A 50,276-nucleotide genomic window follows, 5' to 3' on the forward strand; every position below is an offset into this window, starting at 1 on the left:
TATGGCAGTTCGCTGAATGGCACGTTGGAAAGCGTCGCGGGCCTGACCCGTGACGATCTGCGCACCGCGCATCGCGCGGTGCTGGCGCGGGATCGCATCATCGTCGGCGCGGTGGGTGACATCACACCCGAGGAATTGGGCCAGATGCTCGACAAACTGTTGGGGGGGCTGCCCGCCGAAGGCGCGCCGATGCCGCCCCGGGCCGAGGTCGATATCCCCAGCGGCACCACGGTGGTCGATTTCGCCACGCCGCAGTCCGTCGCGCTTTTTGGTCAGCCCGGCCTCGCGCAGGACGATCCCGATTGGTTCACCGCGACGGTGCTGAACCACGTCCTCGGCGGCGGCGGTTTCGAATCCCGGCTGATGACCGAGGTGCGCGAGAAACGTGGCCTGACCTATGGCGTCTATTCCTACCTCGCCCCGCGCGATCTGGCCGAGACCTATCTCGGCTCCGTCAGTTCGGCCAATGACCGCATCGCCGAGGCGATCGAGGTGATCCGCGCCGAATGGGCCAAGGCCGCCGCCGAAGGCATCACGCAAGAGGAATTGGATGCCGCGAAAACCTATATCACCGGTGCCTATCCGCTGCGCTTTGACGGCAACACGCCCATCGCCAACATCCTCGTCGGCATGCAGATGCTGGGCCTGCCGACCGACTATATCGCCACCCGCAACGACAGGGTCGAGGCGGTTACGCTCGAAGATGTCAAACGTGTCGCCGCCGAGCTGTTGGAGCCGGAAAACCTGCATTTCGTCGTCGTCGGTCAGCCCGAGGGGCTAGAGGCCAAAGACACGGCACAGGAATGAAAGAAGCGCCGCTCCCGACAGGGGGCGGCGCTTCTGCATAGGCCGGGCGGTGGGCGTTACTCGCCGTAGGGCACCCAGATATTTTTGACCTCGGTCGCGGCCTGCAAAAAGTCGCGCCCCGCACCCTCGGCCCCAAACCAATCCCGCGCCATCCCGTGGTTGACCCAGCTGCGTTTGATGTTGCTCGCGGCCCCTTTCTCGACAATGCCGGACAGCGCCGCGGCGCCGAAGGACCAAACCGCATCCACATCCATATGACGCGCCATCGCCTCGGCCAGATCCGCCTGCGGCCCGGTCAGGATGTTCACCACGCCTGCGGGCACGTCCGATGTCTCCAGCACCTGAACGAAATCCGTCGCTGCCAGCGGGAAGGGGTCGGAGGCCGAGAGGATCACCCGGTTGCCCATGGCGATGGCCGGCGCCATGCAAGAGATCAGCCCCAGCAAAGGCGCCTCGGCAGGGCACAGCGCGCCGATCACGCCCACCGGTTCCTTCATCGCCAGCGCCACGCCGCGGATCGGCACGCCGTGCACCTGACCGTCGTATTTGTCGGCCCAAGCGGCATAGGTGAAAAGCCGGTCAATGGCCGCATCGACCTCCCGACGGCCCGTCTTCGTACCCTGCATCGCATCCAGACGTGCGGCGAATTCATCGCCGCGTGCGGAAAGGTTCTCGGCAATGTAGTACAGGATCTGCGCCCGCAGATGGCCGGTGGTTTTCGACCAACCCTTCGCCGCATGTGCCGCCTCAACCGCATTGCGCAGGTCCTTGCGATTGGCGAGGCTCACATGCCCCAACAGCCCACCGGACTTGCCCCAGACCGGCGCGGAATAGCCGCCATCGGGCCGCGCCTGCTTGCCACCGATATAAAGCTTCGCGGTGCGGTCGATCCCATCCTCCGGCGCACCCTCACCGGCGAAGGCTTCGATCTCCTTCAAAGGCTTGCCCGCCGTTTTGGGCTTGGTATAGCCCGCCAGACCTTCCCAACCGCCCTCGCGGCCAAAGCCGCTTTCGCGCTTGCCGCCGAACCCGGCTGCGGCATCCATCATATTGGTGCCGTTGACCCAGACGATCCCTGTCTCAAGCTTTGGCGCGATGTCGAGGGCGAGGTTCACATTCTCGGTCCAGACCGTCGCCGCCAGACCGTAACGCGTGTTATTGGCCAGCTGCACCGCCTCGCCGGGCGTGCGGAATGTGGTCGAGACCAGCACAGGCCCAAAAATCTCTTCCTGCATCAACCGGTCCGCAGGGTTCAGCCCGGTGATCAAGGTGGGCGGATAGAAACAGCCATTCTCGGGCATCGCCCCCGGCGTCACGAAACGCTCGCCGGCGGTATTGGCCTCGACCATCTCGCTCACCCGCTGGTATTGCACCGGGTCGACCAGCGCGCCCACGTCGATGCTCTTGTCCAAGGGATCGCCGACACGCAGCTTCTCCATCCGCGCACGCAGCTTGGCATAGAACCGATCCGCGACCGGCTCATGCACCAGCAAGCGCGACCCGGCACAGCAGACCTGACCCTGATTGAACCAGATCGCATCGACCAACCCTTCGACAGCGCTGTCCAGATCGGCATCGTCGAAAACGATGTAGGGCGATTTGCCACCCAACTCCAAGGTCAGCGCCTTGCCGGACCCCGCCGTCGCCTCGCGAATGCGGCGGCCAACGGCGGTGGAGCCGGTAAAGGCGATCTTGTCGATATCCTCATGGCCAACGATCATCTCGCCCACGCTGCCATCGCCCGTCACGATATTGACCACACCCTTGGGCAGGCCCGCCTGACGGCAGATATCGGCAAACAAAAGCGCGGTGAGCGAGGTGTATTCCGCAGGCTTCAACACCACGGTATTGCCCATCGCCAGCGCGGGCGCGATCTTCCACGCCAGCATCAGCAGGGGGAAGTTCCACGGGATGATCTGCCCGCAAACCCCAAGCGCCTGCGCATCGGGCAGTTCGCTCTCCATCAACTGCGCCATGCCCGCGTGATAATAGAAATGCCGCTGCGCCAAGGGCACGTCGATATCGCGCGCCTCACGAATGGGCTTGCCGTTGTCCAAGACCTCCAAGACCGCAAACAACCGCGCGTGTTTCTGCAACAGCCGCGCCAACGCATAGATATGCCGCGCCCGGCCATGGCCGCCCAGCTTCTCCCATTTAGGCTGCGCCTTGCGCGCTGCCTTCACGGCGGCATCCACATCGCCCTGCGACGCCTGCGTCAGACTGGCCAAGACCTCACCCGTCGCCGGGTTCGTGCTGTCAAAACCCGCCCCCGGCGCGGTGAAGGCGCCATCAATGAAATGGCCAAACCGCCCGCCCTGATCGACGATCCACGCCAGCGCATCTGCCGCCGATTCCGGGGCTGGCCCGTATTCCATGCTTTCGAATATGTCGGACACGCTCATGCCTTCATCCTTTTCCAAATACCTTCCCGCAGCCTGCAACGGGCTCAGGCGGTCGCGTGGCGGTAAGCCGCCGAATAATTGCCGGTCACATGATGCTCCAACTGCCGCTCGATATCGCCCAAGAGCGAGGATGCCCCAAAGCGGAACAGGTCGGGCTGCAACCAACGGTCGCCCATCTCTTCCTTCATCAGCGCCAGATAGGTGATCGCATCCTTGGCCTTCGAGATGCCGCCCGCGGGTTTGTAGCCCACGCGCACGCCAGTGCGCGCGTAATACTCACGGATCGCGCGGATCATGACGAGGCTCACGGGCAGGGTGGCGTTGACGCTTTCCTTGCCGGTCGAGGTTTTGATGAAATCGGCCCCGGCCATCATGCAAACCAGCGACGCGCGTGCCACATTGCGCAGCGATCCCAATTCGCCGGTGGCGAGGATCGCCTTCACATGGGCCTCGCCGCAGGCCTCGCGGAAGGCGCGCATCTCATCGTAAAGCGCCTGCCAGTCGCCCGAAAGCACATGACGGCGCGAGATCACGATGTCGATCTCGCTCGCACCGGCCTCGACGCTCATTTCGATCTCGCGAATGCGCAGTTCCAAGGGCGACAGCCCCGCCGGGAAGCCGGTTGAGACGGCGGCGATGGGGATGTTCGTGCCCTCCAGCGCGCGCCGCGCGGCCGGGATCATCTCGTGATAGACGCAGACCGCGCCGGTGGTGATCGGTGCCATGCCAAGCGCCTCAAGCAGATCGGGCGCGATCGGTTGCCGCGCCTTGGCGCAAAGCCGCTCGACCCGGCGCGCGGTATCGTCGCCCGAGAGGGTCGTCAGATCGATACAGGTCACCGCGCGCAGCAACCACGCGGCTTGGTGGTCCTTTTTCAGCGAACGGCGGGCGGGCAGGGCGGCGGCGCGGCGCTCGATCGCCGAGGTATTCGCCTGCACCGAGCGCAGCCAATCCATATCAAGCGGCATCGGTTCGACGCGGGGTTCGGTGACCTGGGGCAGATGGCCCGGCGCGTCGGTCTCTGTCTCACGGTGCTGCGGGGTCGTCTGGGTGGCCATCGGGGTCTCTCCGGTTTGGTCAGGCGCGCAAAATGGCATGAGGCAGGGGCCAAAGCAAGCGACGCTAACCCCGCGTCACCGGTCGAATGCCTGAAAAACAGGCGAAATGCGGAAATTGTTAATGAGAACCATTCTCAACTGTTGACTTAATTGAGAATCGTTCTCACTAATACCCCATGACACATGCATCTGATCCCTTTCGCCCGTCCCGCCGTACCGCTTTGATCGGCAGCCTGAGCGCTTTTGCCCTGCTCGGGGCCGCGCCCGCCGCCTTCGCGGCGGAGAAGCTCAATGTCGTCGCGACCACCGGCATGATCGCTGACGCCGCCCGGCGTATCGGTGGCGATCTGGTCGAGGTCCGCTCGCTCATGGGGTCGGGGGTCGATCCGCACAGCTACCGCCAGACCCGCAGCGACATCGTGGCGCTGACGCGGGCCGATCTGGTGCTCTGGCATGGCCTCTATCTTGAGGCGCAGATGGAGCGGTTCTTTGAAGATCTGGGCCGCAAACGCGCCGTGATCGCCGTGGCCGATGCGCTGCCCAAGGACGGTTTGCTCAGCCACCCGGATTACGAGGGCCGCTATGACCCGCATGTCTGGATGGACCCCAACACATGGATCGCCGTGGTGAATGAGGTGACCCGCGCGCTGAGCGAAGCGCATCCCTCGGGGGCCGAGACCTTTGCCGCGAATGCTAAGACTTACCGCGCGGAACTGGATCAGCTTGCCGCCTATGCCGCCGAGACCGTGGCGCAGGTGCCTGAGGGCCAGCGCGTTCTGGTCACGGCCCATGATGCTTTTGGCTACTTCGGACGCGCCTTTGGCTTCGAGGTGATCGGCATTCAAGGCATCTCGACCATCAGCGAGGCGGGGCTCAATCGCATCTCTTCGCTGGTCGATGAGCTGGTCGAACGCGAGATTGGCGCGGTTTTCGTCGAAACCTCGGTGTCTGACCGTAACATGCGTGCACTGGTCGAAGGCGCGGCAGCGCGCGGTCATGAGGTCGTGATCGGCGGGTCGCTCTATAGTGACGCCATGGGGGAACCGGGCAGCTATGAGGGCACTTATATCGGTATGATCGATCACAACGTCACGACCATTGCCCGCGCGCTTGGCGCGCCGGTGGACGCGGGCGGGATGACCGGCAAGCTGGCGCAAGGAAGCTGATCCATGACACTCGAACTCGCCAGCACGCGCGAGACCACGCCGACCGCTCGCACCGACAGCCCGCTCGCCCTGCGTGGGATGACCGTTTCTTACGGCCAGAAGCCTGCGGTCTTTTCGGTGGATATGACCGTCGAGCCGGGCAAGATGACCGCGATCATCGGCCCGAACGGGGCGGGGAAATCGACGCTGCTCAAGGCCGCGTTGGGCATCCTGACCCCGCTGGCGGGCACCGCCACCGTCTATGGCAAACCCGTGGCCGAGCAGCGCCACCGCATCGCCTATGTGCCGCAGCGCGCGAGCGTGGATTGGGACTTCCCAACCCGCGTGATCGACGTGGTGCTGATGGGGCTTTACCCGCAACTGGGCCTTCTGGGCCGCATCCGCCCCGTGCACCGCGCCCGCGCCACCGATTGTCTGGCCCGCGTCGGGATGCAGGATTTCGCCACCCGCCAGATCGGCCAACTCTCGGGCGGCCAGCAGCAGCGGGTGTTCCTTGCGCGGGCCTTGGCGCAGGATGCAGACCTTTACCTGCTCGACGAACCCTTTGCCGGGGTCGATGCGGCGACGGAAAAGGCGATCATCGCGGTGCTGAAATCCCTGCGGGATGCGGGCAAGACGGTCGTCGCCGTGCACCATGATCTGTCAACGGTGCCTGAGTATTTCGACAATGTCTTCCTGATCAACACCCACCGCGTGGCCGAGGGCAGCGTCGCGGAGGTCTTCAAGTCCAACAACCTGCAAGACGCCTATGGCGGGCGTTTGGCAGGCGCGCAGATGGATGCCTTGCAACTGTCATGATCTGGGACGCGCTGACACTGCAACTGGGCTATAACGCCACCCTGGTGACGCTGGGGGCCACGCTTTTGGGCATGGCGGCGGGCGTTGGCGGCACCTTCCTTTTCCTGCGCAAACGGGCGTTGGTGAGCGATGCGATCTCGCATGCGACACTGCCCGGGGTGGCGCTTGCCTTCATGGTGATGGTCGCTTTGGGCGGTGATGGGCGCAACCTGATTGGCCTGCTGCTGGGGGCCGCACTCTCGGCGGCGGCGGGGCTGCTCTTGGTCTCATGGCTCAGCAACCGCACCCGGCTGGCCGAGGATGCGGCGATCGGCTCGGTCCTGTCGGTCTTCTTTGGCCTTGGCATCGTGCTGCTTACGGTGATCCAGACCATGAGCGCCGGGCAGCAGGCGGGGCTGGAGGATTTCCTTCTAGGCTCCACCGCCGGGATGCTGCGCAACGATGCGCTGATCATCGCCGCTGCCGCGGCGTTGACGCTGGCACTGGTGCTGCTGCTGCGCCGCCCGCTGACGCTGGCCTCCTTCGATCCCGAATACGGCACCGCCATCGGCCAGAACGTGCCGCGCACCGATCTCGCGATGATGGGGCTGGTGCTGGCGGTCACGGTCGTGGGGCTTAAGATCGTCGGTCTCATCCTGATCGTGGCGCTTTTGATCATCCCGCCGGTGACCGCAAGGTTCTGGAGCGAGCGGACCGACCACGTGGTGTTGATCTCGGGCCTGATGGGCGGGATTGCCGCCTATGTCGGTGCCGCGCTGTCGGCGGCGGCGCCGAACCTTCCCACGGGGCCGATCATCGTGCTGGCGGGTTTCGCGCTCTTTGCCCTGTCGCTGCTCTTGGCGCCCCGGCGCGGCGCGCTCTCGGCGCTGCTGCGGCACCGGCGCTATCAGCGTCGGGTCCATCTGCGGCAGGGGCTCTTGGCCTTGGCTCATGGGCAGCCGATCTACGAACAACGCACCCTGCGCCTGTTACGGGCCGAGGGCTACGCCCTGCCCGATGGGGTCGCTACCAAGGCGGGCCGGGGCCGCGCCGCCAAGGCGCTGCGCGACGAGACCCGCTGGCAACTGATCCGCCGCGATCCGGCTTACGAGGCGGCAGCCCAGCAGTATGACGGTCTGACCCCTATCGAGACGGTGTTGACCGCCGACCAAATCCGCGAAATCGACAGCCGCATCGACATGCGCGGCGGGGTGATGGCATGAACGGTTCCGAATTCGTCCCCCTGTCTTTGGTGCCGATGCTGACGGGCATCTTCGTGGCCGTGGCCTGTGCCTTGCCGGGGAACTTCCTTGTCCTGCGCCGCCAAGCGCTGATCGGCGATGCGATCAGCCATGTGGTGCTGCCGGGGATCGTCGTGGCCTTCCTGCTGACCGGCGTGGTCAGCACTTGGCCGATGCTCTTGGGCGCGGCGGGCGCGGCGCTGGCCGCCGTGCTGGCCATCGAAGGCGTGCGGCGTTTGGGCAAGATCGAATCCGGGGCGGCCATGGGGGTCGTCTTTACCGCGATGTTCGCGGGCGGCGTGCTGCTGCTGGAACAATCCGACACCAGCAATGTGCATCTCGACGTGGAACATGCGCTTTATGGCAACCTCGAAAGCCTGATCTGGCTGGATGCCACCGGCTGGGCGTCGCTGCTCGACCCCGAGGCGTTGGCGACCATCCCGGTGGAGCTGCCGCGCATGGCGGTCACGCTTCTTTTCGTTGCGCTTTTCACGGCGGTGTTCTGGCGCCCGCTCAAGATCAGCACATTCGACGAAGGCTTTGCCCGCACCATCGGGATGAAGACCGGCCCTTTGGGCCTTGGGCTGGTGATCGTCGCCGCCATTGCCGCCGTGGCCGCCTTTGACGCGGTGGGCAGCATCATCGTGATCGCCATGTTCATCTGCCCGCCCGCCGCCGCGCGGATGATGACCAACCGGCTCGAGCATCAGATCGCATGGTCGGTGGGTTTTGCCACCGTGGCGGCGATTTTAGGCTATGTCCTCGCCGGATACGGGCCGCTGTGGATCGGGCTGCGGGATTCGGTCTCGGCGGCGGGGATGATCGCGACCGTCTCCGGGTTGATCCTGGGCGCAGCGGCCTTGATGGGGCCACATCGCCATAGAGGCGCCGCCGCGCCCAACGTTTGACCGAATCGCAGCGATTCGTTTTCTCGGCAACTGATTCGATTTTGCTTTGACCTGCGAATCGTCCTGCGTCTATACAGGTGGCAAGCTCCGCCGGAGACGACCTCCACCCGGGTCGCCCGCCGCTCTGATAAGACCGGAATAACAAAAGCACCAGTGCGCCGAGTAGCCGACCCAGCAGCGGATCGCCCCACCTTTGGCGGCGGTCCGCTGACTTTGCGCAGAACCTCTGATACCCAGCCCTCACTAGACGCATTCACATCTGGCAGAATCAAAAGCCGCCATGCTAGGTCTTGCGGTATGCCTAGCCCGACTCCCAATATAAGCGAAAATCGCCCCGTCATCCGTCAATTGGACGATTCCGCGATCAACCGCATCGCCGCGGGCGAGGTGGTTGAACGCCCCGCCTCGGCGGTCAAGGAATTGGTTGAGAACGCCATCGACGCGGGCGCGCGGCGGATCACCGTGGAGTATGCCGACGGCGGCAAGACGATGATCCGCGTGACGGACGATGGCTGCGGCATCGCGCCCGAAGATTTGCCGCTGGCGCTGTCGCGTCATGCCACCTCTAAAATCGACGGCTCTGACCTGCTGGATATCCACACCTTCGGCTTCCGCGGCGAGGCGCTGCCATCGCTCGGTGCTGTCGGGCGGCTGACGATCACCAGCCGCGCGGCTGGGTTCGACGGGGCCGAGATCACCGTCGACGGGGGCCGCATGGGCGAGGTGCGCCCGGCGGCGTTGAACGGCGGCACCATCGTCACCCTGCGCGATCTGTTCTTCGCCACGCCCGCGCGGCTCAAGTTCCTGCGCACCGACCGGGCCGAGGCGCAGGCGATCGGCGATGTCATCAAGCGGCTGGCCATGGCCGAGCCTTTCGTGCGTTTCGTGCTGCGCGATGTCTCGGGCGACGGCAAGGGCCGCGATGTGTTCCGCGCCGAGGCCGAGCAGGGCGATCTCTTCGAGGCGCTGCATGGCCGTCTGGCGCAGGTGCTGGGCCGGGAGTTTGCCGAGAATGCCCTGCCCATCGACGCCATGCGCGAGGGGCTGCATCTGACCGGCTTTGCCGCCCTGCCGACCTATTCGCGCGGCTCTGCCGTGGCGCAGTATCTCTTCGTCAATGGCCGCCCGGTGCGGGACAAGCTGCTGACAGGCGCGCTGCGCGGCGCCTATTTCGATTTCCTCAGCCGGGACCGCCACCCGGCGGCGGCGCTTTTCGTGGAATGCCCGCCAACGCTGGTCGATGTGAATGTGCATCCGGCGAAATCCGAAGTGCGTTTTCGCGATCCGGGGCTGGCGCGCGGGCTGATCGTCTCGGCCCTGCGCCACGCGCTGGCCGAAGCGGGCCACCGCGCCTCGACCACCGTGGCGCAGGCGACCTTGGGCGCAATGCAGCCCCAGCCGCAGGGCGCGCGGGTCTACCAGATGGACCGCGCGGGCATGGACCGGCCCAGCCCGGCCGCGCGGCAAGCTGCCTATCAGGCGCAGGCCCCCGGCTTTGCCGAGACCGCAGGCGTTTGGGGCCGGGTTGAGGGCACGCCGCTGCCCGAGATGCCCGCGCCGAGCCATGCCGCCGCCGCCGCCTCCGAAGCCGAAGAGGCCGCCCCCGCGCCCGATTACCCCTTGGGCACCGCGCGGGGGCAGGTGCATGAGAATTACATCATCGCCCAGACCGCCAATGGCATGGTCATCGTCGATCAACACGCGGCGCATGAGCGGCTGGTCTATGAGAAACTCAAACGGCAGATGAACGAGAACGGCGTCGCGGCCCAAGCGCTGTTGATCCCCGAAATCGTCGAACTGTCCGCCAATGACTGCGCGCGCCTGCTGGAACTGGCCGAGGAACTGGCCAAGCTCGGCCTTGGCATCGAAGCCTTCGGCGGCAGCGCCATCGCGGTGCGCGAGACGCCTGCGATCCTCGGCACCGTGAACGCCCGTGCGCTGATCCTCGACGTGCTCGACGAATTGGCCGAGGGCGACAGCAGCAGCATCGTTCAGGCCAAGATCGAAGCGATCCTGAGCCGGGTGGCGTGCCATGGCTCGATCCGCTCGGGCCGCTGGATGCGCGCCGAAGAGATGAACGCGCTTCTGCGCGAGATGGAGACGACGCCGCACTCGGGCCAGTGCAACCACGGGCGGCCCACCTATGTGGAGCTTAAACTTGCCGATATCGAACGGCTGTTCGGGCGCACTTGATGGCGTTTGACGGTACGACCCTGACCCTCTCCGACCCTGTCACGCTGGCCGCCCTTGCCGGGGGCGGGCTGCTCTTGCTCATTGTCATCCTGCTGATCATGGCGGTCCGCGCCGCGGGCCGTTCGGCCCGTGTGGCCGCCCCTCTGGCGCAGCAGATGCGGGTGCTTGGCGGGCATGTGCAGCAGTTGGGACAGGGGCAGGAGCAGTTGCGCGGGGGGCTGCAAATGGTCTCGGACACGCAAAGCAATACCCAAGCGCAGATGATGCAGACGATGGAAGCGCGGCTGGCCTATGTGCAACAGCAGATGCAGGACCGTCTGGCCGACAACGCCGCCCGCTCGGCGCGCTCACTGGCCGAGATGCAGCAGCGCATGACCGAGACGCTGCACGGCTCGTCCAAACGCACCACCACAAGCCTTGCGCAGTTGCAGGAACGGCTCGCCTCTATCGACAAGGCGCAGGACAATATCACCAAACTTTCGGGCGACGTGCTGTCGCTGCAAGATATCCTGAGCAACAAGCAGACGCGCGGCTCTTTCGGTGAAATTCAGCTGCGCGATATCGTGTCGAAGGCGCTGCCCTCGGACAGCTATTCGCTGCAAGCCACGCTCAGCAACGGCAAGCGGCCCGATTGCCTGATCCATCTGCCCAATCCGCCGGGGCCGATCGTGATCGACAGTAAATTCCCGCTGGAGGCCTATGAGGCCCTGCGCCGCGCCAAGACCGAAGCCGAGACCCGCGCCGCCGCGCAGCAGATGAAGGTCGCCGTGCGGGTGCATCTCAACGCCATCGCCGACAAATACATTCTGGAGGGGGAGACGGCGGAAGGCGCCTTGATGTTCCTGCCCTCCGAGGCGGTCTATGCCGAATTGCACGCGAATTTCTCCGAACTCGTCCGCGAAGGTTTCGAGAAACGCGTCTGGATCGTCAGCCCGACCACCTGCATGGCCACGCTCAACACCATGCGCGCGATCCTGAAGGACGCGCGGATGCGTGAACAGGCAGGCGCGATCCGCAAGGAGTTGGGCAACCTGAACAAGGATGTCGAACGTCTGGCGACCCGGGTGGGCAACCTCGACCGGCATTTCAGCCAAGCGCGGCGCGATGTGGAAGAGATCAAAGTCAGCAGCGAAAAAGCCGCCAAACGCGCGGGGCGCTTGCATAATTTCGACTTCGAAGAACTGGCAGAAGCCAAAACCGAGGCTATTGTTCCCCTGAGGACACCCGAAGGGAACGGCTGAATGAACGACGTGGACATTACCGGGATGACGCTGGAGGCAATGCAGACGCGGGCCGCCGCGTTGCGCAGCGATATTTTGCAAACGCCGGTGGTGACGCTGTCTTCTCCCATGATCGACGAGGTGCTGGGCGGCGCGCGGGTTACGCTCAAGCTGGAGTGTTTCCAGCATACCGGCACCTTCAAGGCCCGCGGCGCGCTGTCGGTGGCGCGACAGCTTGACGATGATAGTCGCGGGCGTGGCATCACCGCGGCCAGTGCGGGCAACCACGCCATTGCCGCAGGCTGGGCCGCGGGCAAGCTCGGCATCAGCGCCAAGGTGGTGATGCAGGACAACGCCAATCCCTTTCGCGTCGCTCTTGCCCGTGCCACCGGGGCCGAGGTCATCCTGAAACCCGCCGGGCAAGAAACCTTTGCCGAGGCCGAGCGGTTGGTGCGCGAAGAGGGGCGGTTCTTCATCCATCCTTTCGAGGGGCTGCACACCTCGCTCGGCACCGCCGGGGTGGGGCTGGAGTTGATGGCGCAGGTGGCGGAGTTGGACGCGGTCGTCGTCTCGGTCGGCGGTGGCGGGCTGATCAGCGGTGTCGCCGCCGCGGTCAAGGCGATCAACCCCGCCTGCCGGGTCTATGGCGTAGAGCCCGAGGGCGCTGACAGCATGTCGCAAAGCCTCGCCTCTGGCGCGCCGGTCACCATCCCTGAGGTCAACACAATCGCCGACAGCCTTGCCCCGCCGATGGCGCTGCCCTTCGGCCATGCGCTTTGCGCGGTCTATGTCGACGATGTGGTGACGGTCAGCGACGATGCCATCTGCGCCGGAATGGTGGTGCTGCAACAGGCGGCGAAACTGGCGGTGGAACCTGCCGCCGGGGCCGCGATGGCCGGCGCGCTCGGCCCTCTGCGCAGCCAATTGGCCGGGCGGCGTGTCGGGGTGATCGTTTGCGGGGCCAATATCGACACCGACAGTTATCTGGGCCAGCTCAGCCGCGGGCAAGCGGCGCTTGATAGCCTGCTGTCCTAGTGCCCCCCAAAGGGCTGTTCACGCGGTCGCGATGCTGCGTGAAGTCTTCCAAGAAAATCTATCGGGCGCTGCAACTTTAACTCCCCTTTACCCGTGGGTGCCCCATATCCAAAGTTCCGGACCAAAGCAGGACCCCTATGCCTTTTGAAGCTCTGAACGACAGCACTCTCCCCCAACAGCCGCTTGGGCGGCGTGTCGCCGTGATCGGCGGTGGGATTTCCGGCATGGGGGCGGCGCATATGCTGGCGCCTGCGGACCGTGTGACCCTGTACGAGGCAGGGGCCAAGATCGGCGGCCATGCGCGGACGGTGATCGCGGGCAAGAATGGCGATCAGCCGGTCGATACCGGGTTCATCGTGTTCAACTATGCCAACTACCCGCATCTTGCCGCGCTCTTTGCGGAACTGGACGTGCCGGTTGTGCCCTCGAACATGAGCTTTGGCGCGTCGATCGACGGCGGGCGGCTGGAATATGCGCTGACCAATTTCAACGCGGTCTTTGCCCAGAAACGTAATATGTTCAGCCCGCCTTTCCTGCGGATGCTGCGGGACATTCTGCATTTCAACAAGAACGCGCTGGCCGTGTCGCGTGACCCGTCGATGACCATCGCGGAGTTTCTCGACCGACTGGGCACCGGGCGCTATTTCCGCGACTTCTACCTCTCGCCCCTGTCGGGCGCGATCTGGTCCACCCCGACGGAAAAGATCATGGATTTCCCCGCCCATGCCATGGTCAACTTTTTCGAAAACCACGCGCTGTTGAACTATTCCGGCCAGCATCAGTGGTACACGGTCAAGGGCGGCTCGCGCCAATATGTCGACCGGTTGGAAAGCGCCCTGCGCGCGAAGGGTGTCGCGTTGCGCACCGAGTGCCCCGTGCAGGCGGTGCGCCGCACGGCGCAGGGGGTCGAGGTCCGCGCCTATGGTGGCGAATGGGAGGCGTTCGACGAGGTGATCTTTGCCACCCATTCCGACGACACGTTGGCGATGCTTGCCGATCCGACAGAGGCCGAGCAACGCGCCCTTGGCGCAATCCGTTACCAGCCCAATGACATCGTGCTACATGCCGATGCCAATATCATGCCCAAGCGGCGCTCTACTTGGGCGTCGTGGGTTTATACCGAGGATCGTGTGCAGAAGTCCGACCGGATCGACCTGACCTATTGGATGAACTCGCTGCAACCGATCCCGCAGGATGATCCGCATTTTGTCACGCTCAACACCAAACGCAGCATCCGCGAGGAGTTGATCTATGACCAAGTGACCCTGCGCCATCCGGTCTATGACCTTGCCGCCTTGGCCGCACAGGACGAGGTGCGCGCCTTCGACGGCAGTCATAACACATGGTTCTGCGGGGCATGGCTGCGCAATGGCTTCCACGAAGACGGGCTGGCCAGCGCGGTGGATGTGGTTGAACGGATGCAGGCCGCGCGGGCGGCGCCTTTGGCGGCGGAGTGACGGCGCAGGTCGATCATATCCGCGGCCAGACCTTCCATGGCCGCAAGGGCGCGGTCGAGAACCGTTTCCGCTATTCGGTCGACTATGTGATCTGCGATGCCGAGACCGAGGCGCTGACTGCGCCCACTCTGTTCGCCCGCAATGGTGCGAATGTGACCAGCCTGCACGACAGCGACCACGGCGGCGCGCCGGGGCAGGGGCGCGGCGCCCCTTGGGTGCGCGAGGTTTTGGCGGCGCATGATATCACAGGGGTTGCGCGGATCGAACTCTTGGCGCAGCCGCGGGTGCTGGGCCATGTCTTCAACCCGGTCAGCTTTTGGCTCTGCCGTCGGGCCGATGACGCGCTGATTGCCGTGATCGCCGAGGTCACGAATACCTATGGCGACCGGCATTCCTATCTCTGCCACCACCCCGACCTGCGCCCCATCGCGCCCGAGGATCGCTTGCGGGCCGCAAAGCTCATGCATGTCTCGCCCTTTCAGGACATCTCGGGCGGCTATGTCTTTCGCTTCGACATCCGCGCTGAGCGGATCGGCATCTGGATCGATTTCTCGGATGGGGAGAACGGCTTGATCGCCACATTGACCGGGCCGCGGGCGCCGCTGACCAATGGCCGCATCCTCTGGTCGCTGCTGCGCCGCCCCTTTGGGGCGCGGCGGGTGCTGGCGCTGATCCACTGGCAGGCGCTGAAGCTCTGGCTCAAGGGGGCGGGGTTCCGCAACCGCCCCGAGGCGCCTGAGGCCGAGGTTTCCCGTGATGCGGCCCATGGCGCGGGCGGGCGATGAGGGCGCGCGCGGCCCGGCTGCCCGCCTATGCGCTTTTCGCCGCATTGCTCGCCGCGGCGGGGCTGCCGATCTACATTCACGCGCCGAAGTTCTATGTCGATGAATACGGGGTTTCGCTGACGGCGCTTGGCTCTGTCCTTTTTGGTCTGCGGCTGTTGGACGTGGTGCAAGACCCGGCACTCGGGTGGCTGGCACAAGCGCTCCGCCACAAACGCGGGCTGGCGGTGACGGTGGCGGGGGCGGTGATGGCGCTGGCGATGCTGGGGCTTTTTGCGGTGCCCGCGCCGATGGCACCCGTGCTGTGGTTCGCCCTGATGCTGACGCTGGTCTTCTCGGCCTTCAGCTTTCTGACCATTTGTTTCTATGCCCAAGGCGTGGCCAAGGCTGACAGCTTGGCGGGTGCCGGGCATCTGACCCTCGCCCGCTGGCGCGAGACTGGGGCGCTTTTGGGCGTCTGTCTCGCCTCGGTCGCGCCGCTGCTGCTGGGCTTGGCGCTGGATCGGCCTTTTGCCGGTTTCGCGGTGGGGTTCGCGGTTCTGGCGCTCTGGGCCGTGGTGGCGATGCGCAGGGAGTGGCGGGCGGCAGAGCTGCCGGGCGCGAGCGGTTTCGGCACCGTCTTGCGCGATGGGCAGGCGCGGAGGTTGTTGCTCATCGCCTTGGTCAATGCCGCCCCGGTGGCCGTCACCTCGACCCTGTTTCTCTTCTACGTCGAACTGGCGCTTGAGGCACCGGGATGGGAGGGGCCGCTCTTGCTGCTGTTTTTCATCGCGGCAGCGGCGGCGGCACCGCTTTGGGGGATGCTGGCCGAACGCCATGGCCCACGCCGGGTGCTCTTGGTTGCGATGGCTTTGGGCATCGCAGCCTTCGGCGGGGCGCTGTTTCTGGGGCCGGGGGATGTGGTGCTTTTCGCCTTGGTCTGTCTGGCTTCCGGCGCGGTCTTGGGGGCCGATCTGACCCTATTGCCTGCCATGTTCGCCAGCCGTATGGCGCAGATTTCCCCCTCGGCGGCCGAAGGCTTCGGCCTTTGGTCTTTCGTGTCCAAACTGACCTTGGCTTTCGCGGCGGCGGCCCTACTTCCCGCCTTAGAAAGTGCAGGGTTGCAGACCGCAACGGGGACCAGTTCCGATACATCCATCTCCCTGTTGATCTGGTTCTATGCCGGTGTACCTTGCGCCCTGAAATTGCTGGCGATCGCTCTTCTCGCCGGTGCCAAAGACGTGGAGACATCGTGACAGAGCCGCTGATCTTTATCGCTGTCGGGCTGGGCCTTGGTCTATTGCTCACTTTCCTGCGCCGCCGGTTGGGGGAGTTTCATGGCCAATCGCCCAGCGACTATGTGGATTCCTTCCCTGTCTTCGACCTGCGCTTGCATCTGCGCGATGAGATGATCTGCGAGGGTGTGATTTTCGGCCCCCTTGGCCGGGTCACCAGCAGCTTCACGGCCAAATTCGACGTGTCCTGGGAGGGCGATGTCGCCACCGTGGCCGAGAGTTTCCGCTATAACGACGGCTCGCGTCAGCAGCGCGAATGGACCGTGACGCTGGGGAAGAATGGCCGTTTCACCAGCACCGCGCCGGATGTGATCGGGGTGGGGCAGGGCGTTCAGGCTGGCCCGACATTGCAGCTGCGCTATCGTATCCAACTGCCCGAAGAACTGGGCAGCCATGTGCTAAAAACCGTCGATTGGATGTATCTCACCCCCGATGGCACCATCGTCAATCGCAGTCAGTTTCGGAAATTCGGGATCAAAGTAGCAGAATTGGTCGCCACCCTGCGACCGGCGGAGGAAAGATGAAAGACTGGCAAGGCAAGACCTATTGGCTGGTGGGCGCAAGCGACGGGCTTGGCGCGGCGCTGGCGCATCAGTTGAGCCGCACCGGGGCCGAGGTGATCCTCTCTGCTCGGTCCGAAGACAAGCTAACCGAACTGGCGCAGTCCCTGCCGGGCCGGGCGCGGGTGCGGGTCATGGATGTGACCGACGACGAAGACGTCGCGCAGGCGGCCAAGGATGTGGGGCCAATCGACGGGCTGGTCTATCTGGCGGGGGCCTATTGGCCCTTTGGCGCGCAGGAGTGGCAGGCAGAGCATGGCGTGACCATGGCCGATGTGAATTTCACCGGCTTGATGCGCGTCTTGGGGCAGGTGGTGCCGCAGATGGTCGCGCGGGATCACGGGCATATCGTCATCACCTCCAGCTTGACCGCCTATCGCGGGCTGCCCGGCTCGATCGGCTATACGGCCTCCAAGGCGGCGACGCTGTCCTTGGCGGAATGCATGCACGCCGATCTGCGCAAGACCGGCGTGCAGGTGCAGGCGATCAACCCGGGCTTTATTAAGACCCGGTTGACCGACAAGAATGATTTCAAAATGCCCTTTTTGATGGAGCCGGACGCCGCCGCGCGCCGCGTCTTCGAGCATATGAACAGCGACAGTTTCAAACTGGATTTTCCTTACGGCTTCTCACTGCTGTTCCGGTTGGGGCGCTTTCTGCCGGATTGGCTGTACTACCGGTTCTTTTCCTGAGGGTCAGACCTCGGCGACATGCTGATCGAACAGGTCGCGCGCCCGTTGCCAGACAGCATTGTCCGTCTCTGGCAGCGACCGCAGGGTCGGCAGCAACTGGCCCGCGAAATCCTCAGAGCTTTCGCGCGGCAGCATGGACGGCAGGTTGTCGATGGCCATCACATCCAGCGGCGGAGTGTCATGCACGCGCAGGGCGGGCGCCGCCCAAATGGTCGCGCGGTCATAGACCTGCACGGGGTTGAAAGCGCTGTCGGGGTCGCAGGCGATGTCGCCGATCACCCGCAGGGCACGCTCTGCTTCGGGGGCATCGGGGCGGACGAAGGCGGGGGTGTCTGGCCCTGCAAGGATGCAGTTGAAGAAATAGGCGTGGTTGAGGATTTCGGGGAAGGGTCCGCCGTGGGCCGTCTCTGCCATGTCCCAGCCGGTGACGGGGATGCCCAGAGCCGCGCAAAGATCGCTGGCCCCACGGCCCACCCGGCCCAAAGCGCCGATGACCAGCGCGCGGTCGCCGCTTGCGTCGACTTGGGCGAGTTCTTCGGTTAGTGCGGCTTTCAGAGCTTCGGCGTCAGCGTAGGGCGCAACAGAGCCGCAGGTCTCCCCGCGCAGCTGCGCGATGCGGCATTTGACCGAGACGGCCGCTCCCGCGAAACCCGCCCAATAGCCAAAGGCGGCAACGCGGCGGCCATTGTCATCGGTCAGATACTCCAAATCCAGCAGCGCGCCGCCGCCGGCCTTGAACCGTTCCAGTAGTTTGCGGCCCGAGGATTGGCCCTTGTAGGCATGGCCGAACATGATGTGCGTATGCGGCAGGGGCGTGCCGTCTTCGGGCAGTTCCTTGAGGCCAAAGATCACCGCATCGCGCGGGGCGTCGGGCCAGCTATGGGCCGGAACAATCTCGCAGCCCGCCTGCGCATAGGCGGCGGTGGGGATCACGCGGCTGTCGCTGTCTTCGACGCTCACCTTCATGCCAGACGCGATCAGCGCGGCGGCCCCCTCGGGCGTCAGCCCCGTGCGGGTCTCATTGTCGCGCTGCTCGGCGCGGAGCCATAGATGGGTCATGCGTAGAATCCTTTCGCGCGCACGGCCTTGACGCTGGCACGGTTTTCCATGCGGGCGGCGAAGGCATCAAGCTGTGGGTAGGCCGCGCGGTCGACCCCGTCACCGGCCAGCCATCCCGAAACGACAAAGAGATAGGGATCGGCCAGCGACAGGCCATCGCCCGCCACGAAATCACCCCGGATGGCGTGGTTTTCGAGATAGGCCGCGCAATCGGCCATGGTCTGCGGCACCTTGGCTTTCATATCGTCAAAGCTGGATTGCTGATCGGCCCAGCGGTGGCCGCGCATTTTATGCGCATGGGCCACATGCATGGTGGAGGCGAGGTAGTACATCACCCCGCGCATATGGGCCGCGCGTTCAGGGTCGGCGGGGACCAGCCCCGCCTCGGGCGCGCGGGCGGCGACATAGTCCAAAAGCGCGCCGGTCTCGGTCAGGGTGCTGCCCGCTTCGGTCACGAGGGTCGGCACCCGGCCCTTGGGGTTCAGCGCCAGATAGGGCGCGGCGGTCTGTTCGGCGCTGGCGAAATCGACCTTCACCGGCTCATAGGCCAGCCCCGCTTCTTCAAGGGCGATGGCGACGGCGACCGAGATCGTGCCGGGGGCGTAGTGAAGTTTCAGCATGGGTCAGCCTTTCGCGGGCGAGGGGGGGTTACATATGCGTTTGTGCAAGGCGGCGGTCGGGGCGGTCAAGATGCGGCACGGCGTTGAACAGCACGGGCGACCAATGCCCGCCGATGGGAAAGAGCCGGTGCATCGAAGTATGCATGATCGCCAGCGCCAGCCGCGCCATCGCCGGGATCCCCACGTCCATCGCCTGCGCCATCGCCAAAGAGATCAGCCCGCCCGAGGTCACCACCAGCGCCGGGCCTTCGCCCTCGGCGATCTCGGTCAGAACGGATTGCACCCGCGTCTCAAAGCTTTCATAGGTCTCTGGCGTATCGGCAAGCTTGCCCGCTTTCCAATAGTCGAAGACCTGCGGCAGGTGGTGCACGAACTCGCCCTCGCGGGGGAAGGGCACCTTGTGCTGCTGCTCCATCAGATTGGCGAGGGTGAAATACTCCAGCTCATTCAACCGCGCGTCGCGAATGGGCTCCAGCCCGGTGTTCATCCCCTCCGCGGTTTCGATATGGCGGGTCAGCGTGCCGGTATAGAGCCTTGTGTGATAGGTCTCGCTCTGGCGCAGATGATCCCCTAGCCAGGCGGCTTGCTCATGGCCAAGCGGGCTGAGTTGGTCATAGCTCAGTTCGTCCTTGGCGGTGGAATTGGCTTGGCCGTGGCGGATCAGGGTAATGTGGGACATCAAATGGCTTTCACTGTTCGCCCAAGTGATAGGGCAGCTTGCCGGGCCATACAATGCGATGCGCCGCAATGCACTGGCGCGGCGTTTATCCGTGACGGGGTGTCGGGATTGGCCCCTGACAAGCGCCGGATTTTGCCTATAGTTTGGGCAATAGCCAAGGGGAGAGGCAGCCATGGCCGAGAGGATCACATTCACGCTTGATGGGCAGACCGTCGAGGCCGAGGCCGGCATGACCATTTGGGAGGTCGCGAACGGTCGGGGTTTGAAAATCCCGCATCTGTGCCACAAACCCGCCCCCGGCTACCGCCCCGACGGCAACTGCCGCGCCTGTATGGTTGAGATCGAGGGCGAGCGCGTGCTGGCGGCGTCGTGCATCCGCGAACCTGCCGAGGGGATGGTCGTCACCACCAACAACGCCCGGGCCCAGAATGCGCGCAAGATGGTGATGGAATTGCTGCTGGCCGATCAACCCGCGCAGGAGGTGGCGCATGACAGGTCGAGCCACATGCGCGAGATGGCGGCGCAGAGCGGCGTAGAGGAAAGCCGTTTCCCGAAGTTGGAGCGCGACCGCGTGCCGTTTTTGGACGACAGCCATGTGGCGATGCGGGTCAATCTCGACGCCTGCATCCAGTGCAACCTCTGCGTCCGCGCCTGCCGCGAGGTGCAGGTCAATGACGTGATCGGCATGGCGGGGCGCGGCCATGACGCCTATCCGGTCTTCGACATCGACGATCCCATGGGCGCGTCGTCCTGCGTGGCCTGCGGCGAATGCGTGCAGGCCTGCCCGACGGGGGCACTGATGCCCGCCAGCGTGGTCGACGAGACACAGGTTGGCGATTCTGCCGACTTTGACCGCGAGGTCGCCAGCGTCTGCCCCTTCTGCGGTGTCGGCTGCCAGATCTCGCTGAAGGTGAAGGACAACAAGGTCAAATATGTCGAAGGGATCGACGGCCCGGCCAATGAGGGGCGGCTCTGCGTGAAGGGGCGCTTCGGCTTTGACTATATCCACCACGAGCACCGTCTGACCAAACCGCTGATCCGCCGCGACGACGCCCCCGCCAAGGGGCTGAACGTCGATCCGGGCAACTGGGGCGAGGTGTTTCGCGAGGCGACATGGGACGAGGCGCTGGATTTTGCCGCCAAGGGCCTGAAAGGGCGCGGGCGCGAGGTGGCGGGCTTCGGCAGTGCCAAATGCACCAATGAGGAAGCCTATCTGTTCCAGAAGCTGATCCGGCAGGGGTTCGGGCACAACAACGTCGACCACTGCACGCGGCTCTGCCATGCCTCTTCGGTGGCAGCGCTGATGGAGAACGTCGGTTCCGGTGCCGTCACCGCGACCTTCAACGAGATCGAGAATGCCGACGTGGCCATCGTGATCGGCGCCAACCCGGTGGAGAACCACCCCGTCGCCGCGACCTATTTCAAGCAGTTCACCAAGCGCGGCGGCAAGCTCATCGTCATGGACCCGCGCGGGCAGGGCCTGCGCCGGTTTGCGTCGCATATGCTGCAATTCCGCCCCGGTACCGATGTGGCGATGCTGAACGCGATCATGCAGGTGATCGTGGAGGAAGGCCTCTACGACGAACAATACATCAAGGCCTATACCGAGAACTGGGAGGCCGAAAAGGCGCATCTGAAGGACTTCCCGCCCGAAGCCATGGCCGCCGTCTGCGGCATCGAGGCCGAGGTGCTGCGCGACGTGGCGCGGACCTTTGCCGGGGCCAAGGCGGGGATGATCTTCTGGGGCATGGGGGTGAGCCAGCATATTCACGGCACCGACAATTCGCGCTGCCTGATCAGCCTCGCGCTGATGACCGGCCATGTCGGCCGCCCCGGCACCGGGCTGCACCCCCTGCGCGGGCAGAACAACGTGCAGGGCGCCTCGGATGCGGGCCTCATTCCGATGTTCCTGCCTGACTACCAGCCAGTGGAGGAAGATGGCGTGCGCTCGGCCTTCACCGAGGTCTGGGGCTCGGGCGATTTCAGCGCCGAGAAGGGTCTGACGGTGACCGAGATCATGGATGCGGTGCACGACGGCGAGATCAAGGCGATGTATGTGCTGGGCGAAAACCCGGCGATGTCGGACCCGGACGTGGAACACGCCCGCGCGGCGCTCGCCAAGCTCGACCACCTCGTGGTGCAGGACATCTTCCTGACCGAGACGGCGAATTACGCCGACGTGATCCTGCCCGCCTCGGCCTTCGCCGAGAAGTCCGGCACGGTGACCAACACCAACCGGCAGGTGCAGATGGGCCGCCCGGCGGTGACGCCCCCCGGAGAGGCGCGCGAGGATTGGTGGATCGAGGTGGAACTGGCCAAGCGGCTGGGGCTGGGCTGGGACTACGAGAGCCCGGCAGAGGTCTTTGCCGAGATGAAGCGCAACATGGCCTCGCTCGACAACATCACATGGGACCGGCTGGCGCAGGAGAATGCAGTGACCTACCCGTCGCTCAGCGAAAACGATCCCGGGCAGGCGATTGTCTTTAGCGAAGGTTTCCCCCGGCCCGAAGGCCGCGCCAAATTCACCCCCGCCGCGATCGTGGCGCCGGATGACGCGCCGGATGAGGCCTATCCGATGATCCTGACCACCGGGCGGCAGTTGGAGCATTGGCACACCGGCTCGATGACGCGGCGGTCCAAAGTGCTCGACGGGCTGGAGCCGGAGGCGAATTGCTCGCTCCACCCGTCGACCCTGCGCCGCCTTGGTGTGACCCCGGGGGAGCATGTGCGGCTGTCGACCAAGCGCGGCAGTATCGAGATCATGGCCCGCGCGGATCGGGCGGTATCACCCGACATGGTTTTCCTGCCCTTCGCCTATGTCGAAGCGGCGGCGAATATCCTGACAAATCCGGCGGTTGACCCCTATGGCAAGATCCCGGAGTTTAAGTTCTCTGCCGTCAGGGTGGAGGCGGCGAAAGGAGCCGTCGCCGCCGAGTAAGGAAAGTTTGGAAGAATGAAGATTGATGCCGCCCGTTTCTTGAAAGACCTGCACGATCTGCGCGCCATCGGCGCGGCGGGTGTGGGCAAGGGTGTGGTGCGCCCCGCCTATTCCGCTGCCGATGTGGAGGCACGCGAATGGCTTGCCGGGCGGATGCGCAATGCGGGGCTGAAGGTCGAGGTCGATGCCATGGGCAACCTCTTTGGTCTGGCCGCGGGGCCGTCGATTTTGTTGGGGTCGCATTCCGACAGCCAGCCCGAAGGCGGCTGGCTTGATGGGGCCTTGGGCGTGATCGCCGCGCTTGAAGTCGCCCGCGCAGCGGGTGAGGCCGGAGGGCCTGCGGTCTCGGTCGTGTCCTTTCAGGACGAAGAGGGGCGCTTTGGCGTGACCACCGGTTCGACCGTCTGGTCCGGCGCGTTGGATCAGGTGGATGCTGACGGCCTCACCGATCATGCCGGGGTCAGCTTGGCCGAGGCGCGCCGCGCGATGACGGATATGGTCACCGGCCCCGTCGATCCCGCGCAGTTCACCGGCTATATCGAGTTGCACATCGAACAAGGGCCGACGCTGGATGACAGTGGTGAGCAGATCGGCGTGGTCAGCGACATCGTCGGCATCCGCGATATGAAGGTGACCTTCAAGGGCCAGCAGAACCACGCGGGCACCACCCCGATGGCGGTGCGGCGCGATGCCTTTCAGGCGGTGTCGGAGTTTAACAGCCTACTCAATGACCGGCTGCGCAATGTGGTGACGCCGAGCACCGTCTGGACCATCGGCCATGTCAGCCTGCACCCCAATGCTTCGTCCATCGTGCCGGGCAAAGCGGTGTTTTCCATGCAATGGCGCGACGGCGATAGCGACCGTCTGGGGCGGATGGAGAAGATCATACGCGAAACCGCGCAAGAGATGGCCGAAACACGCGGGATGGAGTTGTCCTTCGGCCCGATGCTGGGGCTGGAGCCGGTTGCCATGGACGCGCGGCTGCGCGATGCGCTGGCGAAGGCGGCTGAAGCTGTGGCCCCGGGCAAATGGCGCAAGATGCCCTCGGGTGCCCTGCATGACGCGACCAATGTGGCGCGGCTGATGCCGGTGGCGATGCTGTTCGCGCCGTCGATCGGCGGGATCAGCCATGCCTTCGAGGAGGACACGGATGAAGCCGATTTGGTCGCGGCAGTCGAGGTGCTGGGGCGGGCTGTCGCGGCGCTCTAAACGCGCTCAGTCCCAGTCCACGTCGCCGAGGAAGATATAGCCCGCGCCGTAGATCGTCTTGATCAACTGCGGGTTCTTCGGGTCTTCGCCAAGCTTCGTGCGCAGCCGCGAGATGCGCACGTCCATCGCTCGGTCGAAACTTTCCGAGGCGACACCGCCGAGGCTTTCCTGCATCTGCGCGCGGCTAATGAGCCGCTTCGGCGCGTCGAGGAAGAGCCGCAGCACCTCGCCCTCGGCATGGGAGAAGGTGACCTCGGCGCCCGTGGCGTCCTGCAGCACATAACGGTCGAAATGCGCGGTCCAGCCGTTGAACCGCGCCGTGGTGCCGGCCTGCGGTGTGGGCTTGGCGCTGCGCAGACGCGCGCGGATGCGGGCCACGACCTCGGCCGGGTCGAAGGGTTTGATGATGTAGTCGTCGGCGCCAAGCTCCAGCCCAGTGACCCGGTCCTGCACCTGCGCGCGGCCTGAGATGATGATCACGATGGCGCCTTGTTCCAGCGCCAGACGGTGCACCAGCGTCAGCCCGTCGGTGTCGGGCAGCGACAGATCGACAAGGCAGACATCGGGCGTATGGCTGGCCAATGCGGCCTCGAAGGCCCGCGCGCGGCCAAAGCTGAGCGTGTCAAACCCCGCTTCCTCCAACGTATCCGACAGCATCTGCCGGATCTCGGGTTCGTCATCCAGAATGGTGACCAGCGGGCGCAAGGCGGTATCACGGCTCATGGGGCGGTGGCTTTCAATGGGGCGATCAGTGCTTGCAGATCGTCTTTTTCAAAGGGTTTGCGCAGCACCGGCGCGAGGGTTTGCGCCTCGACGAAAAGCGGGTGATCGGGGGGCAGGGAGGTTATCAGCAAAAGCGGCAGGCTGCTGCCGACGCGGCGGGCAAGGTCGATCCCGGTGCCTTCGCCCGAAAGCTGGATGTCCGACAGCACCAGCGCGATGTCGGGCAGATCGGCGATGAGGGCGGTGGCCTCATCCGCGCTGGTTGCCTCGATCACCGAGTGGCCCTGATCCATCAGCATGTCGCGCACCACGGCGCGGATGTCGGTGGTGTCCTCGACCAGCAGCACCAGCCCGGTGGTGGCGGGCACGGCGGCGCGGTAGGGCAGGCGCAGGCTGATCTGCGCGCCGCCCTCAGGCGAATTGCTCAGCCGCAGATCGCCGCCTGAGGATTTGGTCATATCATAGACCATCGACAGGCCCAGCCCTGACCCCTCGCTGCCCTTAGTGGTAAAGAACGGCTCGACCCCACGCTCCAGCGCGGAGGGCGCAAAGCCCGGTCCGGTGTCGTGGATCACCCATTCGATCCATGTGTCATGCACCAGCCGTTGCGTCAGCGTGATCGTGCCCCGCGCGCCGCAGGCGTCGCGGGCGTTGAGGATGAGGTTCAACAGCGCATCCTGCACCCGGCCTTTGTCGAGCAGCACCGCCCCTTCGGGCACGTCATTGCGCACCACCAGCGCGCATTTCGGCGGCAGAGTGGGGGCGGCGAGGGTCGAAAGCTCACTCATAAGGGCGGCGGGGTCGGTGGCCACGGGGCGCAGGGCGCGGGGTTCGGTCACATCGGCGATGGAGCTGAGCAGCGTGCCGCCGCGCCGCGCGGCGGCCAAGGTGCCTTCGATCAATTCGCCCGCTTGCGGCGGCATGTCGGGCAGCCGGGCGAGTTTCGATTGCATCCCGAGGATGATCGTCAAAAGGTTCGAGAAGTCATGCGCCAGCCCGGAGATCATCCGCGAGGCCAACTCGCGCTTCAGGGTCTGTTGCAGGGCCACGCGGGTCTGTGTCTCTTCGGTGATATCCATCGACAGGATATAGACCCCGCCGCGCCCGTCGGGGGTAAAGGCACCGCGGATGCGGCGGGCGGATTCGTCATGGGTGAATTCGATCACCGCCGGGCTGCCCGCATAGGCTTGGGTCAGCGCGGGCTTGATCCGCGCATAGGCCGCCGCCCCAAGCGCGTCACTGATATGCAGCCCGTAGATGTTGCTGGGCCGCCCCGGCATCACGCTGCTGAGGCGGCGGTTGGAGTAGATGTAATGCCCGCTCGCGTCGACATGGGCGATATGGGCGGGCATCATCTCGGTCGTCAGCCGGGTGCGGGCCTCGCTTTCGGTGACCTGTCGTTTGGCCTCTTCCAGCGCTGTGATCGTCGCCTCCAACTGGCGGTTCGTGGCGGCCAGTTGTTCGGCATGGGACAACAGTTGATCGCTCAGCGCGTCTGAGCGTGCCCGCAACAGCGCCTCTTGCCGCTTGGTGTTGGTGATGTCGGTATAGACGGTGACCCAGCCGCCTTGGGGCAGGGGCGAGCCTTCGACGCTGATGGTGCGCCCGTTCGAGCGGGTCCGCTCCATGTAATGCGGCACGAAGGCGCGGGCCTGTTCCACCCGCTCGGCCACGAAGGCGTCGACATCCCCCACCTCGCCATATTCGCCGGTGCCAGCCAGATGGCGGATCGTATCCTCGAAGGGCGCGCCGGGGGTCACCAGCCGGTCCGGCAGGTCGAACATGGATTGAAACGGGGCGTTGCAGACCGCGAGCCGAAGGTCGCTGTCATAGATGGTTAGCGCCTGAGCGATCAGGTTCAGACCGGCATTGGTCAGCGCTTTGGTTTGGTCGTCGGTGATCTGCATCGGCATCCTTTCGCATAGGGCTAGCACCGCGCGGGCGAAAGGCAAAGAGCCGCGCGCAAATCGCGCTTGACCTTCTTGCGCTGGAGGCCCCGAGAAGCGCGCCGAATGGAAACCGGAAGGCAGAGCATGAACAAGAAAATCGGAGCAGGCGCGGCGGCGGCGCTGGTCTTGGCAGGCGGGTATCTTTGGTGGCAGACCGAAGAAGCCCCGGCCCCCGCCGTGCGTGGCGCGGCCATGGTGAAGGTCACCGTCCCGGAAAGCCTGAGCGGCCCCGCGCAGATCGGCGCGCGGGCGTTCGAGGCGAAATGCGCCGCCTGCCACGGGGTCAACGCCGCCGGGCGCGAGGGGGGTGGTCCGCCGCTGATCCATAAGATCTATGAGCCCAGTCATCACGGCGACGCATCCTTCATGGTCGCCGCCACCAATGGCGTGCGCCAGCATCACTGGTCTTTCGGCAACATGCCCCCGGTCGAAGGGATTACCCCGGCAGAGGTGAAATCCATCGTGACCTATGTGCGCGAAGTGCAGCGCGCCAATGGGATCGACTAGCGGAAAATGGGGCGCGGCGGCGCTGTAACAATTCGTTAGAATTCGGAAAAGATCAGGAAAAAGTTGACCTCCACAAAAAAGAGAACGTCACTTGTGAGATCATAGAATCGCACAAGCGATCGAACCCGCCGGGGAGGGCGGGCATGGGAGGAAGACAATTTGGCCAAGCCGCTGACGCGTGCCGACGGACCTCAGTCCGTGCCGGCGCTGTTGCACCGCAACGCAAGTGAATTCGCAAACGCCCCCGCTTACCGGGAGAAGGAATACGGGATCTGGCAAAGCTGGACTTGGTCGCAGACTCGCGACGAGGTCGAGGCGCTGGCCCTCGGGTTTCTCGAACTGGGGCTGAACGAGGGCGATTTCGTCGCCATCATCGGGCGCAACCGTCCCTATCTCTACTGGGCGATGATGGCCGCGCAGATGGCCGGGGCCGTGCCGGTGCCGCTCTATCAGGACGCCAATGCCGAAGAGATGGCCTATGTCATGGGCCATTGCGGCGCGCGTCTTGCCGTGGTGGGCGATCAGGAGCAGGTCGACAAGATCATCGAGGTGCAGGACCAGCTTCCCGACTTCGAGCGGATGATCTACCTCGACCCGCGCGGATTGCGCAAATACGACCATTCCAAGCTCGACCAATATACCGCCGTGCAGGAGATGGGCCGCGCCAACCGCGACAAGCACATCGCCGAGTTGGAAGCCCGTCAGGCCAAGCTGGATTACGATTCCACTGGCGTGATGCTCTATACTTCGGGCACCACCGGCAAGCCCAAGGGCGTGGTGCTTTCAAACCGCAACGTGATCGAAACGGCGAAGTCCTCCTCGGAGTTCGACAATCTCAAGCGGACCGACGAAATCCTCGCCTATCTGCCGATGGCATGGGTGGGGGACTTCATCTTCTCCGTGGGTCAAGCGCTCTGGACCGGGTTCTGCACCAACTGCCCCGAAAGCGCCGACACGATGCATGTCGACCTGCGCGAGATCGGGCCGACCTATTACTTCGCCCCGCCGCGCGTGTTCGAGACGCAGCTGACCTCCGTCATGATCCGCATGGAAGACGCGAGCCGGTTCAAGAAGTGGCTCTTCGACACTTTCATGGCCCATGCCCGCAAGGTCGGCCCCGCCATTCTGGATGGCAAGAAGGTCTCCTTCATGGACCGCGCGAAATATGCGCTCGGCGAGTTGATGATCTATGGCCCGTTGAAGAACACGCTCGGCTTTAGCCGCGTGCGGGTGGGCTATACCGCCGGTGAAGCGATCGGGCCGGAAATCTTCGACTTCTACCGCAGCTTGGGCATCAACCTCAAACAGCTCTACGGCCAGACCGAGGCGACGGTGTTCATCACCGCCCAGCCCGATGGCGAGGTGCGCAGCGATACCGTGGGCGTGACCTGCCCCGGGGTGGAGTTGAAGATTGCTGACAACGGCGAGGTCTTCTACCGCTCGCCCGGCGTCTTTGTGGAATACTACAAGAACCCCGAAAGCACCACCGACACCAAGGATGCCGAGGGCTGGGTCGCCACCGGCGACGCGGGTTTCATCGAGGAAAGCTCAGGCCATCTGCGCATCATCGACCGCGCCAAGGATGTGGGCCAGATGGCCGACGGCAGCCTGTTCGCGCCGAAATACGTGGAGAACAAGCTCAAGTTCTTCCCCAACATTCTCGAGGCCGTGGTCTTCGGCAACGGCCGCACCGAATGCACCGCCTTTATCAATATCGACCTGACGGCGGTGGGCAACTGGGCCGAGCGCAACAACATCGGCTACGCCTCCTATCAGGAACTGGCGCGGCATCCGCAGGTGATGGACACGATTCAGAGCCATGTGGAGGAGGTGAACCGCTCGGTCGCCGAGGACGAGATGCTTTCGGGCTGCCAGGTGCACCGCTTCGTCGTGCTGCACAAGGAACTCGATGCCGACGACGGTGAGTTGACGCGCACCCGCAAGGTCCGCCGCAAGATCATCGAAGAGAAATACGCCGACATCATCGCCGCACTCTACGATGGTTCAGACAAGGTCAGCACCGAGACCGAAGTGACCTACGAGGACGGCCGCAAGGGCTCGATCAAGGCGACGCTCGAAATTCGCGATGCCGCGGTGCAGCCGGTCAGCCGCCGGATGGCAGCGGAATGAGCGCGGTCAGTGCCGGGCAGGCGGGAATTATGGAAAGGGACAGCGTGAAAGATCAGGCTGACAGCTATGTCACCGACGACGGCCGCACCATCGGCCCCACGGTGATGGAGATGAAGAACATCACCCTGCGCTTTGGCGGTGTGGAGGCGATCAAGGATATTTCCTTCGACATCCGCGAGGGCGAGATCCGCGCGATCATCGGGCCGAACGGGGCGGGCAAGTCCTCGATGCTGAACGTGATCAGCGGCTTCTATGTCCCCCAAGAGGGTGAGGTCTGGTACAAGGGCGCCAAGCGGCCCCCGATGAAACCCTATCAGGTGGCCCAGCAGGGCATCGCCCGGACCTTTCAGAACATCGCGCTTTTCGAGGGCATGTCGGTGCTCGACAACGTGATGACGGGGCGTCTCACGCAGATGAAGACCGGGATGCTGGCTCAATCCTTCTGGAAAGGCGCAGCCGAGCGCGAAGAGATCGAGAACCGCGAGATCGCCGAGAAGGTCATCGACTTTCTGGAGATTCAGGCGATCCGCAAGACACCCGTGGCACGTCTGCCCTACGGTCTAAAGAAACGGGTCGAACTGGCCCGCGCACTGGCCGCCGAGCCTACGATCCTGCTGCTGGATGAGCCGATGGCCGGCATGAATGTCGAAGAGAAAGAGGACATGAGCCGCTTCATCCTCGACGTGAACGACGAGTTTGGCACCACCATCGCGCTCATCGAGCACGACATGGGCGTGGTCATGGACCTGTCCGACCGCGTCGTGGTGATGGATTACGGCCGCAAGATCGGTGACGGCTCGCCCGATGAGGTGCGCAACAACCAAGAGGTGATCGACGCCTATCTGGGGGTGGCCCATGACTGAGCGCCGCACGATCACCCGAAATGATACTGCCGTTCTGACTTTGGGGAGGGCTTTTGATGCCTGAGCAACTGGCGTTTACGATCGAGGTCTTTCTCAACGGGCTGATGGCCGGGGTGCTTTATGCGCTTGTCGCGCTTGGCTTCGTGCTGATCTACAAGGCTTCGGGCATCTTCAACTATGCCCAAGGTGTCATGGCGCTCTTTGCCGCGCTGACGCTGGTGGGGATCATGGAAGGGCAGGTGCCTTTCGGCCATCTGATCAACGCGATCCTTGGCACCGAGGTGCATCACTTCGGCTGGCACATTCCGGCGTTCCTTGCCATCGTGCTGACCATGATCGTGATGATCGTGCTGGCCTATTGCGTGCAGCGCTTCGTGTTCCGCTACCTCGTGGGGCAGGAACCGATCATCCTTTTCATGGCGACCATCGGTCTGGCCTATTTCCTCGAAGGGGTGGGCGACCTGATGTGGGGGTCCGAGATCAAGACCCTCGACGTCGGCTTGCCGCAGGGCATCAACGTCTGGATCGACGAATTCACCTATAACGCCACCGGCTACGGCTTCTTCATCGACAACCTTGATATCGTGGCCTCTGTGGTGGCGGCGGTGCTCGTGGCCGGGCTGGTAATGTTCGCGCAATACACCAAGCAGGGCCGCGCCATGCGCGCCGTGGCGGACGATCACCAGGCCGCGCTGTCGGTCGGTGTGTCGCTGAACTTCATCTGGATCCTGGTCTGGTCGCTTGCGGGTTTCGTGGCGCTGGTTGCGGGCATCATGTGGGGCGCGAAGTCGGGCGTGCAGTTCTCGCTCTCGCTCATCGCGCTGAAGGCGCTGCCGGTGCTGATGCTGGGCGGCTTCACCTCGATCCCCGGCGCCATCGTCGGCGGGCTGATCATCGGCGTGGGCGAAAAGCTCTTCGAGTTCCTGATCGGTGCCCCTTTCCTTGGCGGCGCGACCGAGAACTGGTTCGCCTACATGCTGGCGCTGGTCTTCCTTGTCTTCCGCCCGCAGGGCCTGTTCGGGGAGAAGATCATTGAACGGGTTTGATACAGGCTACCCGGAAACTGTCCGGGGGACAGTTTCGCCTGTTCAAAGGGCGAAGCCCCGGATTGAGAATGCCATGCTGCGCGGCGCGCGCGCAGCCCAAGGCGCACTGACCGCTGAGAGCGCAGTGCAAATGACTACCGCAGAAGGGAAAGCAGTCTAATGTTCTATCGTGAAGCGGGCGATTTCAACACGTCCTACGCCCAGGACCAGCAGACCTTCCCGATCAAGTTCGACCGGTACCGCTACTATCTGGTGCTCTTCATCGCGGTCTTCGTCGTGCCCTTCGTGGTGAATGACTACTGGGTGAACTCGCTGTTCCTGCCCTTCCTGATCTACGCCATCGCGGCGATCGGTCTGAACATCCTAGTCGGCTACTGCGGGCAGGTGAGCCTCGGCACCGGGGGGTTCATGGCGGTGGGGGCTTATGCCTGCTACAAGCTGATGACGGCGATGCCCGAGGTCAGCATGTTCATCCACATCCTGCTGGCGGGCGGCATCACCGCCGCGGTGGGGGCGCTGTTTGGCCTGCCGTCCTTGCGGATCAAGGGGTTCTACCTCGCCGTGGCGACGCTGGCGGCGCAGTTCTTCCTCGTCTGGCTGTTCAACCGGGTGCCGTGGTTCTACAACTACTCCGCCTCGGGCCAGATCAGCGCGCCCGAGCGGGACACCTTCGGCATCCTGATCACCGGCCCCAATACCGAAGCCTGGGCGACCTATATGTTCTGCCTGATCTTCACCGTGGGCAGCGCACTGGTGGCGCGTAACCTGACGCGGGGCTCGGTGGGGCGCAAGTGGATGGCCATTCGCGACATGGACATCGCGGCCGAGATCATTGGGGTGAACCCGCTGCGCGCCAAGCTCACGGCCTTTGCGGTCAGCTCCTTCTTCATCGGGGTCTCGGGCGCTCTGTTCTTCTCGATCTACCTCGGCGCGGTGGAAGTGGGCGAAGCCTTTGGCATCAACAAATCCTTCCTCGTGCTCTTCATGATCATCATCGGGGGCTTGGGCAGCATCTTCGGCAGCTTCGCCGGGGCGGCCTTCCTCGTGCTCCTGCCGGTGCTCCTTAAGATCGTCGGCGTGGACTGGCTGGGCTGGCCCACGGATATCGTGGCGCATTTGCAGCTGGTGATCGTGGGCGGGCTGATCGTGGTCTTCCTGATCGCAGAGCCGCACGGGCTGGCGCAGCTGTGGCGCGTCGCCAAGGAAAAACTGAGATTGTGGCCTTTCCCGCACTAAGCGGGAGCCATGAAAAGCGAGGCCGGAGGGAGGAAACCCGGCCCAAACACCCAAGTCGGACAATCCAAGGGAGGAAACACCGATGAAATACAAACTGGGAACACTGGCCGTAGCTGGCCTGATGGCGGCAAGCCCCGTGATGGCGGACCTCGTCTTTCCGTCGCTGAGCTATCGCACCGGGCCCTATGCCGCGGGCGGCATCCCCTTCGCCGACGGCTATGCCGACTATTTCACCCTGCTCAATGAGCGTGACGGCGGCATCGGTGGCGAGACCATCCGCGTGCCGGAATGCGAGACCGCCTATAACACCGAGAAGGGCGTGGAATGCTACGAATCCACCAAGGGTGAAGGCGCGTTGGTGTACCAGCCGCTTTCGACCGGCATCACCTACCAGTTGATCCCCAAGGTCACCGCTGACGACATTTCCATGCTGACCTCCGGTCTGGGCCGTACCTCGGCCAAGAACGGCAATGTCTTCAGCCATGTGTTCAACTTCCCGGCCAACTACTGGGATGGCGCCTCGGTGGCGATCAAGCACATCATGGAAGAAGAGGGCGGCAGCCTCGAAGGTAAGAAGATCGCGCTGGTCTATCACAACTCCGCCTATGGTAAGGAGCCGATCCGCACCCTGCAGGAACTGAGCAAGAAACATGGTTTCGAGCTGAAGGAAGTGCCCGTCGACCACCCCGGTCAGGAGCAGAAATCCCAGTGGCTGCAAATTCGCCGTGACAAGCCCGACTATGTGATCATGTACGGCTGGGGCGTGATGAACCAGGTCGCCGTGCAGGAAGCCGCCAACATCCGCTTCCCGATGGACAAGTTCATCGGCATCTGGTGGTCCGGCTCCGAGAACGACGTGCTGGCCGCCGGTGCCAAGGCCGATGGCTACAAGGCGCTGACCTTCCACAACGTCGGCTCCGACTATCCGCTCTATGACGATCTGCAGAAATACGTTGTGGACGCGGGCAAGGCCGCAGGCGCGGGCGATCAGGTCGGCTCCGTTCTGTACAACCGTGGCATCTATGCCGCGATGCTGGTGGCCGAGGCCGCGCGCACCGCGCAGGAAATCCATGGCGTCAGCGACATCACAAGCGGCCAGATGCGCGACGGGATGGAACAGCTTGAGATCACCGAAGAGAAGATGGCGGCGCTTGGCCTGCCGGACTTCGGCCCCGAGTTCTCCGTCTCTTGCGAGAACCACGGCGGTGAAGGCTTCGTGGCCGTGACCCAGTGGGATTCCGAGGCCAAGGAATGGAACCTCGTGTCGGACTTCATGCAGTCGGATCAGGACGTGATCCAGCCGCTGATCGACGAGGACAGCGCGGCCTACGCCAGCGAGAACGCCATCGAAGGCAACTGCTAAGAACCCTGCTCCCGGCCACCTATCGGGTGGCCGGGGACATCTTCGAACCCCAGGAAAGGTCCACCACATGCTGGATGCCGCCAACACCAATGACGTCGCAGTCGACAACCTGCTCGAGGTCAACAATATCGAGGTGATCTACAATCACGTCATCCTCGTGCTGAAGGGCGTCAGCCTGAACGTGCCCAAGGGCGGCATCACCGCGCTTCTGGGCGGCAATGGCGCCGGCAAGACGACGACGCTCAAGGCGATCTCGGGGCTGCTGGCCTCGGAGCGTGGCGAGGTCACCAAGGGCTCAATCAAGTACCGCGGCGGCGCGATCCAGCATCAGGACCCCGCCGAGATCGTGAAACAGGGGGTCGTGCAGGTCATGGAAGGCCGGCACTGCTTCGAACATCTGACCATCGAGGAAAACCTGCTGACCGGCGCCTATACGCGCAGTGACGGCAATGCCGCGATCCAGCGCGACCTCGAGATGGTCTACACCTATTTCCCCCGTCTGAAGGAACGCCGCCGTTCGCAGGCCGGCTATACCTCGGGCGGTGAGCAGCAGATGTGCGCCATCGGCCGCGCGCTGATGTCCCGGCCCGAGACTATCCTGCTGGACGAACCCTCGATGGGTCTGGCGCCGCAACTGGTGGAGCAGATTTTCGAGATCGTGAAATCGGTCAACGAACAGGAGGGTGTGACCTTCCTGCTGGCTGAGCAGAACACCAACGTCGCCCTGCGTTTTGCGCATTACGGCTACATCCTCGAATCGGGGCGCGTGGTCATGGACGGTCCCGCCAAGGACCTGCGCGAGAACCAGGACGTGAAAGAATTCTACCTCGGCATGTCCGACGAAGGCCGCAAGAGCTTCCGCGATGTGCGCAGCTACCGCCGCCGCAAGCGCTGGCTCAGCTAAGCCGGCACCGCCCGGACCCGAAGGAAAGACCAAGAGAAGACCAGAGCGGGCCTATGCCCTCTCCAGTGATGCCATAGCAGGAAAGTGACAGGGATGCTCACCAAGCCCCATTTCGACGATCTGGAAACCCGCAGCACCGACCAACGGGCGGCCGATCTGGCGCAGGCTTTGCCGCAGCAGATCGCCCGCGCGCAGGGCTTGCCGGGCTATGGCGAGACGCTCAAGGGGGTGGACGCATCGCAGATCACCTCTGCCGAGGCGCTGGCCGATCTGCCGGTGCTGCGCAAGTCCGAACTGGGCAAGGCACAGGCAGCGCAGGCGCCCTTCGGTGGCTTCACCACCAAGCCGGTGACCGAGTTTTCCCATGTCTTCCAATCCCCCGGCCCGATCTACGAGCCGTCGAGCAACGCGCCCGACTGGTGGCGCATGGGGCGTTTCCTGCATGCCGCCGGGATCGGCGCGGGCGACGTGGTGCACAATTGCTTTGGATACCACCTGACGCCGGCTGGCATGATCTTTGAGTCCGGCGCGCGGGCCGTGGGCGCCACGGTGCTGCCTGCCGGGACCGGCCAGACCGAGCTTCAGGTCACTGCCGCGCGCGACGTGGGTTCCACCGCCTATGCCGGGACGCCGGATTACCTGAAGGTGATTCTCGAGAAGGCCGATGCCATGGGGGTCGATCTGAAGATCACCAAGGCCGCGGTCGGTGGCGGCGCGCTCTTCCCAAGCCTGCGCGCCTTCTATCAGGAGCGCGGCATCACTTGCCTGCAATCCTATGCCACCGCGGATCTGGGCAACATCGCCTATGAAAGCCCGGCGATGGAGGGGCTTATCGTCGACGAACAGGTCATCGTCGAGATCGTCACCCCCGGCACCGGCATCCCCGTGGCCCCGGGCGAGGTCGGCGAGGTCGTGGTCACCACGCTGAACCCCGACTACCCGCTCATCCGTTTCGCCACCGGCGATCTCAGCGCCGTGCTGGAGGGCGAAAGCCCCTGTGGGCGCACGAATATGCGCATCAAGGGCTGGATGGGCCGTGCCGACCAGACGACCAAGATCAAGGGCATGTTCGTGCGGCCTGAGCAAGTCGCGGCGCTGGTCGCCCAGCACGAGGAGATCGAGAAGGCCCGCGTTATCGCTAGCCGCGAGGGCGAGGCCGATGTCATGACCGTGCAGATCGAGACCGCCGGAGAGGACAAGGAACGCTATGCCCAATCCGTGGCCGATCTGCTCAAGCTCAAGGGGCGTGTCGAACTGGTCGCCCCCGGCAGCCTGCCGCGTGACGGTCTGGTGATCGAGGATACCCGCAGCTACGACTGAGGCGCGGCGTCGCGCCCTCTGGCATTTCCGAGTGAAATCGTCGAAATAGGGCGCATGACGCTGAACCCCGCCTCCACCGAGACACCCCACCTGCGCCGCGCCCGCGATGGGCTGCGCGCGCTGTCGGTCGTTGCCCTGACCGTGGCCCTCTTCTGCGCGCTGCCGATGCTGGCGGTGCTGATCGCCGCCCTCAGCGGCGGGACCGAGACGGTGCAGCATCTGATCGAGACGGTGCTGGGGCGCTACACGGCCACCACGCTCTTGTTGGTGCTGCTGGTCTCTTTAGGCACTTTCGCAATCGGCGTGGGGGCGGCATGGCTCGTCACGATGACGCGCTTTCCGGGGGCGAAGCTTTTAGAGATCGCGCTGGTGCTGCCGCTGGCCTTCCCGGCCTATGTGTTGGCCTATGCCTACACCCATGTGCTGGACCATCCCGGCATCGTGCAGACGGTGCTGCGCGACGTCACCGGCTGGGGGCCGCGCGATTACTGGTTCCCCGAGATCCGCTCGCTCGGCGGGGCGGCGGCGATGTTGGTGCTGGTACTCTACCCTTACGTCTATCTTCTGGCGCGCGCGGCCTTCCTGCAGCAGAGCGGGACGACCTTTCTGGCTGCCCGCGCGCTTGGCTCCAGCGCATGGGCCGCGTTCTTCAAGGTCAGCCTGCCGCTGGCGCGGCCCGCGATTGCCGGGGGCGTGCTGCTGGCGGTGATGGAGACCATCGCCGATTTCGGCACCGTCGCCTATTTCGGCGTGCAGACTTTCGCCACCGGCATCTACACAAGCTGGTTCTCCATGTTTGACCGCGCGGCGGCGGCGCAACTGGCGCTCTGCCTGCTGAGTTTCGCCCTGCTGCTGGCGATGCTGGAGCGGGCGCAGCGCGGCAAGGCCAAGTATCACGACCCCTCCCGCCGGACCCAGTCGGCACCGCCAGCCGAGTTGAAAGGCTCGCAGGCTGCGGCGGCGATCGTGCTTTGCGGGGTGCCGGTGCTGTTGGGCGCGGTGTTGCCGGTGGTGATCCTCGTGACCATGGGGCTCGACAGCGAGCAGAGCCTGTTCAGCCCGCGCTACTTGGGCTTCATGCGCAACTCGGTGACGCTTGCCGGGGTCGCGGCGCTGCTGACGGTGCTGGCGGCGATCAGCGTGGGCTTCTACCGGCGGCTGCGCCCGGGGCGGGTCTCGCAGGGCGCGGCCTATGTGGCGCGGCTCGGCTACGCGGTGCCGGGCGGGGTGATTGCGGTGGGGCTTCTGGTGCCATTCGCGGCCTTCGACAACGCGCTCGACGCCTGGATGCGCGAGACTTTCGACATTTCCACCGGGCTGCTGATCACCGGCTCGATCTGGCTTCTGGTGCTGGCCTATCTGGTGCGCTTCCTCGCCGCGGCGCTTGGCGCCTACGAGGGCGGGCAGTCCATGGTGCATGCCAATATGGACGCCGCCGCGCGCTCGCTGGGGCAGACGCCCCTGGGTACGTTGCGCCGGGTGCATCTGCCGATCCTCGCGCCGAGCCTGCTGACCGCGCTGCTGATCGTCTTTGTCGACGTGATGAAGGAGCTGCCCGCGACGCTGATCATGCGGCCGTTCAACTATGACACACTTGCGGTGCAGGCGTATCGCTTGGCGAGTGATGAGCGGTTGAACGGGGCAGCGGTGCCGAGCTTGGTGATCGTGGCGATGGGGTTGCTGCCGGTGATCCTGATCTGCCGTCAGGTGGGGCGGCAGCGGTAGATCCCGAGGGCCAGCGCCTGCCCGTCACACCAGAGGTGCGCCGTTATTGATCGGCACGCCTTTGGCGTGACGGGACGGGCAGGCGATGGCCCGGCGCCTACGGCTTGATTCCGGGCCGTCTGGCGATAAGGGCAGCGCCCTCCCTGGGGGGCGATGATCGGCCTGCTTTCTGCAATGTCATTGCCAAGGGCGCAGGCGCGGCGTCATGCGGTGGCCTTGCAAAATCGCCCTCCGGGGGGAGGGAGGGCGATGCCCGGGGTTCCCACGGGCGGACGCTTGCGGGAGGCGTAGCGCAATAAAAAAGGCGGGCCCGAAAGCCCGCCTCCTGCTCGATTGTCGTGCTGATTATTCCCAGCCGACCGAGTTGAAGATCTTCTGCGCGGTGCCGATGTTCTCGGCCACGTCCGACAGGTTCACGTCGTCGGCCTTGAACTCACCCAACTGCTTCACACTGTCAGCCAGTTCCACGCCTTCCACGGTGGGGAATTCGTCGTTGCCCGCCGAGAAGTAGACCTGCGCCTGATCCGAGGCGAGATACTCAAGAAATTTCACCGCGTTCTCGCGGTTCGGCGCGTTCTTGGCCACACCGCCACCCGAGAGGTTCATATGCGCGCCGTTGCCTTCCTGATCGGGCCAGATCACGCCGATCTTGCCGATATCGGCGCTGACGCCATCGACATCGGTGCGGATCGCACGGGCGAAGTAGTAGCTGTTGGAAACCGCGATGTCGCACTCACCGGAAACGATGCCGCGCAACTGGTCGGTGTCACCACCCTGCGGGGCGCGCGCCATGTTGTCGACCACGCCCTGCGCCCAGTCGGTGGCGGCTTCTTCACCCTCATGGGTCACGATGGAGGCCAGCAGGGTCTGGTTATAGGTATTGGTCGAGGAGCGGATGCAGACCTGACCTTTGTACGCGGGATCGGCGAGGTCCATGTAGGTCTCGGGCGGGTTGTCCATCGTCTCTTTGTTGTAGAAGATGATCCGCGCACGCTGCGACAGGCCGAACCACTGGTTGTCGTCGTCCTGCAGGTTGGCGGGGATGCGCTCTTCCAGTGTCTCGCTCTCAACAGCTTGTAGCAGGCCCAAGTCCTTGGCGCGCTTGAGGCGGCTTGTGTCCACGGTCAGCAGGACGTCGGCGGGGGAATTCGCGCCTTCGGCTTCCATACGGGCCAGCAGTTCGTCGGCCTTGCCTTCGATGCGGTTGATGGTGATGCCGGTTGCTTCGGTAAAGTCGGAGTAGAGCCGCTCATCGGTGTCGTAGTGACGCGAAGAGTAGAGGTTCAACTCGCCATCGGCCAGCGCGGGCAGGGCCAGCGCCATAAGCGCGGCGGCGGCAGTCGATGTTTTGCAGAAGGTCATATCAGGGTCCTGTCTCATTGGTATAACTTGACTGAAACAGTAAGAAACAGATTTCACCCTGTCCTGCAACCAATTCCGATAGAATTGGTTGGAAAGCCCCCGGCGAAGCGGCGCCGGGGGCTGTGCCGTCAGTCTTTGCTGCCGATCTTGTCTTGGGTCTTGGTGTCGAAATCACTGGCGTCGTGACGCTCATGCAATTGCATCGACAGGTCATCCCCGAAGGCACGATTGACCATACGGCCCCGGGTCACGGCCGGGCGCGCGTCAATCGCCTCGGCCCAACGCATGACGTTCTTGTAAGAGGTCACATCGAGGAATTCCGCCGCGGAGTAGAGCCGACCGAGGACCAGTTGCCCATACCAGCTCCAAATCGCGATATCGGCGATGGAGTATTCATCGGCAAAATATTCATGCTCGGCCAAATGTTTGTCCATCACGTCAAGCTGGCGCTTGGTCTCCATCGCGAAACGGTTGATGGGGTATTCGAACTTCTCCGGCGCGTAGGCATAGAAATGGCCAAAGCCGCCGCCAAGGTAAGGCGCGCTGCCCATCTGCCAGAAAAGCCATGAGAGCGCCTCGGTCCGGCCGGCGGGGTCTTGAGGCAGGAAGGCGCCGAACTTTTCGGCAAGGTAGAGCAGGATCGCCCCCGATTCGAAGACCCGCTGCGGCGTGTCGCCGGAACGGTCCATCAGCGCGGGGATTTTCGAATTGGGGTTCACCTCGACAAAGCCGGAGCCGAACTGATCGCCCTCGGAAATATCAACTAACCACGCGTCATATTCCGCCGCCTTGTGACCCGCCGCCAGCAGTTCTTCGAACATCACAGTGACTTTGACCCCGTTGGGCGTGGCGAGGGAGTAAAGCTGAAAGGGATGCGCCCCAACGGGCAGTTCCTTGTCATGGGTCGCCCCGGCGATAGGGCGGTTGGTGCTGGCGAATTTGCCGCCGCTCTCTGATTCCCATTTCCAAACCTTGGGGGGCGTATATTCGGGCGTGTCCGACATGATGGTCTTCCTTGTTATTCAAGCCTGCCTTGAAGGTGGGGTTTTGCGCCGGGGTTGCAAGCAGTTAGGCGAAACGAAAAAAGCCGCCCCCGAAGGAGCGGCCTTTAAATCGAATAGCTGCGAAGCTCAGCCCTGACGGGCTTTGAACCGGCGCTGCGTCTTGTTGATGACGTAAACGCGGCCTTTGCGACGCACAACACGGCAATCGCGATGCCGATTCTTGAGCGAGCGGAGCGAATTGCGAACCTTCATGGTCGTCTCCTCATGTCGTGGCGCGGGCCAGCGCCTGGGTTGCGGGCAACCCGCGCAGGGCGGGTCGATGAATAAATGGTGGGCGATACTGGGATCGAACCAGTGACCCCTTCGATGTCAACGAAGTGCTCTACCGCTGAGCTAATCACCCACTTTTCAGCGTTTCCGTATCGGCCCCAAAACTAAATGGGGCGCGAAATTTCGCGCCGTTGGGGTGCTATAAAAGGAGTCGGCGGCGGGATCAAGGGCTTTTGGCGCGGAATAAACACGCTATGTTCGACTTAGAGGAATTTATTATGCCGATGACCGCTTACGAAGTACTGCATCCGGACAGAAACCACTCCTGCGTGGTCTTTGCGTCGCCTCATTCGGGGCGGGATTATGCGGCGTCTTTCCTGCGGCGGTCGGTGTTGGACGAACATGCAATCCGGTCATCCGAGGATGCTTTTGTCGATCTTTTGTTCGACTGCGCACCGCTGTATGGCGCTTCTTTTATCAAGGCAGGGGCTCCGCGCGCCTATATCGACCTTAATCGCGCGCCGGAGGAACTCGATCCATCTGTCATCGAAGGCATTCCGCGGCAGGGGCATAACCCGCGCGTGGCCTCGGGGCTGGGGGTGATTCCCCGCGTGGTGGCCAATGGCCGGGCGATTTATCGCGGCAAACTGTCCCAAGAAGAGGCGCAGTTGCGAATCGACAGCTATTGGCGACCCTATCACGCGAAATTGCAGGAGTTGCTCAGCGGGGCGCACCGCCGTCATGGCCAAGCGGTGCTGGTCGATTGCCATTCCATGCCGCATGAGGCGATGGACGGCGTGGCCCGTGGTGGGATGCGGCGGCCCGATGTCGTTCTGGGTGACCGTTTCGGCGCGGCGGCGGGGGGCGAGGTGGTCGACCGGATCGAAGCGGCTTTCGTCGACGCGGGTTTCGTCGTGACGCGCAATTCGCCCTTTGCGGGGGCCTATATCACCCAAGCCTATGGCCGCCCGTCCCGGGGGCAACATGCGGTGCAGGTGGAAATCGACCGCGCGCTTTATATGAACGAACGCTTGATTCGCCCTAATGGCGCTTTCGAGGCGGTTCAGGCGGCGCTGCAACGTGTGGTGGCCGAGGTGGCGCAGATCGGTCAGGAGCGGCTTCCGCTCGCCGCGGAGTAGGCTCAGCGCAGCGCGCGGCCTTTGACGATGGCTTTTTCACCGAAACGGCTGCGGATGCGATCGGCGGCGCGCTCGGCCCGGCTGCGTTGTGCCGCACCGGGGTCGAGCAGATCGCCCGCCATATCCGCCCCCTCGGCGCCCGACAACTCGGACAGGCCCACGCCGATCAGCCGATAGGCGCTTTGGTGATCGACTTGATCGAAGAGGGCGCGGGCGGTGCGGTAAATCCGGTCGGCCAATTGGGTCGGGTCATGCAGCGACAGGCGGCGCGACAGCACGGTATGATCGGCCCGTTTGAGCTTGAGCGTCACCACCCGGCCCGCCATCTCTTTCGCCTTGGCGCGGTCTGCCACCTTCTCCGCCAAGCGCCAGATATGGCCGTCCAGAATCTCTGCATCGCCCGTATCGTCAGAGAATGTCGTCTCGTTGCTGATCGACTTCACCGGACGGTGGCGTGAGACGCGGCGGGCGTCTTGGCCCCGTGCCAGATGCCACAGCCGGTCCCCCATGCTGCCAAAGCGCGCGATGAGGTCGGTCTGTTCCCACCGCAAGAGATCGGAAAAGCTGCGGATGCCGGCCTTTTCCAGCGCGGTTTGCGTGGCGGCACCGACGCCCCAGATCATGCCCACCGGTTTGTCGCGCAGAAAGTCCGCCGTTTCCCCCGCGCCGATGACAGAGAACCCATGTGGTTTGTCGAGGTCCGAAGCGACTTTGGCCAGAAACTTGTTGTGGCTCAACCCGATGGAGCCGGTCAGCCCCAGTTCGGTTTTCATCCGCCGCACCAATCGTGCCAGCATCATCGCCGGAGGCTGGCCGTGCAGCCGCGCGGTGCCGGTCATGTCGAGAAAGGCTTCGTCCAGCGACAGCGGCTCGATGGCAGGGGTCATCTCTTCCATCATGGCGCGGATCGCGCGGGAGGCTTCGACATAGACCTCCATCCGCGGCTTGATGATCACCGCCTCGGGGCAAAGCTTTAGCGCCTGAAACATCGGCATGGCAGAGCGCACGCCGCGAATGCGCGCGACATAGCAAGCGGTCGAGACGACCCCGCGCCGCCCCCCGCCGATGATGACGGGTTTGCCCGCGAGTTCGGGATTGTCGCGCTTTTCGACCGAGGCATAGAAGGCGTCGCAATCCATATGGGCAATGGAGAGGTCGAAGAGTTCCGGGTGGGACAGCACGCGCGGACTGCCGCAGCGCGGGCAGCGCCGCGCCGGCGGGATTTCAGACAGACAGTCGCGACAGAGGGTGGCCATGGGTACACCGGAAGGGCAGGGTTCGGGCGACGATTCTAACCAGATCGCGAGGGATTGAACATGGTCTTTGATGGCGCAAAGCTCGCGCTTTACCTAGGGGAGAAACTGGCCGTGATCCTGCGCGACGATCTGCCGGGGCTACTCTTTGCCGATCACTGGGATTTGCCCGGCGGGGGCCGCGAGGGGGATGAGAGTCCGCTGGCCTGCGCGTTGCGTGAATGCCGCGAAGAATTGGGGATCGTGGTGCCTGAAGGTGCCGTGATCTGGGAAGGCTGCTTTGATGAGGGCGGGCGGATCAAGTGGTTCTTCGTCGCGCGCTTACCGGCCGAGGCGGAGGCTCAGATCGTCTTTGGCGACGAGGGGCAGCGCTGGCGCCTGATGACCGAGGCGGAGTTTCTCAACCATCCCCGCGCTGTTCCCGCCTTTCAAGACCGCTTGCGGGTCTATCTTGCAGAGCGCGCTAATGGGAGGATGCCGGGCAAATAAAGGCCCCCCGCCTGCGTGAGCGGGGGGAGGTGACGAACATCAGGAAGAACCAGTTCGTCGGGGAGTATCACCTGAGTTCAACATAACATATCCGGCGGTTTTCCCCTAACCTTGATGGCCGAGTCCAAGGCGCATCCCGGCGCGCTGTGGTCGATTTGCTACAGGCGCGGGCAAGCCCGTTGTTAACCTTCGGAAATTTCCTGAAGCACGGCGCGGGCGGCGGCGGCGGGGTCTTCGGCCTGCCAGATCGGGCGGCCCACCACGATATGATCGGCCCCGTCCGCAATGGCCTGCCCCGGTGTGGCGACGCGTTTCTGGTCGCCCAATGCGGCCCCTTGGGGGCGCACGCCGGGGGTGACGATCAGCTTGCCGCCCGCCTCGGGCAGGGCGCGGATCGCCGCGGCTTCTTGGGGGGAGGCGATGACCCCATCCGCGCCCGCGTCCAGCGCCCGGCCCGCCCGGGTCAGCACCAGATCGCCCAGATCGCCCGGCTGGATCAGCGCGGCGTCAAGATCGGCGCGGTCCAGCGAGGTAAGGATGGTCACGGCGAGGATCTTCATATCAGTGCCCGCGGCCCCTTGTTTGGCCGCGGCCACCACATGCGGGTCGCCGTGAACGGTCAGGAAGTCCAGATCGAACTGCGCAAGACCCCGCACTGCCGCCTCTACCGTGGCGCCGATGTCAAAGAGTTTCATATCGAGGAAGATGCGCTTGCCATGCTCTTGCTTCAACTCATTCGCCAAGGCCAAGCCGCCGCCGGTCAGCATGCCCAGGCCGATTTTGTAAAAGCCCACGGCATCGCCGAGCTTTTCGGCCAGTTCCAGCCCCGCGACCGCATGGGGAACATCAAGGGCGACAATCAGACGGTCATCAGACATGCGAGGGCTCCTGCCAAATTTTAAACGGCTTTGACCTACGCTGCGGCGCGGGGCAAGTCCATCATTCATGCGGGGAGGGCGCAAAAAAGAGGCCCGAACGCCGCTAAGCGGGTCCGGGCCAAGTAATCAGAGACTTAGCAGGCAGGCACTGGTCTCTGGTGTGCGGAACGCCACATCGGGACAGATGAAGTGGCGGCAGGTCCGCGGGCAGCCGCGCGGCAGGCAGGCGCCGCGCGGAAGGGGGTCAAGCCGCGTCGCGACCGGGGAGGTGCATGACCTCTTCCAGCCAGCGCAGCGGGTCAAAGCTGCGGCGTCCGGCCCGCTGTGCGGGGACGTGGCGCAGGACTTCGGAACTCAGGCCACGTTTTTGAGCGTGGCGACGAAGCGCCTGACGGGAGAGCCCGTCGGCGGCATCGTGATATGACATGGTGATGGGGGCGTCGATAGCACAGGCATAGCGGCGCAGCTGCTCCCCGTCTTGGACGGTCACCAGCGCTTCGAAACACTGAGTGGCCGCATTATAGGTGACATCTGTCAACTGGATCGGGCGCGTCTGCATCGTTTCACCTCTTGCGTTCTTCTGAACCTTGGCAGGCTGCTTTGTCCTGCTCTCCTCTGCTGGATAAACGCGAGAGGCGGCAAAATGGTTTCATTATGGTTACAGCTTCTGTGGATAAAGGTTAACAATGTATTTATTTCAATGTCCTAGAGATGTATTTAATGTCTCAAAATTGCCGTATTTTCGCCTTATTAACTGATTTTCTCCTATTGGCGGCCGGTCTCTCGGCAGTATTTTGCGCTTGGATGGTCTTGAACCCGCTGCACCGCTTCCCAAATTGAGAGCGAGGCTCAGACCGCCGCGTGCCACATATCGGGCGCGGCATTTTGGAGCGCTTGTAGAAAAGGAGAGACCCATGGACTTGAGCAAGTTCACGGAAAGATCGCGCGGCTTCATTCAGGCGGCGCAGACCATTGCAACACGGGAAAGCCATCAGCGGTTGGCCCCGGAACATGTCCTCAAGGCACTGCTGGACGACGACCAAGGGCTCGCGCGGAATCTGATTGCCGCGTCGGGCGGCGACGGAGCGCGCGTGGTGCAGGCGCTTGACCTGGCGCTTGGCAAGATACCGAAAGTCACCGGCGATGCGGGGCAGGTCTATTTGGATGGCACCACCGCCAAGGTGCTGGCCGAGGCCGAAGCGATTGCCAAGAAAGCAGGCGATAGTTTCGTCACCGTCGAGCGCATTTTGACCGCGCTTTGCATGGTGAAATCCGGCGCGAAAACTGCACTGGAAGCCGGGCAGGTGACCGCCCAAGGGCTTAATGCCGCCATCAATGATGTGCGCAAGGGCCGCAAGGCCGACAGCGCCACGGCCGAAGACAATTATGAGGCGCTGGAGAAATACAGCCTCGACCTGACCGCGCGGGCCGAAGAGGGCAAGATCGACCCGATCATTGGCCGGGACGAAGAGATCCGCCGCGCCATGCAGGTGCTGAGCCGCCGCACCAAGAACAACCCGGTGCTGATCGGCGAGCCGGGCGTTGGTAAGACTGCTATCGCCGAAGGTTTGGCGCTGCGTATCGTGCATGGTGACGTGCCTGAATCCCTGCGCAACAAGCGTCTGCTCGCACTCGACATGGGGGCGCTGATCGCCGGCGCGAAATACCGTGGTGAATTCGAAGAGCGTTTGAAAGCCGTGCTGACCGAGGTGACCGAAGCCGCGGGCGAGGTGATCCTCTTCATCGACGAGATGCACACGCTGGTCGGTGCCGGTAAGGCCGATGGCGCGATGGATGCGTCGAACCTGCTGAAGCCTGCGCTGGCGCGGGGGGAATTGCACTGTGTCGGTGCCACCACCCTCGAAGAGTACCGCAAATATGTCGAGAAGGACGCAGCCCTTGCGCGGCGGTTCCAGCCGGTGATCGTGCAGGAGCCGACAGTGGAAGACACTGTTTCGATCCTGCGTGGTATCAAAGAGAAGTATGAGCTGCACCACGGTGTGCGCATCAGTGACACCGCGCTGGTCGCGGCGGCGACGCTCAGCCATCGCTACATCACCGACCGCTTCCTGCCCGACAAGGCGATTGACCTGATGGATGAGGCGGCGAGCCGTCTGCGGATGGAGGTCGACAGCAAGCCTGAAGAGCTGGATGCGCTGGATCGCCAGATCCTACAGCTTCAGATCGAGGCGGAGGCGTTGAAGAAGGAAGACGATGCCGCGTCCAAGGATCGGTTGGAGGCTTTGCAAAAAGACCTGAGCGATCTGCAAGACCGCAGCGCCGAGATGACGGCGCAGTGGCAGGCCGAGCGTGACAAGCTGGCCGGGGCGCGCGACATCAAAGAGAAGCTCGACCATGCGCGGGCCGAACTCGACATCGCGAAACGCGAAGGCAAACTCGCGCGCGCGGGCGAGCTATCTTATGGCGTGATCCCGCAGTTGGAGCGCGACCTTGAAGCCGCCGAGGGCCGTGAGGATGACATGATGGTCGAAGAGGCCGTGCGCCCCGACCAGATCGCCTCCGTCGTCGAGCGTTGGACGGGCATCCCGGCGGGCAAAATGCTGGAAGGTGAGCGCGACAAGCTGCTGCGGATGGAAGAGCAGTTGCATGATCGCGTGATCGGGCAGAACGCCGCCGTGAAGGCGGTGGCCAATGCCGTGCGTCGCGCACGGGCGGGGCTCAATGACGAAAACCGCCCCTTGGGCAGCTTCCTCTTCCTTGGGCCGACCGGCGTGGGCAAGACTGAGTTGACCAAGGCCGTGGCCGAGTTCCTCTTTGACGACGACAGTGCGATGGTGCGCATCGACATGTCGGAGTTTATGGAGAAACACGCCGTGGCCCGTCTGATCGGTGCCCCTCCGGGCTATGTCGGCTACGACGAGGGCGGCGTGCTGACCGAAGCGGTGCGGCGTCGGCCCTATCAGGTCGTGCTCTTCGATGAGGTCGAAAAGGCGCATCCCGATGTCTTCAACGTGCTCTTGCAGGTGCTCGACGATGGTGTGCTGACCGACGGTCAGGGCCGCACGGTCGACTTCAAGCAGACGCTGATCGTGCTGACCTCCAACCTCGGGGCGCAGGCGCTGAGCCAACTGCCCGAGGGCGGCGATATGGCGGCGGCCAAGCGTGACGTGATGGATGCGGTCCGGGCGCATTTCCGGCCCGAGTTCCTGAACCGTTTGGACGAGACGATCATCTTTGACCGTCTGGGCCGCAAGGACATGGATGGGATCGTCGAGATCCAGATGGCGCGGCTGCTCAAGCGACTTGCCGGGCGGAAGATCACGCTCGATTTGGATGATGCCGCGCGCAAGTGGTTGGCGGACGAGGGCTATGACCCGGTCTTCGGGGCGCGGCCTTTGAAGCGGGTGATCCAGCGTACCGTGCAGGATCCGCTGGCCGAGATGCTCTTGGCCGGGGATGTGAAGGATGGCGACACCGTTACCGTTCGCGCCGGGGCCGATGGCTTGATCATCGGCGATCAGGTGGCCGCGTCGAACCGGCCCAAGCCGGATGATGCCACGGTGCATTAAACGCCCGAAACATTGAGAAAGGCCGGGGTTTTCCCGGCCTTTTTGCTTGAACTAAAACCCGCGAAAGGCGTCCATTATTCGCCAATCGCCTCTTTCACGATCTCATCGAGCAGGCTCTGCACCTCCTGCATCGCGCCGTCGGGAAAGGCGCGGTAGCCGATGGTCACTTCCTCACTCTCGGGGAGTTGCATGACGAAAATGTCGTAGGGGCAAAAGCCGATGTTCATTACATCCGCCTCCATCACCTTGCGCGACAGCGCGGCCGAGCAAAAGCTGAACACCTCCGCCGCTTCGAACAGCACCACTTCAGAGCCGACATCGGCGCGGGTGCGGTCGAGCATCTCACCGACATGGCTGACGTTTTCGGGGATGAGCCCTTGGTTCAGGATCGCGTTCTCCACTCCAAAGGTTACATCGCCAAAGCTCTGGTCGGTGGTATAGGTGACCATTTCATCCGCTTGGACGGCGCTTGCGCAGATCAGGCCGGTGGCGAGAAGAAAACGGATCATGGCGGCACTCCTTTGAATAACGGCGCCTGACATTCCGGTGTGCTGGCTGAAATCCGGGCGAAAGGATTTGGTCTGGCTTCCGGCGGGCGCTAACTCTGCATGAGTATAGTAGGGAGCGCTGAAATGGCCAATCGCTGGATCAATCGACTGACGGACCGTGACGTGACTGATGAGGCGCAGTACCTCAACCGGCGGCAAATCATGGGCGGCGCGATGGCGGGGCTGGGCCTTGCCGGGCTGGGGCAGGGGGCCGCGGCCCAGGAGGGGCTGACCCCGAATGACTACGAAGACATCACCCAATACAACAACTACTACGAATTCGGCACCGGTAAGGGCGATCCCGCGAAACACGCAGGCGCGCTGACCACCGCCCCTTGGACCGTGACCATCGCGGGGATGGTCGACAAGCCCGGCGATTACGCTTTCGAGGATATCATGAAGGCGATGACCATCGAAGAGCGCATTTACCGGCTGCGCTGTGTCGAGGCGTGGTCGATGGTGGTGCCGTGGAACGGGTTCGAGCTTGCCGATCTGCTCAATATGGCCGGGGTGCAATCCGGCGCGAAATACGTGGCCTTTGAGACTGCCTACCGCCCCGAAGAGATGCCGGGCCTGCGTTTCCCCGTGCTCGACTGGCCCTATGTCGAAGGGCTGCGGCTGGATGAGGCGATGCACCCGCTGACGATCATGGCCACCGGCATCTATGGCAAGGACATCCCGAACCAGAACGGCGCGCCGCTGCGGTTGGTCGTGCCGTGGAAATACGGGTATAAATCCATCAAATCCGTGGTGCGCATCACGCTCACCGACAGGCAGCCGCCGACCAGTTGGAACAAGGCCGCCCCGCGGGAATACGGTTTCTATAGCAACGTGAACCCCAAGGTCAGCCATCCGCGCTGGTCGCAGGCCGATGAACGCCTCATCGGCGGCGGGCTTTTCGCGCGACGCCAGCCGACGCTGATGTTCAACGGCTACGAAGAGGAGGTGGCATCGCTTTACGAGGGCATGGACCTGACGGCGAACTTCTGATGCCTGCCTTAATATATATGTCCCGTCTTCTCGTCCAAGCGCCGCTGTCTGGCGTGGCCGCAGCATGACGCGCCTGACCGAAGCCATGAACCGGGCGGCTCGGCGCATTCCGGTCTGGGTTGTCTATCTCCTGCTGGCCCTGCCCATCCCGTGGTTCTTTTACCAAGGGCTTACCGGCGGGCTGGGGCGTGATCCGGTAAAGGGGCTCGAACATCTCTATGGCCTCTGGGCGTTGCGCCTGCTGATCGCCGGGTTGGTGGTCACCCCGTTGCGCCGGGTGTTTGGGGTGAACCTGCTACGCTTCCGCCGGGCGATCGGTGTGATGACCTTCGTCTATGCGCTCGCCCATCTGACGGTCTGGGCGCTGCTGGACGTGCAGGGGTTCTCGCGGATCTGGGCGGATATTCTCAAACGGCCCTATATCACCATCGGTATGGCCGGGTTTCTCTGCCTTGTGCCGCTCGCGGCCACATCCAACAATTGGTCGCTGCGCAAGCTGGGGGCAGGTTGGCGCAAGCTCCACCGGCTGACCTATGCCGCCGCGGTCTTGGCGGCCCTGCACTTCGTCTGGCTGGCGAAAGGATTTCAGCTGGAGCCGCTGGTCTATGCAGGTCTTGTCGCGGTGCTTTTGATCCATCGGCTGCTGTTTGGGCGTCGTCGGCAGAAAGACCCACGGGGCTGGACGGCTCGGAGGAAGCAGCAGGGGTCGTGATTCACGTGTCTGAAACGCGCGATTCCGGCCCGTGGCATGTGGATAACTGGTGGCGTTAACATAATGGCGGCGTGGCGCGCCGTCTTCGGCTGAATTCTGCTGGATGTCTGGGTGTCTAAGCCATTGTTTTTAGGTATTGATCTGCGGGTTTCATAAAAACTGCACAAAACTTCAAAAAACGGCTTGCGGCTTTGCTTCACTCGCCTTAGAACCCCCTTCACCGGCGGCGCTGAGGCGCACGGCGGGGCGCCAGACGGG

Annotated in this window: 43 protein-coding genes and 1 tRNA gene (1 of these 44 only partly in view); 29 read left to right on the top strand and 15 right to left on the bottom strand. The window is 63.9% G+C overall.

All coding sequences use genetic code 11. The annotated features are described in order from the left end of the window. Window positions 1-807, top strand: the 3' portion of a protein-coding gene (locus ACGYLC_RS03660; protein ID WP_394421743.1) for a M16 family metallopeptidase. The gene continues 516 nt to the left of window position 1, outside the view; only the last 807 of its 1,323 coding nucleotides appear in the window; its start codon lies beyond the left edge, outside the window; its stop codon occupies window positions 805-807. 56 nt (window positions 808-863) lie between these two features. Here ACGYLC_RS03660 and ACGYLC_RS03665 read toward each other — a convergent pair whose 3' ends face one another. Both ACGYLC_RS03665 and deoC read right to left on the bottom strand, forming a co-directional pair. Then, the gene (locus tag ACGYLC_RS03665; protein WP_394421745.1) at window positions 864-3,209 is read right to left on the bottom strand and encodes an aldehyde dehydrogenase family protein; all 2,346 of its coding nucleotides are present in this window, start codon (window positions 3,207-3,209) and stop codon (window positions 864-866) included. A gap of 44 nt (window positions 3,210-3,253) precedes the next feature. Next, window positions 3,254-4,267, bottom strand: a complete 1,014-nt coding sequence (gene deoC, locus ACGYLC_RS03670; protein WP_394421746.1) for a deoxyribose-phosphate aldolase — start codon at window positions 4,265-4,267, stop codon at window positions 3,254-3,256. A gap of 176 nt (window positions 4,268-4,443) precedes the next feature. Between deoC and ACGYLC_RS03675 the strand changes: the two genes are divergently transcribed. The 12 genes from ACGYLC_RS03675 (at window position 4,444) to ACGYLC_RS03730 (ending at window position 17,572) form a co-directional block, all read left to right on the top strand. Continuing rightward, window positions 4,444-5,433, top strand: coding sequence for a metal ABC transporter solute-binding protein, Zn/Mn family (locus ACGYLC_RS03675; protein ID WP_394421748.1), 990 nt, complete (start codon window positions 4,444-4,446; stop codon window positions 5,431-5,433). Between the two features lie 3 nt (window positions 5,434-5,436). Then, complete coding sequence (locus ACGYLC_RS03680; RefSeq protein WP_394421749.1) at window positions 5,437-6,231, top strand: metal ABC transporter ATP-binding protein; 795 nt, start codon at window positions 5,437-5,439, stop codon at window positions 6,229-6,231. Then, window positions 6,228-7,433: a metal ABC transporter permease gene (locus ACGYLC_RS03685; RefSeq protein WP_394421750.1), complete on the top strand. Its 1,206-nt coding sequence runs from the start codon at window positions 6,228-6,230 to the stop codon at window positions 7,431-7,433. The genes ACGYLC_RS03680 and ACGYLC_RS03685 overlap by 4 nt, the downstream gene beginning before the upstream one ends. Beyond that, window positions 7,430-8,359 (top strand): metal ABC transporter permease, encoded by a 930-nt coding sequence (locus tag ACGYLC_RS03690; protein WP_394398834.1) that lies wholly within the window; start codon window positions 7,430-7,432, stop codon window positions 8,357-8,359. The genes ACGYLC_RS03685 and ACGYLC_RS03690 overlap by 4 nt, the downstream gene beginning before the upstream one ends. A 297-nt stretch (window positions 8,360-8,656) precedes the next feature. Beyond that, complete coding sequence (gene mutL, locus ACGYLC_RS03695) at window positions 8,657-10,552, top strand: DNA mismatch repair endonuclease MutL (protein WP_394421751.1); 1,896 nt, start codon at window positions 8,657-8,659, stop codon at window positions 10,550-10,552. After that, window positions 10,552-11,793: a DNA recombination protein RmuC gene (locus ACGYLC_RS03700; RefSeq protein WP_394421752.1), complete on the top strand. Its 1,242-nt coding sequence runs from the start codon at window positions 10,552-10,554 to the stop codon at window positions 11,791-11,793. Before mutL ends, ACGYLC_RS03700 begins: the two co-directional genes overlap by 1 nt. Further along, window positions 11,794-12,807: a pyridoxal-phosphate dependent enzyme gene (locus tag ACGYLC_RS03705; RefSeq protein ID WP_394421754.1), complete on the top strand. Its 1,014-nt coding sequence runs from the start codon at window positions 11,794-11,796 to the stop codon at window positions 12,805-12,807. 137 nt (window positions 12,808-12,944) lie between these two features. Next, on the top strand, window positions 12,945-14,264 hold the full coding sequence (locus ACGYLC_RS03710) for an NAD(P)/FAD-dependent oxidoreductase (protein ID WP_394421755.1): 1,320 nt from the start codon (window positions 12,945-12,947) through the stop codon (window positions 14,262-14,264). Further along, entirely contained in the window at window positions 14,261-15,049 is a 789-nt protein-coding gene (locus ACGYLC_RS03715) for a DUF1365 domain-containing protein (RefSeq protein ID WP_394421757.1), read from the top strand. Before ACGYLC_RS03710 ends, ACGYLC_RS03715 begins: the two co-directional genes overlap by 4 nt. Next, window positions 15,046-16,281 (top strand): MFS transporter, encoded by a 1,236-nt coding sequence (locus ACGYLC_RS03720; protein WP_394421758.1) that lies wholly within the window; start codon window positions 15,046-15,048, stop codon window positions 16,279-16,281. The genes ACGYLC_RS03715 and ACGYLC_RS03720 overlap by 4 nt, the downstream gene beginning before the upstream one ends. Next, entirely contained in the window at window positions 16,278-16,844 is a 567-nt protein-coding gene (locus ACGYLC_RS03725) for a DUF3833 family protein (protein ID WP_394398848.1), read from the top strand. Before ACGYLC_RS03720 ends, ACGYLC_RS03725 begins: the two co-directional genes overlap by 4 nt. Further along, window positions 16,841-17,572, top strand: coding sequence for an SDR family NAD(P)-dependent oxidoreductase (locus ACGYLC_RS03730; RefSeq protein ID WP_394421759.1), 732 nt, complete (start codon window positions 16,841-16,843; stop codon window positions 17,570-17,572). The genes ACGYLC_RS03725 and ACGYLC_RS03730 overlap by 4 nt, the downstream gene beginning before the upstream one ends. Before the next feature lie 3 nt (window positions 17,573-17,575). On the opposite strand, the gene ACGYLC_RS03735 is transcribed toward ACGYLC_RS03730, so the two are convergent. From ACGYLC_RS03735 to ACGYLC_RS03745, 3 genes are read right to left on the bottom strand one after another with little or no spacing between them, the layout of a single operon-like run. Continuing rightward, window positions 17,576-18,631: a saccharopine dehydrogenase gene (locus ACGYLC_RS03735; protein ID WP_394421761.1), complete on the bottom strand. Its 1,056-nt coding sequence runs from the start codon at window positions 18,629-18,631 to the stop codon at window positions 17,576-17,578. Continuing rightward, the gene (locus ACGYLC_RS03740) at window positions 18,628-19,251 is read right to left on the bottom strand and encodes a glutathione S-transferase family protein (RefSeq protein WP_394421763.1); all 624 of its coding nucleotides are present in this window, start codon (window positions 19,249-19,251) and stop codon (window positions 18,628-18,630) included. Before ACGYLC_RS03740 ends, ACGYLC_RS03735 begins: the two co-directional genes overlap by 4 nt. 28 nt (window positions 19,252-19,279) lie before the next feature. Further along, window positions 19,280-19,930, bottom strand: a complete 651-nt coding sequence (locus tag ACGYLC_RS03745) for a histidine phosphatase family protein (RefSeq protein ID WP_394421765.1) — start codon at window positions 19,928-19,930, stop codon at window positions 19,280-19,282. A gap of 172 nt (window positions 19,931-20,102) precedes the next feature. On the opposite strand from ACGYLC_RS03745, the gene fdhF reads away from it, so the two are divergent. Next, window positions 20,103-22,868, top strand: coding sequence for a formate dehydrogenase subunit alpha (gene fdhF, locus ACGYLC_RS03750; RefSeq protein ID WP_394421766.1), 2,766 nt, complete (start codon window positions 20,103-20,105; stop codon window positions 22,866-22,868). Between the two features lie 15 nt (window positions 22,869-22,883). Next, window positions 22,884-24,077: a Zn-dependent hydrolase gene (locus tag ACGYLC_RS03755; protein ID WP_394421768.1), complete on the top strand. Its 1,194-nt coding sequence runs from the start codon at window positions 22,884-22,886 to the stop codon at window positions 24,075-24,077. A gap of 6 nt (window positions 24,078-24,083) precedes the next feature. On the opposite strand, the gene ACGYLC_RS03760 is transcribed toward ACGYLC_RS03755, so the two are convergent. Together ACGYLC_RS03760 and ACGYLC_RS03765 are read right to left on the bottom strand one after the other, a co-directional pair. Continuing rightward, window positions 24,084-24,800 (bottom strand): response regulator transcription factor, encoded by a 717-nt coding sequence (locus tag ACGYLC_RS03760; protein ID WP_394421769.1) that lies wholly within the window; start codon window positions 24,798-24,800, stop codon window positions 24,084-24,086. Next, complete coding sequence (locus ACGYLC_RS03765) at window positions 24,797-26,707, bottom strand: PAS-domain containing protein (RefSeq protein ID WP_394421771.1); 1,911 nt, start codon at window positions 26,705-26,707, stop codon at window positions 24,797-24,799. Before ACGYLC_RS03765 ends, ACGYLC_RS03760 begins: the two co-directional genes overlap by 4 nt. Before the next feature lie 126 nt (window positions 26,708-26,833). Here ACGYLC_RS03765 and ACGYLC_RS03770 point away from each other — a divergent pair, with 126 nt between their 5' ends. The 9 genes from ACGYLC_RS03770 (at window position 26,834) to ACGYLC_RS03810 (ending at window position 37,843) form a co-directional block, all read left to right on the top strand. Beyond that, on the top strand, window positions 26,834-27,256 hold the full coding sequence (locus tag ACGYLC_RS03770; RefSeq protein ID WP_394421773.1) for a c-type cytochrome: 423 nt from the start codon (window positions 26,834-26,836) through the stop codon (window positions 27,254-27,256). A gap of 159 nt (window positions 27,257-27,415) precedes the next feature. Further along, window positions 27,416-29,386, top strand: a complete 1,971-nt coding sequence (locus ACGYLC_RS03775; protein ID WP_394421774.1) for an AMP-binding protein — start codon at window positions 27,416-27,418, stop codon at window positions 29,384-29,386. Between the two features lie 44 nt (window positions 29,387-29,430). Beyond that, a complete protein-coding gene (locus ACGYLC_RS03780) occupies window positions 29,431-30,249 on the top strand; it encodes an ABC transporter ATP-binding protein (protein ID WP_209218595.1) in 819 nt (272 codons plus the stop codon). A 56-nt stretch (window positions 30,250-30,305) separates the two neighbouring features. Beyond that, window positions 30,306-31,295 carry a branched-chain amino acid ABC transporter permease gene (locus ACGYLC_RS03785; protein WP_394421776.1) on the top strand — a complete coding sequence of 330 codons (990 nt, stop codon included), beginning with the start codon at window positions 30,306-30,308 and terminating at the stop codon, window positions 31,293-31,295. A gap of 159 nt (window positions 31,296-31,454) precedes the next feature. Then, window positions 31,455-32,531, top strand: coding sequence for a branched-chain amino acid ABC transporter permease (locus tag ACGYLC_RS03790; RefSeq protein ID WP_394398871.1), 1,077 nt, complete (start codon window positions 31,455-31,457; stop codon window positions 32,529-32,531). Between the two features lie 82 nt (window positions 32,532-32,613). Beyond that, complete coding sequence (locus ACGYLC_RS03795) at window positions 32,614-33,894, top strand: ABC transporter substrate-binding protein (RefSeq protein WP_394421778.1); 1,281 nt, start codon at window positions 32,614-32,616, stop codon at window positions 33,892-33,894. A gap of 67 nt (window positions 33,895-33,961) precedes the next feature. Then, window positions 33,962-34,798: an ABC transporter ATP-binding protein gene (locus ACGYLC_RS03800; protein WP_394421779.1), complete on the top strand. Its 837-nt coding sequence runs from the start codon at window positions 33,962-33,964 to the stop codon at window positions 34,796-34,798. A gap of 93 nt (window positions 34,799-34,891) precedes the next feature. Beyond that, window positions 34,892-36,118 carry a phenylacetate--CoA ligase family protein gene (locus ACGYLC_RS03805; RefSeq protein ID WP_394421781.1) on the top strand — a complete coding sequence of 409 codons (1,227 nt, stop codon included), beginning with the start codon at window positions 34,892-34,894 and terminating at the stop codon, window positions 36,116-36,118. 54 nt (window positions 36,119-36,172) lie between these two features. Further along, on the top strand, window positions 36,173-37,843 hold the full coding sequence (locus ACGYLC_RS03810; protein ID WP_394421783.1) for an ABC transporter permease: 1,671 nt from the start codon (window positions 36,173-36,175) through the stop codon (window positions 37,841-37,843). 345 nt (window positions 37,844-38,188) lie between these two features. Here the strand turns inward: ACGYLC_RS03810 and ACGYLC_RS03815 are convergent, their stop codons facing one another. From ACGYLC_RS03815 to ACGYLC_RS03830, 4 genes are all read right to left on the bottom strand, one after another. Further along, window positions 38,189-39,205 carry a Fe(3+) ABC transporter substrate-binding protein gene (locus ACGYLC_RS03815; protein ID WP_394421785.1) on the bottom strand — a complete coding sequence of 339 codons (1,017 nt, stop codon included), beginning with the start codon at window positions 39,203-39,205 and terminating at the stop codon, window positions 38,189-38,191. Between the two features lie 128 nt (window positions 39,206-39,333). Next, a complete protein-coding gene (gene yghU, locus ACGYLC_RS03820) occupies window positions 39,334-40,209 on the bottom strand; it encodes a glutathione-dependent disulfide-bond oxidoreductase (RefSeq protein ID WP_394421787.1) in 876 nt (291 codons plus the stop codon). Between the two features lie 126 nt (window positions 40,210-40,335). Beyond that, window positions 40,336-40,461, bottom strand: coding sequence for a type B 50S ribosomal protein L36 (gene ykgO / locus ACGYLC_RS03825; protein WP_005850168.1), 126 nt, complete (start codon window positions 40,459-40,461; stop codon window positions 40,336-40,338). Window positions 40,462-40,537: 76 nt separating this feature from the next. Continuing rightward, window positions 40,538-40,612 (bottom strand) — tRNA-Val (locus ACGYLC_RS03830). Between the two features lie 145 nt (window positions 40,613-40,757). Between ACGYLC_RS03830 and ACGYLC_RS03835 the strand changes: the two genes are divergently transcribed. Next, the gene (locus ACGYLC_RS03835; RefSeq protein ID WP_394398883.1) at window positions 40,758-41,618 is read left to right on the top strand and encodes an N-formylglutamate amidohydrolase; all 861 of its coding nucleotides are present in this window, start codon (window positions 40,758-40,760) and stop codon (window positions 41,616-41,618) included. 2 nt (window positions 41,619-41,620) lie between these two features. Here the strand turns inward: ACGYLC_RS03835 and ACGYLC_RS03840 are convergent, their stop codons facing one another. Further along, complete coding sequence (locus ACGYLC_RS03840) at window positions 41,621-42,874, bottom strand: DNA polymerase IV (protein WP_394421789.1); 1,254 nt, start codon at window positions 42,872-42,874, stop codon at window positions 41,621-41,623. Between the two features lie 60 nt (window positions 42,875-42,934). On the opposite strand from ACGYLC_RS03840, the gene ACGYLC_RS03845 reads away from it, so the two are divergent. After that, window positions 42,935-43,360 (top strand): NUDIX hydrolase, encoded by a 426-nt coding sequence (locus ACGYLC_RS03845; RefSeq protein ID WP_394421791.1) that lies wholly within the window; start codon window positions 42,935-42,937, stop codon window positions 43,358-43,360. A 182-nt stretch (window positions 43,361-43,542) separates the two neighbouring features. Here ACGYLC_RS03845 and pyrF read toward each other — a convergent pair whose 3' ends face one another. Next, window positions 43,543-44,238, bottom strand: coding sequence for an orotidine-5'-phosphate decarboxylase (gene pyrF / locus ACGYLC_RS03850; RefSeq protein ID WP_394421792.1), 696 nt, complete (start codon window positions 44,236-44,238; stop codon window positions 43,543-43,545). A gap of 244 nt (window positions 44,239-44,482) precedes the next feature. After that, entirely contained in the window at window positions 44,483-44,797 is a 315-nt protein-coding gene (locus ACGYLC_RS03855; RefSeq protein WP_067265831.1) for an orotidine 5-phosphate decarboxylase, read from the bottom strand. A gap of 355 nt (window positions 44,798-45,152) precedes the next feature. Between ACGYLC_RS03855 and clpB the strand changes: the two genes are divergently transcribed. Next, on the top strand, window positions 45,153-47,768 hold the full coding sequence (gene clpB / locus ACGYLC_RS03860; RefSeq protein ID WP_394421794.1) for an ATP-dependent chaperone ClpB: 2,616 nt from the start codon (window positions 45,153-45,155) through the stop codon (window positions 47,766-47,768). 74 nt (window positions 47,769-47,842) lie between these two features. On the opposite strand, the gene ACGYLC_RS03865 is transcribed toward clpB, so the two are convergent. Further along, window positions 47,843-48,277, bottom strand: a complete 435-nt coding sequence (locus ACGYLC_RS03865) for a DUF302 domain-containing protein (RefSeq protein ID WP_394421796.1) — start codon at window positions 48,275-48,277, stop codon at window positions 47,843-47,845. A 123-nt stretch (window positions 48,278-48,400) separates the two neighbouring features. On the opposite strand from ACGYLC_RS03865, the gene msrP reads away from it, so the two are divergent. Then, window positions 48,401-49,306 (top strand): protein-methionine-sulfoxide reductase catalytic subunit MsrP, encoded by a 906-nt coding sequence (gene msrP, locus ACGYLC_RS03870; RefSeq protein ID WP_394421797.1) that lies wholly within the window; start codon window positions 48,401-48,403, stop codon window positions 49,304-49,306. A 64-nt stretch (window positions 49,307-49,370) separates the two neighbouring features. Continuing rightward, on the top strand, window positions 49,371-50,018 hold the full coding sequence (msrQ, locus tag ACGYLC_RS03875; RefSeq protein ID WP_394421799.1) for a protein-methionine-sulfoxide reductase heme-binding subunit MsrQ: 648 nt from the start codon (window positions 49,371-49,373) through the stop codon (window positions 50,016-50,018). The last annotated feature ends 258 nt before the right edge of the window (window positions 50,019-50,276 follow it).

Origin of the sequence: Sulfitobacter sp. 1A12157, from assembly GCF_043557345.1 — a bacterium.
In the GTDB taxonomy this organism is placed as follows: Bacteria; Pseudomonadota; Alphaproteobacteria; order Rhodobacterales; family Rhodobacteraceae; genus Sulfitobacter.

Bases quoted from the DNA above. Each gene is read 5' to 3' on its own strand.
- ACGYLC_RS03865 (WP_394421796.1), bottom strand. From the start codon at position 48,277: ATGATCCGTTTTCTTCTCGCCACCGGCCTGATCTGCGCAAGCGCCGTC.
- ACGYLC_RS03795 (WP_394421778.1), top strand. From the start codon at position 32,614: ATGAAATACAAACTGGGAACACTGGCCGTAGCTGGCCTGATGGCGGCA.
- ACGYLC_RS03665 (WP_394421745.1), bottom strand. From the start codon at position 3,209: ATGAGCGTGTCCGACATATTCGAAAGCATGGAATACGGGCCAGCCCCG.
- ACGYLC_RS03745 (WP_394421765.1), bottom strand. From the start codon at position 19,930: ATGTCCCACATTACCCTGATCCGCCACGGCCAAGCCAATTCCACCGCC.
- ACGYLC_RS03705 (WP_394421754.1), top strand. From the start codon at position 11,794: ATGAACGACGTGGACATTACCGGGATGACGCTGGAGGCAATGCAGACG.
- ACGYLC_RS03740 (WP_394421763.1), bottom strand. From the start codon at position 19,251: ATGCTGAAACTTCACTACGCCCCCGGCACGATCTCGGTCGCCGTCGCC.
- ACGYLC_RS03800 (WP_394421779.1), top strand. From the start codon at position 33,962: ATGCTGGATGCCGCCAACACCAATGACGTCGCAGTCGACAACCTGCTC.
- deoC (WP_394421746.1), bottom strand. From the start codon at position 4,267: ATGGCCACCCAGACGACCCCGCAGCACCGTGAGACAGAGACCGACGCG.
- ACGYLC_RS03765 (WP_394421771.1), bottom strand. From the start codon at position 26,707: ATGCAGATCACCGACGACCAAACCAAAGCGCTGACCAATGCCGGTCTG.
- ykgO (WP_005850168.1), bottom strand. From the start codon at position 40,461: ATGAAGGTTCGCAATTCGCTCCGCTCGCTCAAGAATCGGCATCGCGAT.
- ACGYLC_RS03855 (WP_067265831.1), bottom strand. From the start codon at position 44,797: ATGCAGACGCGCCCGATCCAGTTGACAGATGTCACCTATAATGCGGCC.
- ACGYLC_RS03760 (WP_394421769.1), bottom strand. From the start codon at position 24,800: ATGAGCCGTGATACCGCCTTGCGCCCGCTGGTCACCATTCTGGATGAC.
- ACGYLC_RS03810 (WP_394421783.1), top strand. From the start codon at position 36,173: ATGACGCTGAACCCCGCCTCCACCGAGACACCCCACCTGCGCCGCGCC.
- ACGYLC_RS03770 (WP_394421773.1), top strand. From the start codon at position 26,834: ATGAACAAGAAAATCGGAGCAGGCGCGGCGGCGGCGCTGGTCTTGGCA.
- ACGYLC_RS03685 (WP_394421750.1), top strand. From the start codon at position 6,228: ATGATCTGGGACGCGCTGACACTGCAACTGGGCTATAACGCCACCCTG.
- ACGYLC_RS03700 (WP_394421752.1), top strand. From the start codon at position 10,552: ATGGCGTTTGACGGTACGACCCTGACCCTCTCCGACCCTGTCACGCTG.
- ACGYLC_RS03755 (WP_394421768.1), top strand. From the start codon at position 22,884: ATGAAGATTGATGCCGCCCGTTTCTTGAAAGACCTGCACGATCTGCGC.
- msrQ (WP_394421799.1), top strand. From the start codon at position 49,371: ATGACGCGCCTGACCGAAGCCATGAACCGGGCGGCTCGGCGCATTCCG.
- pyrF (WP_394421792.1), bottom strand. From the start codon at position 44,238: ATGTCTGATGACCGTCTGATTGTCGCCCTTGATGTTCCCCATGCGGTC.
- ACGYLC_RS03815 (WP_394421785.1), bottom strand. From the start codon at position 39,205: ATGACCTTCTGCAAAACATCGACTGCCGCCGCCGCGCTTATGGCGCTG.
- fdhF (WP_394421766.1), top strand. From the start codon at position 20,103: ATGGCCGAGAGGATCACATTCACGCTTGATGGGCAGACCGTCGAGGCC.
- ACGYLC_RS03840 (WP_394421789.1), bottom strand. From the start codon at position 42,874: ATGGCCACCCTCTGTCGCGACTGTCTGTCTGAAATCCCGCCGGCGCGG.
- ACGYLC_RS03720 (WP_394421758.1), top strand. From the start codon at position 15,046: ATGAGGGCGCGCGCGGCCCGGCTGCCCGCCTATGCGCTTTTCGCCGCA.
- ACGYLC_RS03845 (WP_394421791.1), top strand. From the start codon at position 42,935: ATGGTCTTTGATGGCGCAAAGCTCGCGCTTTACCTAGGGGAGAAACTG.
- mutL (WP_394421751.1), top strand. From the start codon at position 8,657: ATGCCTAGCCCGACTCCCAATATAAGCGAAAATCGCCCCGTCATCCGT.
- ACGYLC_RS03805 (WP_394421781.1), top strand. From the start codon at position 34,892: ATGCTCACCAAGCCCCATTTCGACGATCTGGAAACCCGCAGCACCGAC.
- ACGYLC_RS03835 (WP_394398883.1), top strand. From the start codon at position 40,758: ATGCCGATGACCGCTTACGAAGTACTGCATCCGGACAGAAACCACTCC.
- ACGYLC_RS03710 (WP_394421755.1), top strand. From the start codon at position 12,945: ATGCCTTTTGAAGCTCTGAACGACAGCACTCTCCCCCAACAGCCGCTT.
- ACGYLC_RS03730 (WP_394421759.1), top strand. From the start codon at position 16,841: ATGAAAGACTGGCAAGGCAAGACCTATTGGCTGGTGGGCGCAAGCGAC.
- ACGYLC_RS03680 (WP_394421749.1), top strand. From the start codon at position 5,437: ATGACACTCGAACTCGCCAGCACGCGCGAGACCACGCCGACCGCTCGC.
- ACGYLC_RS03785 (WP_394421776.1), top strand. From the start codon at position 30,306: ATGCCTGAGCAACTGGCGTTTACGATCGAGGTCTTTCTCAACGGGCTG.
- ACGYLC_RS03735 (WP_394421761.1), bottom strand. From the start codon at position 18,631: ATGACCCATCTATGGCTCCGCGCCGAGCAGCGCGACAATGAGACCCGC.
- msrP (WP_394421797.1), top strand. From the start codon at position 48,401: ATGGCCAATCGCTGGATCAATCGACTGACGGACCGTGACGTGACTGAT.
- yghU (WP_394421787.1), bottom strand. From the start codon at position 40,209: ATGTCGGACACGCCCGAATATACGCCCCCCAAGGTTTGGAAATGGGAA.
- clpB (WP_394421794.1), top strand. From the start codon at position 45,153: ATGGACTTGAGCAAGTTCACGGAAAGATCGCGCGGCTTCATTCAGGCG.
- ACGYLC_RS03690 (WP_394398834.1), top strand. From the start codon at position 7,430: ATGAACGGTTCCGAATTCGTCCCCCTGTCTTTGGTGCCGATGCTGACG.
- ACGYLC_RS03675 (WP_394421748.1), top strand. From the start codon at position 4,444: ATGACACATGCATCTGATCCCTTTCGCCCGTCCCGCCGTACCGCTTTG.
- ACGYLC_RS03790 (WP_394398871.1), top strand. From the start codon at position 31,455: ATGTTCTATCGTGAAGCGGGCGATTTCAACACGTCCTACGCCCAGGAC.